53 protein-coding genes (2 of these 53 running past the window's edge) are annotated in these 55,949 nt (G+C 71.1%); 30 read left to right on the top strand and 23 right to left on the bottom strand.

Annotation, left to right across the window (positions count from 1 at the left end; all coding sequences use genetic code 11):
- Window positions 1-708: the 5' portion of a DUF3097 domain-containing protein gene (locus tag ACZ7M2_RS04685; RefSeq protein ID WP_471594110.1), read on the bottom strand. Its footprint begins 96 nt before the window's first position; only the first 708 of its 804 coding nucleotides appear in the window; the start codon lies at window positions 706-708; its stop codon lies off the left edge, out of view.
- Window positions 709-739: 31 nt separating this feature from the next.
- Window positions 740-1,570, bottom strand: coding sequence for an MBL fold metallo-hydrolase (locus ACZ7M2_RS04680; protein WP_471594109.1), 831 nt, complete (start codon window positions 1,568-1,570; stop codon window positions 740-742).
- Between the two features lie 226 nt (window positions 1,571-1,796).
- Between ACZ7M2_RS04680 and hrcA the strand changes: the two genes are divergently transcribed.
- From hrcA to ACZ7M2_RS04630, 10 genes are all read left to right on the top strand, one after another.
- Entirely contained in the window at window positions 1,797-2,819 is a 1,023-nt protein-coding gene (gene hrcA / locus ACZ7M2_RS04675) for a heat-inducible transcriptional repressor HrcA (protein ID WP_067369957.1), read from the top strand.
- Window positions 2,820-3,956: a molecular chaperone DnaJ gene (gene dnaJ / locus ACZ7M2_RS04670; protein WP_101405225.1), complete on the top strand. Its 1,137-nt coding sequence runs from the start codon at window positions 2,820-2,822 to the stop codon at window positions 3,954-3,956.
- Window positions 3,957-4,067: 111 nt separating this feature from the next.
- Window positions 4,068-5,156, top strand: a complete 1,089-nt coding sequence (locus tag ACZ7M2_RS04665) for a nitronate monooxygenase (protein ID WP_471594108.1) — start codon at window positions 4,068-4,070, stop codon at window positions 5,154-5,156.
- Window positions 5,153-5,902 carry a 16S rRNA (uracil(1498)-N(3))-methyltransferase gene (locus tag ACZ7M2_RS04660; RefSeq protein ID WP_471594107.1) on the top strand — a complete coding sequence of 250 codons (750 nt, stop codon included), beginning with the start codon at window positions 5,153-5,155 and terminating at the stop codon, window positions 5,900-5,902. The genes ACZ7M2_RS04665 and ACZ7M2_RS04660 overlap by 4 nt, the downstream gene beginning before the upstream one ends.
- Window positions 5,903-5,926: 24 nt before the next feature.
- Entirely contained in the window at window positions 5,927-6,319 is a 393-nt protein-coding gene (locus tag ACZ7M2_RS04655; protein ID WP_403688231.1) for a VOC family protein, read from the top strand.
- A gap of 111 nt (window positions 6,320-6,430) precedes the next feature.
- Complete coding sequence (locus tag ACZ7M2_RS04650; RefSeq protein WP_471594106.1) at window positions 6,431-7,012, top strand: hypothetical protein; 582 nt, start codon at window positions 6,431-6,433, stop codon at window positions 7,010-7,012.
- A 45-nt stretch (window positions 7,013-7,057) separates the two neighbouring features.
- Complete coding sequence (locus ACZ7M2_RS04645) at window positions 7,058-10,306, top strand: S41 family peptidase (protein ID WP_471594105.1); 3,249 nt, start codon at window positions 7,058-7,060, stop codon at window positions 10,304-10,306.
- Between the two features lie 77 nt (window positions 10,307-10,383).
- Complete coding sequence (locus ACZ7M2_RS04640) at window positions 10,384-10,749, top strand: histidine triad nucleotide-binding protein (RefSeq protein ID WP_352046170.1); 366 nt, start codon at window positions 10,384-10,386, stop codon at window positions 10,747-10,749.
- Between the two features lie 6 nt (window positions 10,750-10,755).
- A complete protein-coding gene (locus tag ACZ7M2_RS04635; RefSeq protein WP_471594104.1) occupies window positions 10,756-11,661 on the top strand; it encodes a ribonuclease Z in 906 nt (301 codons plus the stop codon).
- An 89-nt stretch (window positions 11,662-11,750) separates the two neighbouring features.
- Window positions 11,751-12,743, top strand: coding sequence for an adenosine deaminase (locus ACZ7M2_RS04630; RefSeq protein WP_403688218.1), 993 nt, complete (start codon window positions 11,751-11,753; stop codon window positions 12,741-12,743).
- Between the two features lie 11 nt (window positions 12,744-12,754).
- On the opposite strand, the gene ACZ7M2_RS04625 is transcribed toward ACZ7M2_RS04630, so the two are convergent.
- Window positions 12,755-14,035, bottom strand: coding sequence for an MFS transporter (locus ACZ7M2_RS04625; protein ID WP_471594103.1), 1,281 nt, complete (start codon window positions 14,033-14,035; stop codon window positions 12,755-12,757).
- A gap of 277 nt (window positions 14,036-14,312) precedes the next feature.
- Between ACZ7M2_RS04625 and ACZ7M2_RS04620 the strand changes: the two genes are divergently transcribed.
- The 5 genes from ACZ7M2_RS04620 (at window position 14,313) to ACZ7M2_RS04600 (ending at window position 18,808) form a co-directional block, all read left to right on the top strand.
- Entirely contained in the window at window positions 14,313-15,422 is a 1,110-nt protein-coding gene (locus tag ACZ7M2_RS04620; protein WP_054235446.1) for a carbohydrate kinase family protein, read from the top strand.
- 141 nt (window positions 15,423-15,563) lie between these two features.
- Window positions 15,564-16,631, top strand: coding sequence for a PhoH family protein (locus tag ACZ7M2_RS04615; protein ID WP_060896461.1), 1,068 nt, complete (start codon window positions 15,564-15,566; stop codon window positions 16,629-16,631).
- Between the two features lie 13 nt (window positions 16,632-16,644).
- A complete protein-coding gene (gene ybeY / locus ACZ7M2_RS04610) occupies window positions 16,645-17,142 on the top strand; it encodes an rRNA maturation RNase YbeY (RefSeq protein ID WP_054235448.1) in 498 nt (165 codons plus the stop codon).
- On the top strand, window positions 17,139-18,452 hold the full coding sequence (locus ACZ7M2_RS04605) for a hemolysin family protein (RefSeq protein ID WP_471594102.1): 1,314 nt from the start codon (window positions 17,139-17,141) through the stop codon (window positions 18,450-18,452). The genes ybeY and ACZ7M2_RS04605 overlap by 4 nt, the downstream gene beginning before the upstream one ends.
- On the top strand, window positions 18,449-18,808 hold the full coding sequence (locus ACZ7M2_RS04600; RefSeq protein ID WP_075032692.1) for an MmcQ/YjbR family DNA-binding protein: 360 nt from the start codon (window positions 18,449-18,451) through the stop codon (window positions 18,806-18,808). The genes ACZ7M2_RS04605 and ACZ7M2_RS04600 overlap by 4 nt, the downstream gene beginning before the upstream one ends.
- Here ACZ7M2_RS04600 and ACZ7M2_RS04595 read toward each other — a convergent pair.
- On the bottom strand, window positions 18,770-20,221 hold the full coding sequence (locus ACZ7M2_RS04595) for an MFS transporter (protein ID WP_471594101.1): 1,452 nt from the start codon (window positions 20,219-20,221) through the stop codon (window positions 18,770-18,772). The genes ACZ7M2_RS04600 and ACZ7M2_RS04595 overlap by 39 nt on opposite strands.
- A 144-nt stretch (window positions 20,222-20,365) precedes the next feature.
- Between ACZ7M2_RS04595 and ACZ7M2_RS04590 the strand changes: the two genes are divergently transcribed.
- Together ACZ7M2_RS04590 and ACZ7M2_RS04585 are read left to right on the top strand one after the other, a co-directional pair.
- Complete coding sequence (locus ACZ7M2_RS04590; protein WP_471594521.1) at window positions 20,366-21,187, top strand: helix-turn-helix transcriptional regulator; 822 nt, start codon at window positions 20,366-20,368, stop codon at window positions 21,185-21,187.
- 101 nt (window positions 21,188-21,288) lie between these two features.
- The gene (locus ACZ7M2_RS04585; protein ID WP_403688198.1) at window positions 21,289-21,642 is read left to right on the top strand and encodes a cytidine deaminase; all 354 of its coding nucleotides are present in this window, start codon (window positions 21,289-21,291) and stop codon (window positions 21,640-21,642) included.
- 27 nt (window positions 21,643-21,669) lie between these two features.
- Here ACZ7M2_RS04585 and era read toward each other — a convergent pair whose 3' ends face one another.
- Complete coding sequence (gene era, locus ACZ7M2_RS04580; RefSeq protein WP_471594100.1) at window positions 21,670-22,638, bottom strand: GTPase Era; 969 nt, start codon at window positions 22,636-22,638, stop codon at window positions 21,670-21,672.
- Between the two features lie 188 nt (window positions 22,639-22,826).
- Here era and ACZ7M2_RS04575 point away from each other — a divergent pair, with 188 nt between their 5' ends.
- Together ACZ7M2_RS04575 and ACZ7M2_RS04570 are read left to right on the top strand one after the other, a co-directional pair.
- Window positions 22,827-24,173, top strand: coding sequence for an ammonium transporter (locus ACZ7M2_RS04575; RefSeq protein WP_471594099.1), 1,347 nt, complete (start codon window positions 22,827-22,829; stop codon window positions 24,171-24,173).
- Window positions 24,170-24,508, top strand: coding sequence for a P-II family nitrogen regulator (locus ACZ7M2_RS04570; protein ID WP_067369901.1), 339 nt, complete (start codon window positions 24,170-24,172; stop codon window positions 24,506-24,508). The genes ACZ7M2_RS04575 and ACZ7M2_RS04570 overlap by 4 nt, the downstream gene beginning before the upstream one ends.
- On the opposite strand, the gene ACZ7M2_RS04565 is transcribed toward ACZ7M2_RS04570, so the two are convergent.
- From ACZ7M2_RS04565 to ACZ7M2_RS04530, 8 genes are all read right to left on the bottom strand, one after another.
- The gene (locus ACZ7M2_RS04565) at window positions 24,402-25,487 is read right to left on the bottom strand and encodes a DUF916 domain-containing protein (RefSeq protein WP_471594098.1); all 1,086 of its coding nucleotides are present in this window, start codon (window positions 25,485-25,487) and stop codon (window positions 24,402-24,404) included. The genes ACZ7M2_RS04570 and ACZ7M2_RS04565 overlap by 107 nt on opposite strands.
- Window positions 25,488-25,573: 86 nt before the next feature.
- On the bottom strand, window positions 25,574-26,923 hold the full coding sequence (locus ACZ7M2_RS04560; RefSeq protein WP_201264268.1) for a beta-xylosidase: 1,350 nt from the start codon (window positions 26,921-26,923) through the stop codon (window positions 25,574-25,576).
- A gap of 271 nt (window positions 26,924-27,194) precedes the next feature.
- A complete protein-coding gene (locus ACZ7M2_RS04555) occupies window positions 27,195-27,671 on the bottom strand; it encodes a hypothetical protein (protein WP_075032686.1) in 477 nt (158 codons plus the stop codon).
- Between the two features lie 308 nt (window positions 27,672-27,979).
- Window positions 27,980-28,789, bottom strand: coding sequence for a GNAT family N-acetyltransferase (locus ACZ7M2_RS04550; RefSeq protein ID WP_471594097.1), 810 nt, complete (start codon window positions 28,787-28,789; stop codon window positions 27,980-27,982).
- A 42-nt stretch (window positions 28,790-28,831) separates the two neighbouring features.
- Window positions 28,832-30,094: an MFS transporter gene (locus ACZ7M2_RS04545; RefSeq protein WP_471594096.1), complete on the bottom strand. Its 1,263-nt coding sequence runs from the start codon at window positions 30,092-30,094 to the stop codon at window positions 28,832-28,834.
- Complete coding sequence (locus ACZ7M2_RS04540) at window positions 30,091-31,419, bottom strand: GH1 family beta-glucosidase (RefSeq protein WP_471594095.1); 1,329 nt, start codon at window positions 31,417-31,419, stop codon at window positions 30,091-30,093. Before ACZ7M2_RS04540 ends, ACZ7M2_RS04545 begins: the two co-directional genes overlap by 4 nt.
- A gap of 173 nt (window positions 31,420-31,592) precedes the next feature.
- A complete protein-coding gene (locus tag ACZ7M2_RS04535; protein ID WP_471594094.1) occupies window positions 31,593-31,859 on the bottom strand; it encodes a protealysin inhibitor emfourin in 267 nt (88 codons plus the stop codon).
- Window positions 31,860-31,891: 32 nt separating this feature from the next.
- Window positions 31,892-32,965, bottom strand: a complete 1,074-nt coding sequence (locus tag ACZ7M2_RS04530) for a M4 family metallopeptidase (protein WP_471594093.1) — start codon at window positions 32,963-32,965, stop codon at window positions 31,892-31,894.
- 353 nt (window positions 32,966-33,318) lie between these two features.
- Here ACZ7M2_RS04530 and leuA point away from each other — a divergent pair, with 353 nt between their 5' ends.
- From leuA to ACZ7M2_RS04515, 3 genes are all read left to right on the top strand, one after another.
- Window positions 33,319-35,040, top strand: a complete 1,722-nt coding sequence (gene leuA, locus ACZ7M2_RS04525; protein ID WP_352046152.1) for a 2-isopropylmalate synthase — start codon at window positions 33,319-33,321, stop codon at window positions 35,038-35,040.
- A gap of 186 nt (window positions 35,041-35,226) precedes the next feature.
- A complete protein-coding gene (locus ACZ7M2_RS04520; protein ID WP_403688176.1) occupies window positions 35,227-35,922 on the top strand; it encodes a tellurite resistance TerB family protein in 696 nt (231 codons plus the stop codon).
- Window positions 35,923-36,019: 97 nt separating this feature from the next.
- Window positions 36,020-37,204, top strand: a complete 1,185-nt coding sequence (locus ACZ7M2_RS04515; protein ID WP_471594520.1) for a sialidase family protein — start codon at window positions 36,020-36,022, stop codon at window positions 37,202-37,204.
- On the opposite strand, the gene ACZ7M2_RS04510 is transcribed toward ACZ7M2_RS04515, so the two are convergent.
- Genes ACZ7M2_RS04510 through ACZ7M2_RS04490 form a run of 5 tightly spaced genes read right to left on the bottom strand, consistent with a single transcriptional unit; the run spans window position 37,201 to window position 43,768 of the window.
- Window positions 37,201-38,136 (bottom strand): dihydrodipicolinate synthase family protein, encoded by a 936-nt coding sequence (locus tag ACZ7M2_RS04510; protein ID WP_471594092.1) that lies wholly within the window; start codon window positions 38,134-38,136, stop codon window positions 37,201-37,203. The genes ACZ7M2_RS04515 and ACZ7M2_RS04510 overlap by 4 nt on opposite strands.
- Before the next feature lie 19 nt (window positions 38,137-38,155).
- Window positions 38,156-39,202: an oligopeptide/dipeptide ABC transporter ATP-binding protein gene (locus ACZ7M2_RS04505; protein ID WP_471594091.1), complete on the bottom strand. Its 1,047-nt coding sequence runs from the start codon at window positions 39,200-39,202 to the stop codon at window positions 38,156-38,158.
- Window positions 39,199-41,178 (bottom strand): dipeptide/oligopeptide/nickel ABC transporter permease/ATP-binding protein, encoded by a 1,980-nt coding sequence (locus tag ACZ7M2_RS04500; protein ID WP_471594090.1) that lies wholly within the window; start codon window positions 41,176-41,178, stop codon window positions 39,199-39,201. The genes ACZ7M2_RS04505 and ACZ7M2_RS04500 overlap by 4 nt, the downstream gene beginning before the upstream one ends.
- Window positions 41,175-42,134, bottom strand: a complete 960-nt coding sequence (locus ACZ7M2_RS04495; protein ID WP_352046147.1) for an ABC transporter permease — start codon at window positions 42,132-42,134, stop codon at window positions 41,175-41,177. Before ACZ7M2_RS04495 ends, ACZ7M2_RS04500 begins: the two co-directional genes overlap by 4 nt.
- A 5-nt stretch (window positions 42,135-42,139) precedes the next feature.
- On the bottom strand, window positions 42,140-43,768 hold the full coding sequence (locus ACZ7M2_RS04490) for an ABC transporter substrate-binding protein (protein WP_471594089.1): 1,629 nt from the start codon (window positions 43,766-43,768) through the stop codon (window positions 42,140-42,142).
- Window positions 43,769-43,978: 210 nt separating this feature from the next.
- Between ACZ7M2_RS04490 and ACZ7M2_RS04485 the strand changes: the two genes are divergently transcribed.
- Window positions 43,979-44,728: a FadR/GntR family transcriptional regulator gene (locus ACZ7M2_RS04485; RefSeq protein ID WP_403688165.1), complete on the top strand. Its 750-nt coding sequence runs from the start codon at window positions 43,979-43,981 to the stop codon at window positions 44,726-44,728.
- 29 nt (window positions 44,729-44,757) lie between these two features.
- Here the strand turns inward: ACZ7M2_RS04485 and ACZ7M2_RS04480 are convergent, their stop codons facing one another.
- From ACZ7M2_RS04480 to ACZ7M2_RS04470, 3 genes are all read right to left on the bottom strand, one after another.
- The gene (locus ACZ7M2_RS04480) at window positions 44,758-45,879 is read right to left on the bottom strand and encodes a hypothetical protein (RefSeq protein WP_471594088.1); all 1,122 of its coding nucleotides are present in this window, start codon (window positions 45,877-45,879) and stop codon (window positions 44,758-44,760) included.
- Window positions 45,880-45,980: 101 nt separating this feature from the next.
- Entirely contained in the window at window positions 45,981-46,829 is an 849-nt protein-coding gene (locus tag ACZ7M2_RS04475) for an ABC transporter permease (RefSeq protein WP_471594087.1), read from the bottom strand.
- A complete protein-coding gene (locus tag ACZ7M2_RS04470) occupies window positions 46,826-47,740 on the bottom strand; it encodes an ABC transporter ATP-binding protein (RefSeq protein WP_471594086.1) in 915 nt (304 codons plus the stop codon). The genes ACZ7M2_RS04475 and ACZ7M2_RS04470 overlap by 4 nt, the downstream gene beginning before the upstream one ends.
- 133 nt (window positions 47,741-47,873) lie before the next feature.
- Here ACZ7M2_RS04470 and ACZ7M2_RS04465 point away from each other — a divergent pair, with 133 nt between their 5' ends.
- Both ACZ7M2_RS04465 and ACZ7M2_RS04460 read left to right on the top strand, forming a co-directional pair.
- Window positions 47,874-49,130 (top strand): sensor histidine kinase, encoded by a 1,257-nt coding sequence (locus tag ACZ7M2_RS04465; protein WP_471594085.1) that lies wholly within the window; start codon window positions 47,874-47,876, stop codon window positions 49,128-49,130.
- Window positions 49,130-49,792: a response regulator gene (locus tag ACZ7M2_RS04460; protein ID WP_391398188.1), complete on the top strand. Its 663-nt coding sequence runs from the start codon at window positions 49,130-49,132 to the stop codon at window positions 49,790-49,792. Before ACZ7M2_RS04465 ends, ACZ7M2_RS04460 begins: the two co-directional genes overlap by 1 nt.
- Before the next feature lie 30 nt (window positions 49,793-49,822).
- On the opposite strand, the gene ACZ7M2_RS04455 is transcribed toward ACZ7M2_RS04460, so the two are convergent.
- A complete protein-coding gene (locus tag ACZ7M2_RS04455) occupies window positions 49,823-50,356 on the bottom strand; it encodes a GNAT family N-acetyltransferase (protein ID WP_471594084.1) in 534 nt (177 codons plus the stop codon).
- On the opposite strand from ACZ7M2_RS04455, the gene ACZ7M2_RS04450 reads away from it, so the two are divergent.
- Window positions 50,349-51,287 (top strand): DUF6879 family protein, encoded by a 939-nt coding sequence (locus ACZ7M2_RS04450; RefSeq protein WP_471594083.1) that lies wholly within the window; start codon window positions 50,349-50,351, stop codon window positions 51,285-51,287. The two genes, ACZ7M2_RS04455 and ACZ7M2_RS04450, sit on opposite strands and share 8 nt — an antisense overlap.
- 49 nt (window positions 51,288-51,336) lie before the next feature.
- Here ACZ7M2_RS04450 and ACZ7M2_RS04445 read toward each other — a convergent pair whose 3' ends face one another.
- A complete protein-coding gene (locus ACZ7M2_RS04445; protein WP_471594082.1) occupies window positions 51,337-53,583 on the bottom strand; it encodes a serine/threonine-protein kinase in 2,247 nt (748 codons plus the stop codon).
- A gap of 318 nt (window positions 53,584-53,901) precedes the next feature.
- On the opposite strand from ACZ7M2_RS04445, the gene ACZ7M2_RS04440 reads away from it, so the two are divergent.
- The 4 genes from ACZ7M2_RS04440 to ACZ7M2_RS04425 form a co-directional block, all read left to right on the top strand.
- The gene (locus tag ACZ7M2_RS04440) at window positions 53,902-54,108 is read left to right on the top strand and encodes a hypothetical protein (RefSeq protein ID WP_471594081.1); all 207 of its coding nucleotides are present in this window, start codon (window positions 53,902-53,904) and stop codon (window positions 54,106-54,108) included.
- Window positions 54,054-54,332 carry a hypothetical protein gene (locus ACZ7M2_RS04435; RefSeq protein ID WP_352046131.1) on the top strand — a complete coding sequence of 93 codons (279 nt, stop codon included), beginning with the start codon at window positions 54,054-54,056 and terminating at the stop codon, window positions 54,330-54,332. The genes ACZ7M2_RS04440 and ACZ7M2_RS04435 overlap by 55 nt, the downstream gene beginning before the upstream one ends.
- Before the next feature lie 223 nt (window positions 54,333-54,555).
- Window positions 54,556-55,302: a DNA repair protein RecO gene (recO, locus tag ACZ7M2_RS04430; protein ID WP_054235479.1), complete on the top strand. Its 747-nt coding sequence runs from the start codon at window positions 54,556-54,558 to the stop codon at window positions 55,300-55,302.
- Window positions 55,303-55,324: 22 nt separating this feature from the next.
- Window positions 55,325-55,949, top strand: the 5' portion of a protein-coding gene (locus ACZ7M2_RS04425; RefSeq protein WP_352046130.1) for an isoprenyl transferase. Its footprint extends 221 nt past the window's final position; the window shows 625 of its 846 coding nt (coding positions 1-625); it begins with the start codon at window positions 55,325-55,327; the stop codon falls past the right edge of the window.

The following is a 55,949-nucleotide window of genomic DNA, read 5'->3' as shown; positions in this document are numbered from 1 at the left end:
CTGCCAGGCGGCGCCGGTGTTGTCGGGCCAGCCGAGGGCGCGGCAGACGCCGGTTTTCCAGTCCTGGCCGTGGGGGACCCGGGGCCAGGACCGGATGCCCACGGAGGACGGCTTCACGGCTTCCCAGATGTCGATGTAGGGGTGGCCGAGGACCAGGGCGTGATCGCTCGTGACCGACGCCGCGATACGGGACTCCTTGCTGCCGGGCACCAGGTGGTCGACGAGGACGCCGAGGCGGGCGTCCGGGTCGGGCGAGAAGTCCGCCACGATCGCGGGCAGGTCGTCGACGCCCTCCAGGTACTCGACGACGACGCCCTCGATGCGCAGATCGTCGCCCCAGACCCGTTCGACCAGCTCGGCGTCGTGGCGGCCCTCGACGTAGATCCGGCCGGCGCGGGCGACCCGGGCCCGCGCGCCGGGGACGGCCACCGAACCGGAGGCCGTGCGGGTGGGACGGGTGGTGGTGGAGGAGGGGCGGGTGAGAGTGACCACCTGGCCCTCGAGGAGGAAGCCGCGCGGTTCCAGGGGGAACACGCGGTGCTTGCCGAAGCGGTCCTCCAGCGTCACCGTGCCCGCCTCGCAGCGGATCACCGCACCGCAGAAACCGGTACCCGGCTCCTCGACCACCAGGCCCGGCTCCGCCGGAACCTCCGGCACGGGCTTGGGCTTCTTCCACGGCGGAGTCAGGTCCGGAGAGTACTGGCGCATTCGGATGACGATAGGAGAAGCCCGGCGGCGCTCAACGCGACACGCCGGAATCCGACACGCCGGAATCCGACACGCCGGAATCCGACACGCCGGAATCCGACACGTCGAAACCCGGCGTGGCGAGACCCGGCACGCCGAAACCCGGCACGCCGAAACGCGCGGCCAGCGCGTCCCGCTGGGACCGTACGAATCCGGCGTCCACGACCGCTCCGTGACCTGGCACGTACAGCGCGTCCTCGCCGCCGAGGTCGAGCAACCTGTCGAGGGCCCCGGGCCAGCTCGACGGTACGGCGTCGGGGCCCGCCTGGGGCTCGCCGGACTCCTCGACCAGGTCGCCGCAGAACACCACCGTCGGGTCACCCGGCACCACGACCACGAGGTCGTGGGCGGTGTGGCCCGCGCCCGTCCGCACCAGCAGGACCTCGACGCCGCCGGTCAGCTCGAGATGCCAGGTGCCCCACACATAGTGCCGGGGACGCACCAGGGTGTCCGCCGCGTCCTCCGCCGCCCGCGCGTCCAGCCCGCCCCGTACCGCGTCCGCGTACAGCTCCTCGCGCCCGTGCTCGTACACCTCGGCCGAGCCGCCCGCGGCGAGGACCTCCGCGCCCGCGAACGCCGCCGCGCCCAGGACATGGTCGAAGTGGGGGTGGGTGAGCGCGAGGAAGGTCACACGGCGGCCGGCGAGCGCCTGCGCCTCCCCGCGCAACCGTGCGCCCTCCGCGAGGCTCGACCCCGGGTCGATGATCAGCGCCCCGCCCTCGCCCACGACCAGTCCGACCGTGCAGTCCCAGACCGGAAGCCGCCGCCGCCCCACCCGGGGTGTCAGCTGCTCCCACCCCGCCTCTTCCCAAGTCACCTTCATACGCCGACGCTAGCGGTGAGGGCGGGGACGGTACGACATCGCGGGCAGGGACGGTGTGACATCACGGGACACGTCGGTGTACGTCGGTGCACCTTGCACGAGATCGCGGGGCCGCCCTTGCCGGGGCCGTACCCACCGGCCGTACACTGGGCCGGGGAATGCTGGCACTCGCACGCGCTGAGTGCCAGGCGAGGCGTCGAGGGGCCGAGAACTGGAGGTGTGCGCGATGCTCAGTGAACGCAGGCTCGAAGTGCTGCGCGCCATCGTCCAGGACTATGTCGGCACCGACGAGCCGGTCGCGGTCGGTTCCAAGGCGCTGACCGAGCGGCACCGGCTGGGAGTGTCCCCGGCCACCGTCCGCAACGACATGGCGGCCCTGGAGGACGAGGGGTACATCGCCCAGCCGCACACCAGCGCCGGGCGGATCCCCACCGACAAGGGCTACCGGCTCTTCGTCGACAAGCTCGCCGGCGTCAAGCCGATGACCGCGCCCGAGCGGCGGGCCATTCAGAACTTCCTGGACGGCGCGGTCGACCTGGACGACGTCGTCGGGCGGACGGTGCGGCTGCTCGCGCAGCTGACCCGGCAGGTCGCCGTCGTGCAGTACCCGTCGCTGACGAGATCGACCGTGCGGCACGTGGAGCTGCTGTCCCTCGCCCCTGCCCGTGTGATGCTCGTGCTGATCACGGACACCGGGCGGGTCGAGCAGCGCATGATCGACTGTCCGGCCCCGTTCGGAGAAACGTCTCTGGCGGATCTGCGGGCCCGGCTCAACAGCAGGGTCGCGGGCCGTCGCTTCGCGGACGTCCCGCAGCTCGTGCAGGACCTCCCGGACGCGTTCGAGGCGGAGGACCGAGGTACGGTCGCGACGGTGCTCTCCACTCTTCTGGAGACGCTCGTCGAGGAGACCGAGGAGCGGCTGATGATCGGCGGGACCGCCAATCTGACACGCTTCGGACATGACTTCCCTCTCACCATCCGGCCGGTGCTCGAAGCACTGGAGGAGCAGGTCGTGCTTCTCAAGTTGCTTGGTGAGGCCGGGGATTCGAGCATGACCGTGCGAATCGGTCACGAGAACGCGTATGAGGGACTCAACTCCACGTCCGTGGTCTCGGTCGGCTACGGTTCGGGCGACGAGGCAGTAGCCAAACTCGGCGTGGTCGGACCCACGCGCATGGATTACCCGGGAACGATGGGAGCGGTACGAGCGGTGGCACGGTACGTCGGACAGATCCTGGCGGAGTCTTAAGTGGCCACGGACTACTACGCCGTACTCGGCGTGCGCCGCGACGCGTCCCAGGACGAGATCAAGAAGGCCTTCCGGCGGCTCGCACGCGAGCTGCACCCGGACGTCAATCCCGATCCGAAGACGCAGGAGCGGTTCAAGGAGATCAACGCCGCGTACGAGGTGTTGTCGGACCCGCAGAAGAAGCAGGTCTACGACCTCGGCGGCGACCCGCTGTCCCAGTCGGGCGGCGGCGGTGCGGGCGGCTTCGGCGCCGGCGGGTTCGGGAACTTCTCGGACATCATGGACGCCTTCTTCGGTACGGCGTCGCAGCGCGGTCCGCGCTCGCGTACGCGGCGTGGCCAGGACGCCATGATCCGGCTCGAGATCGAGCTGGACGAGGCGGCCTTCGGCACGACGAAGGACATCCAGGTCGACACGGCCGTCGTCTGCGCCACCTGCAACGGTGAGGGCGCGGCGCCGGGTACCTCGGCCCAGACCTGTGACATGTGTCGCGGGCGGGGTGAGGTGTCCCAGGTCACGCGGTCCTTCCTCGGGCAGGTCATGACCTCCCGGCCGTGTCCGCAGTGCCAGGGCTTCGGGACCGTCGTCCCGACTCCCTGCCCCGAGTGCGCCGGTGACGGGCGGGTCCGGTCGCGTCGCACGCTGACCGTCAAGATCCCCGCCGGTGTCGACAACGGCACGCGGATCCAGCTCGCGGGCGAGGGCGAGGTCGGGCCCGGTGGCGGTCCCGCCGGTGACCTCTACGTCGAGATCCACGAGCTGCCGCACTCCACGTTCCAGCGGCGCGGGGACGATCTGCACTGCACGGTGACCATTCCGATGACCGCGGCCTCGCTCGGCACCAAGGTGCCGCTGGAGACCCTCGACGGTCTCGAGGAGGTCGACATCCGTCCGGGCACGCAGTCCGGGCAGTCGATTCCGCTGCACGGGCGGGGTGTCACGCATCTGCGGGGCGGTGGCCGCGGTGACCTCATCGTGCACGTCGAGGTGACCACGCCCACGAAGCTCGATCCCGAGCAGGAGCGGTTGCTGCGGGAGCTGGCGCAGCTGCGGGGGGAGGAGCGGCCCACGGGGCAGTTCCAGCCCGGGCAGCAGGGGCTGTTCTCGCGCCTGAAGGACGCGTTCAACGGTCGCTGACGGGTGTTCCTGGGGGCTCCGCCCCCAGGCGCTCGAGCGTCCTTCCCGGTGGCCTATGCCAGGCGGAAGGCCCGATTCGGACTTGTTCGGAGGACGTGACAACATGCCGTCATGTCCACCGCACTGACCGATCTCTTCCCTCACCCGATCGTGCAGGCCCCCATGGCGGGCGGCGTCTCCGTCCCGCATCTCGCGGCCGCCGTGTCCGAGGCCGGCGGGCTCGGGTTCCTTGCCGCCGGGTACAAGACCGCCGACGGCATGTACCAGGAGATCAAGCAGTTGCGTGGGCTCACGGGCTGCCCCTTCGGGGTCAATCTGTTCATGCCGCAGCCCGAGTACGCCGACCCCGCCGCGGTCGAGGTCTACGCCCACCAGCTCGCGGGCGAGTCCTCCTGGTACGAGACCGAACTCGGTGATCCGGACAGCGGCCGCGACGACGGCTACGACGCCAAGCTCGCCGTCCTCCTCGACAACCCGGTGCCGGTGGTCTCGTTCCACTTCGGCATCCCGAGCACCGACGTCCTGGACTCCCTGCGCCGCGCCGGCACCCTCACCGTGATCACCGCGACCACCGCCGAGGAGGCCCTGGCCGTCCAGCGGGCCGGCGCCGACGCGGTCATCGTGCAGGGCGTGGAGGCGGGCGGCCACCAGGGCACCCACCGCGACAACCCGGAGACGGACGGCACGGGTATCGGGCTGCTGTCGCTGATCGCGCAGGTGCGCGAGACCGTGGACATCCCGGTCATCGCCGCCGGCGGCATCATGCGCGGCAGCCAGATCGCCGCGGTGCTCGCCGCGGGTGCGAACGCGGCGCAGCTCGGCACCGCGTTCCTCGCCACCCCGGAGTCCGGCGCCAACGCCGTGCACAAGCAGGCGCTGACCAACCCGCTGTTCGTACGGACGGAGCTGACGCGCGCGTTCTCCGGGCGGCCGGCGCGCGGCCTGGTGAACCGCTTCCTGCGCGAGCACGGCCCGTACGCGCCCGCCGCGTACCCCGAGGTCCACCACCTCACCTCCCCGCTGCGCAAGGCGGCCGCCAAGGCGGGCGACGCGCAGGGCATGGCGCTGTGGGCGGGGCAGGGGCATCGCATGGCGCGGGAGCTGCCCGCGGGGCAGCTGGTGGAGGTGCTGAGCGCGGAGCTCGAGGCGGCCAGGACAGCGTTGTCGGCCGCCGGGGAAGCGGGGGGTGAGGTCCGATGACGGCACCGGTGTTCGTGGTCGAGCACTTCGAGGCGGGCAGCGGCGGACGGTACGTGCTCGACGGTCCGGAGGGGCGCCACGCCGTCTCCGTGAAGCGACTGCGGACCGGCGAGGACGTCGTCCTCACCGACGGGGCCGGGCGTTGGTCGAACTGCGTGGTGCTGGGCACCGAGGGCAAGGACCGGCTGATCGTCCAGATGGACTCCTACAGCGAGGAGCCCGCGGAGGAGCCCCGCATCACCGTTGTCCAGGCGCTCCCCAAGGGCGACCGGGGCGAGGTGGCCGTGGAGACGATGACCGAGACCGGCGTCGACGCGATCGTCCCCTGGGCCGCGTCCCGCTGCATCACGCAGTGGAAGGGCGACCGGGGTCTGAAGGCGCTCGCCAAGTGGCGGGCCACGGCCCGGGAGGCCGGCAAGCAGTCGCGCCGGGTGCGCTTCCCGGAGGTCGCGGACGCGGCGACGACCAAACAGGTTGCCGCACTTCTGGCCAGTGCCGACTTCGCGGCGGTGCTGCACGAGGACACGGAGGTCGGCACCGATCCGTTCGTGACCGCCGAACTCCCCACCTCGGGCGAGATCGTGCTGGTGGTCGGCCCGGAGGGCGGGATCTCCCCCGAGGAGATCGAGTTGTTCACCGGGGCGGGCGCGAAGACGTGCCACCTGGGGCGTACCGTGCTGCGTACATCGACCGCCGGGACGGTGGCGACCGCGCTGCTGATGGCGCGCACCGGCCGCTGGTCCTGACCTCGCGCACGCACGGGGGACGCTTTGGAACTCGCCCAAGTACGGCTGCTCGTCTCGGACTTCCCGGTCTGCTACCACTTCTACGCCGAGGTCCTCGGCCTCAAGCCCCAGTCGGGCGCGACCGAGGGACCGTACGAGAAGTTCAGTCCCACCGCCGGTTCGGCGGGCATCGCGCTCCAGGACCGCGCGATGATGGCCCGGATACTCGGTGAACTGGGCGACTCGGCGAGCGGCCACCGCTCGCTGGTGGTCCTGCGCGTCGACGACCTCGACTCCTACTGCGAGGCCATCACCTCGCGCGGCGCGGTCCTCGTGCACGGCCCGGACTTCATGACGGACCGGATGCGGGTCGCCCACCTCAAGGACCCCGAGGGCAATCTGGTGGAACTTCAGGAGTGGCTCCTCCTGCGGACCTGACAGAGTTTCACGCATATGCGTTCGACGGAGGCGCACGCGGGTGTGTAGTGGCCGTATGGGGTCTACCGCGACGCCCGGGACAGTGGCACTCTGCCGTCTATGGGGGCATTGATGCGTATTCGACGACAGGCGAGGCGACTGGTGACGGGCCGTCGGGGACCGATGGTCGCCGGGCTCGCCGTGGTGAGCGCCTTCGGGGTGGCCGCGTGCGAACCGGTCGGCGGGCTGAGCGCCTCCGCGGTGGCGTACACGACCGACCGGGCCGGGACCGCGGAGCTGCAGCGGCAGCACGTCGACGTGCAGTACCTGAGCTGCACCGGGTCCTACGGCGGCGGGAACAAGGCCTACACCCCGGGGCACACACCGTCGGCCTCGAGTTCCACGCCCTCCGTGGTGGAGGTGGACTGCCGGGGGCGGACCAAGGATCGGCGGGATATCACCATCACCGGGAAGGTCACGCGCGAGGTCGAGGGCAAGTGCGTCCGCGGGGATCTGACGGCCAAGGTCGGCGGCAAGCAGTGGTTCCATGTGAACGTACTGGGGAACTGCAACGCCCCGAGCACGCCCTCGTACACGCCTCCCACCTACGGCGCGCCCACCTATCACCGTCCGGGCCCCACCACCACCGTCACGGTGACGAAGACCATGTGGTGCAAGGGCGATCCCACGTGCTGGCCCTCCCAGGGCAAGTGATCCAAACCCCTGTCGGGCCGAGCTGTCCCTGCATAGGGTGATCGGGTGACTCAGTCTGCATCGTCCGCGTCGTCGGTATCGCCCGCGTATCTCCGGTTTCCGCATCTGCACGGCGAGCTGGTCGCCTTCACCGCCGAGGACGACGTCTGGGTCGCCCCCCTCGACGGCGGCGGTCGCGCCTGGCGGGTCAGCGCCGACAACATGCCGGTGAACCATCCCCGCATCTCCCCGGACGGTACGACCGTCGCCTGGACGTCGACCCGCGACGGAGCGCCCGAGGTGCACGCCGCGCCTCTGGAGGGCGGACCGTCCACGCGGCTGACGTACTGGGGGAGTTCGAGGACCCAGGTGCGCGGCTGGACCCCGGACGGGCAGGTGCTCGCGCTCAGCACCCAGGGCCAGGCCAGCCTGCGCCGCAGCTGGGCCCGGGCCGTCCCGCTCGACGGGGGCCCCGCGACCACCCTCCCGTACGGTCCGGTCGGCGATGTGGTGTACGGCGATCAGGGTGTGCTGCTGCTGTCCGCTCCCATGGGGCGCGAGGCCGCCTGGTGGAAGCGGTACCGGGGTGGCACGGCGGGCAAGTTGTGGATCGACAGGGCCGGCGGCGACGGGGAAGCGGCCGGCGAGTTCGTACGGCTGCACGAGGACCTGGACGGGAACCTCGAATACCCCCTGTGGGTGGGGGAGCGTGTCGCCTTCCTGTCCGACCACGAGGGTGTCGGAGCGCTCTACTCCTCCCTCGCCGACGGATCCGACCTGCGCCGCCACACGCCGGGTGGGGGAGGTTTCTACGCCCGGCACGCGGCGACCGACGGCGCCCGGGTCGTGTACGCGTCCGCCGGTGAACTGTGGCTCCTCGACGACCTGGACGGCGCCGAACCGCGCCGGCTCGACGTGCGGCTCGGCGGACAGCGCGTCGACCAGCAACCGCACCTCGTGAGCGCCTCCCGCTGGTTCTCGGCCGCCGCCCCCGACCACACCGGACGCGGCAGCGCGGTCTCCGTGCGCGGCGCCGTCCACTGGGTCACGCACCGCTCCGGACCGGCCCGCGCGCTCGCCGCCCGGCCCGGTGTGCGCGCCCGGCTGCCCCGCGCCTTCCGGGTGGAGGGCGAGGAGTACGTGGTGTGGGTGACGGACGCGGCGGGCGACGACGCGCTGGAGTTCGCCCCGGCGACCGGTCTCGCGCCCGGAGCGACCCCGCGCCGGCTCGCCGCCGGACAACTGGGGCGGGTCCTCGGGCTCGCCATGGCACCCGACGGCAGCCGCGCCGCCATCGCCTCGCACGACGGACGGGTGCTGCTCGTCGAGCGGGAGACCGGAGACGTACGGGAGGTCGACCGGAGCGAGGACGGCGAGGTCTCCGGGCTGGTCTTCTCGCCGGACTCCGCCTGGCTCGCCTGGTCGCACCCCGGCCCGCGCCCGCTGCGCCAGCTCAAGCTGGCCAACACCGCCGACCTGTCGGTGACCGAGGCGACGCCGCTGCGCTTCCGCGACTACGCACCCGCGTTCACCCTCGACGGCAAGCACCTCGCCTTCCTCTCGGCCCGCTCCTTCGACCCCGTCTACGACGAACACGTCTTCGACCTCGCGTTCGTCGGGGGCTCCCGGCCGCATCTGATCACCCTGGCCGCGACCACCCCGTCCCCCTTCGGACCGCAGCGCCACGGCCGCCCCTTCGAGGCACCCGACAAGGACGAGACCCCCGACAGCGAGGGCGCCCCCACCACCCGTATCGACCTCGACGGACTCGCCGACCGGATCGTCCCGTTCCCCGTCGAGGCGGCCCGCTACTCGATCCTGCGCGCCGCCAAGGACGGGCTGCTGTGGCTGCGCCACCCGGTCGTCGGAGTCCTCGGTGCCTCCCGCGCCACCCCGGACGACCCGGACCCGAAGACCGAACTGGAGCGGTACGACCTCGCCCAGCAGCGCGTCGAGCATCTCGCCGCGGACGCCGACCACTTCGCCGTCAGCGGTGACGGCAAACGTGTCCTGCTGTGGACCGACGGCAAGCTCAAGGTCGTCCCCAGCGACCGCCGCGCCTCGAACGACGACGAGAGCGACACGAACATCACCGTCGACCTCTCCCGAGTCCGCCAGACCGTCGACCCGGCCGCAGAGTGGCGGCAGATGTACGACGAGACCGGCCGCCTCATGCGCGACAACTTCTGGCGGCCCGACCTGGGCGGGGTCGACTGGGAGGGCGTACTGGACCGCTACCGGCCGGTGCTCGAACGGGTCGCCACCCACGACGACCTCGTCGACCTGCTGTGGGAGGTGCAGGGCGAGCTCGGCACCTCGCACGCGTACGTGACCCCGCGCGGCGGCTGGGGCGGCGGCGACCGGGCGCAGGGACTGCTCGGGGCGGACATCTCCCGTCACGAGGACGGCAGTTGGCGCATCGACCGGATCCTCCCCTCGGAGACGTCCGACCCGGACGCGCGGGCGCCGCTCGCCGCGCCCGGCGTCGCGGTGCGCGCGGGGGACGCGATCGTCGCGGTCGCCGGGCAGCCGGTGGACCCGGTGGCCGGACCCGGGCCGCTGCTCGTCGGCACCGCGGGCAAGCCGGTCGAGCTGACCGTCTCCCCGTCGGGCGGCGGCGATCCGCGGCACGCCGTCGTCGTCCCGCTCGCCGACGAGGAGCCGCTGCGCTACCACGCCTGGGTCGCCGACCGGCGCGCCTACGTCCACGAGAAGTCCGGCGGACGGCTCGGCTATCTCCATGTGCCCGACATGCAGGCGCCCGGCTGGGCCCAGATCCACCGCGACCTGCGGATCGAGGTGGCCAGGGAGGGGCTGGTCGTGGACGTCCGGGAGAACCGCGGCGGCCACACCTCCCAGTTGGTCGTGGAGAAGCTCGCGCGGCGGATCGTGGGCTGGGACCTGCCGCGCGGGATGCGGCCGTACAGCTATCCGGAGGACGCGCCGCGCGGACCGGTCGTCGCCGTCGCCAACGAGTTCTCCGGCTCGGACGGCGACATCGTCAACGCGGCGATCAAGGCGCTGGGCATCGGGCCGGTCGTCGGGACACGGACGTGGGGCGGGGTCGTCGGCATCGACAGCCGGTACCGGCTCGTCGACGGCACCCTCGTCACCCAGCCCAAGTACGCGTTCTGGCTGGACGGTTACGGGTGGGGCGTGGAGAACCACGGTGTCGACCCGGACGTCGAGGTCGTCCAGGCGCCGCAGGACTACGCGGCCGGGCGCGACGCGCAGCTCGACGAGGCGATCCGGATCGCGCTGGCCGCGCTCGCGGAGAACCCCGCCAAGGCGGCACCGACGCTGCCGGAGCTCTGATCCGGGCACACGCCCGCGCCCACTGAGGCCGATACGATGCACGACGTAATGATCAGACGGCGTGAGGAGGCACACGCATGTCGGGAGAAGAAGACGGCGCACCGCAGGACGACTGTCTGTTCTGCAAGATCGTCGCGGGGCACGTTCCCGCGAACGTCGTCCGGGAGACCGACACGACCGTCGCCTTCCGCGACATAAACCCCCAGGCGCCCACGCACATCCTGGTCATCCCCAAGGTGCACCACCCGGACGCGGCCTCCCTCGCCGCCGCCGAGCCCGCCATCGCCGCGGACCTGCTGCGCGAGGCCGGTGAGGTGGCGTCCGAGGAGAAGCTGGAGAGCTACCGCATCGTGTTCAACACGGGCGGCGGCGCGGGCCAGACCGTCTTCCACGCGCACGCCCACCTCCTGGGCGGCCGTGGCATGCAGTGGCCGCCGGGGTAACCGACCTTGTCCGTACGTGAACTTGTGGTCCTCGGCACCGCCAGCCAGGTCCCCACCCGGCACCGCAACCACAACGGCTATCTGCTGCGCTGGGACGGGGAGGGCCTGCTCTTCGACCCCGGTGAGGGCACCCAGCGGCAGATGCTGCGGGCCGGGGTGGCCGCGCACGACCTGCACCGGATCTGCGTCACCCACTTCCACGGCGACCACTCCCTCGGACTCGCCGGGGTGATCCAGCGCATCAACCTCGACCGTGTCCCGCACGAGGTGACCGCGCACTACCCGCGCTCCGGGCAGCGCTTCTTCGACCGGCTGCGGTACGCGACGGCCTACCGCGAGACCGTCGAGCTGACCGAGGCACCGGTCGAGGCGGACGGGGTGCTCGCGACCACCTCCTCGTACACCCTGGAGGCCCGCAGGCTCTCCCACCCCGTGGAGTCCTTCGGCTACCGGCTGGTCGAGCCGGACGGCCGGCGGATACTGCCCGAACTGCTCGCGGAGCACGGGATCAAGGGGCCGGACGTGGGGCGGATCCAGCGCGAGGGCGCGCTCGGCGGGGTCTCGCTCGACGACGTGAGCGAGGTGCGGCGCGGACAGCGGTTCGCGTTCGTCATGGACACGCGGCTGTGCGAGGGCGTGGACGCCCTCGCCGAGGGCTGCGACCTCCTCGTCATCGAGTCGACGTTCCTGGACGGTGATCACCAACTTGCCGTCGACCACGGTCACCTGACGGCTGGTCAGGCGGGCCGGGTGGCACGGGACGCGGGCGTACGGCATCTCGTGCTCACACACTTCAGCCAGCGATATTCCGAAGCGGACGAGTTCGAGCGGCAGGCCCGGGCCGCCGGGTTCGAGGGGGAGCTGACCGTGGCGCACGATCTGGTGAGGGTGCCGGTGCCGAAGCGGCGATGAGCCGTCGTCGTACGAGTCGATGGGCCGTCGTACGAGTCGACGAGGCGTCATCGCACGAGATCGTCGGTACACACCCGTACGATATTTCGATGCCCCTCCCCAAAGCAGAACTGCACCTCCACATCGAAGGCACCCTCGAACCCGAGCTGGCCTTCGAGCTCGCCGCGCGCAACGGCGTCACGCTCCCTTACGCGGACACCGAGGAGCTGCGCAAGGCGTATCTCTTCGACGACCTCCAGTCGTTCCTGAACCTGTACTACGAGCTCATGGCCGTCCTGCGGACCGAGCAGGACTTCGCCGACCTCGCCGACGCCTACCTCGCACGGGCCGCCGCGCAGGGCGTGCGGCACGCGGAGATCTTCTTCGACCCGCAGGCCCACATCGCCCGGGGCATCGGCATGGGGACGGTCGTCGAGGGGCTGCACCGCGCGCTCTCCCGCAGCGAGGAGACGCACGGCGTCTCCACCCAGCTGATCATGTGCTTCCTGCGCGACGAGTCCGCCGAGTCGGCGCTCGCGACCCTGGAGGCCGCGAAGCCCTACCTCGACCGGATCGTCGGCATCGGCCTCGACTCCGCCGAGGTCGGGCACCCGCCGGTCAAGTTCCGCGAGGTCTACGAGGCCGCCGCCGCGCTCGGCCTGCGGCGCGTCGCCCACGCGGGCGAGGAGGGGCCGCCGGAGTACATCACCGAGGCACTGGACGTGCTCGGCGTCGAGCGCATCGACCACGGGCTGCGCTGCATGGAGGACCCCGAGCTGGTCGAGCGGCTCGTACGGGACCGGGTGCCGCTGACGCTCTGCCCGCTGTCGAACGTACGGCTGCGCGCCGTGGACGTCCTGGAGGACCACCCGCTGCCCGCGATGCTGGACGCCGGGCTGCTGTGCACGGTCAACTCCGACGACCCCGCGTACTTCGGCGGGTACATCGGTGACACCTTCCACGCCGTGCACGAGGCGCTGGGGCTGGACCGGGAGCGGATGCGGGAACTGGCGCGCAACTCGTTCGTGGCGTCCTTCCTGGAGCACGACGAGGAGCGCCGGGCGCGCTACCTCGCCGAGGTCGAGGCGTACGAGTTCGGGTAGGCGCGGCGGGACTACCTGCTTGCGGACCCCGGTCCGGCCGCCGCACCCGCGGTCGCCTGTCGGGGTCCTGCCGTGTCGTACGCCGTCCGGGGCGCCGGGACGGCGTCCAGCGGGATCTCCACGACCGGGTGCTCCTGCGGGAGCGGCGCGGGGCGCCGGGTGCGCAGGGCCACGGCCGTCATCGGGCCGGTGATCAGGAGCAGGCCGAGGGCCAGGATCACGCCCATCGCCGGGTATCCGACCCGCGCGGAGAGGAGACTGCCCGCGAGGGGACCGCATGCCGTGCCGAGCGAGGAGGCGGAGCCGACGAGGACCGCCCACCGGCCGCGCTGGTCCAGGGACGCGGCGAGGCCGATGACGTAGGAGAGCACGACCGGGTAGACCGTGTTCCAGGCGATCTCGCCCGTCGCGAACGACGTCAGGTCGGTGGCCGCCGCGCTGAGCGCGATGCATCCGGCGATCAGGGCCGTGCCCGCGCCGATGGGCAGGGCCCGGCCCAGGCGCTGGCCGAGTGCGCCCGCGCCGATCACCCCGAGCAGCCCCGCGCCGAGCGCCACCGCGAAGACCGCGCCGACGGTCACCTCCGTCAGCCCCGCCTGCTGCAGACCGATCCGGCCGCTGACACCCCAGAGTGAATTCTGGGCGAGGGACCAGCAGAGCATCGCGGCGGCGAGGATGAGTCCGGCACGGCGGTGGGGGAGCGGAGTGGCGGCGCGGAGGGCGCGGCCGGCCGGGGTGTGGGGGGCCTCGGGGGCCCCGGCGGCGGGGAGCCGGCGGGTCACGGGCAGTGCGAGCAGCGCGGTGACGGCGATCGCGGCGAGGGGGTGGCCGTGGCCCGGGCCCAGGTGGGGGATCGTCAGATACAGCGCGCCCGCGAGGGCGGAGACGCCCAGCAGGCCCAGGGTGGTGGTGCGGTGGGGGTCGCGCTGGCCGGCGATCCCGGTGGCGGCGACGCTGGTGATCGTGCCGGAACCGAGGCCGCCGACGATCGCGCCGAGGACGACCAGGGGGATGGTCGTCGTGAGGGCGGCGGTGCCGTAGCCGGCGGCGGCCAGGAGCAGGCCGCCGCGGGCGAGCCCGCGAGGGCCGAACCGGTCCACCCGGGACGCGAGCAGGAAGCCCGCCGTCGCCGAACTCAGCAGCAGGGCGCTGCCGATGGAACCGGCCTCGGTGGCGGAGAGGGGCAGACCCGCGCTCAGCCGGCCGACGGTGGTCGGGAGCAGGTACGGGGCGAGGTACCCGGCCGTGAAAAGGGCGACGAGGGGCCAGGGTGTGGTGGTGCGGGCGGACACGGGCGTTCCCAGGGCATGCGAAAGAGCGGCTCGGTAAGGGGGGTTGAGCGGCTGTCGACGGACAGGAACGCGCGGGCAATTTGTATCAAGCGGGTGGGGGTACGACGTAGGCGGGGAGGTGTGATCCGGGTCACGTTCTGTTTGCGGGGGGAAGAGCGGGGTATGCGCGGGCTTTTCACCCGGCCGTTCATCGGTCGGCTCCGGCACCGACCGGCGCCGTGCCGTGTGCCGTTTGGTGCACACTGGCCTGAATCCGCACCACCTCAGGGAGCGCACCGTGATCGAGACCAACGGAGAGCGACCGTACTGTCACGCTCACGTCGACCCGCTCGCCGGTCTGCGCACCCCTCAGGACCCGCCGTGGGACGTCTACCTCACCGGCACCGTCTTCCTCGACATCATCTTCACCGGGCTCGACACCGCACCGGTGCGCGGCACCGAGTCCTGGGCGCGCGGGATGGGGTCGAGCCCCGGCGGCGTGGCCAACATGGCGACCGCGCTCGCCCGCCTCGGCCTCAAGACCTCCCTGGCGGCGGCCTTCGGGGACGACCACTACGGGGAGTACTGCTGGGACGCCCTGGAACAGGGAGAGGGCATCGACCTCGCCCCGTCGCGCACCGTGCCCGACTGGCACTCGCCGGTCACCGTGTCGATGGCGTACGAGGGCGAGCGGACGATGGTCAGCCACGGGCACGAGCCGCCGCCGGAGGAGCCGGCCCCGGAACACGCCCCCCGCGCGCGTGCCGCCGTCGCCTCGCTGACGCCCGGCACGCGCGCGCACTGGATCGCCGAGTCCGCGCGTGCGGGCACCCGCATCTTCGCGGACGTCGGCTGGGACGACACCGGGCGCTGGGACCTGGCCGGGCTCGCGGACCTGGAGCACTGCGAGGCGTTCCTGCCGAACGCGGACGAGGCGATGCGGTACACGGGGGCGGACTGTCCGCGGGCCGCCGCGCACGCGCTGACCGAGTACGTGCCGCTGGCCGTCGTCACCCTCGGTGCCGAGGGCGCGTACGCCGTGGACGGCCGTACCGGGGAGACCGCCGAGGTCCCCGCGATCGCCGTGGAGGCCCTCGATCCCACCGGTGCCGGTGACGTCTTCGTCGCCGGATTCGTGATGGGCACCCTCGCCGACTGGCCGCTCGCCGACCGGCTCGCCTTCGCCGGGCTGACCGCCGCGCTCTCCGTCCAGGAGTTCGGCGGCTCCCTCTCGGCGCCCGGCTGGGCCGAGATCGCGGCGTGGTGGCGCCGGGTCCAGTCCGTCGACGACCAGGAACCGGCCGCGCTGCGCCGGTACGCCTTCCTGGAGAGCCTCCTCCCGGAGGTGACCCGCCCGTGGCCGCTGCGGCGGGCGGTCCCGACCATCGGCTTCCGCCGGTCGGCCTGACGCTCCCCGCCCCGGCCCCCGAACCCGCGCCGAAAAGCCCTACGGCACTGTCACCCCACCGTCGTACCCTTGGAACCGCAAGGCTGCCCCCGTGGCAAGCGTGCCGATCAAGGAGGAAAAGCAGGCCTACAGAGCCGGCCCATGACTCAGACACCCACAGCTCACAGCCCCGCTTCGGGGCAGGCACGAGCGCATTTCACCGTCCCGGCCAAGCACCCCATGGTGACCGTGCTGGGTTCCGGAGACGCGCTGCTTCGCGTGATCGAGAAGGCCTTCCCGGCGGCCGACATCCACGTCCGGGGCAATGAGATCAGTGCGGTCGGCGACGCCGGTGAAGTCGCTCTCGTCCAGCGCCTGTTCGACGAGATGATGCTGGTGCTCCGCACGGGGCAGCCGATGACGGAGGACGCAGTGGAACGCTCGATCGCCATGCTCAGGGCGAGCGAGAACGGGGAGGGCGACGGTCAGGAAACCCCTGCCGAAGTGCTCACGCAGAACATCCTGTCCTCGCGCGGCCGCACCATCCGCCCCAAGACGCTCAACCAGAAGCGGTACGTCGACGCCATCGACAAGCACACCATCGTCTTCGGTATCGGCCCCGCCGGTACCGGCAAGACGTACCTCGCCATGGCGAAGGCCGTACAGGCGCTCCAGTCCAAGCAGGTCAACCGGATCATCCTCACCCGCCCCGCGGTGGAGGCGGGCGAGCGGCTCGGTTTCCTGCCCGGCACGCTCTACGAGAAGATCGACCCCTACCTGCGGCCCCTCTACGACGCGCTGCACGACATGCTCGACCCCGATTCCATCCCGCGGCTCATGGCGGCGGGGACCATCGAGGTCGCGCCGCTCGCCTACATGCGCGGCCGCACGCTGAACGACGCCTTCATCATCCTCGACGAGGCGCAGAACACCAGCGCCGAGCAGATGAAGATGTTCCTCACCCGTCTCGGCTTCGAGTCGAAGATCGTGGTCACGGGCGACGTCACACAGGTCGACCTCCCGAACGGGACGAAGTCGGGTCTGCGCCAGGTCCAGGACATCCTGGAGGGCCTCGACGACGTCCACTTCTCGCGGCTCACGTCCCACGATGTCGTACGGCACAAGCTGGTCGGCCGTATCGTCGACGCGTACGAGAAGTACGACAGCGAGAACGGCACCGAGAACGGCTCCCACAAGAGCCGCGGCAAAGCCGGCCACAAGGGGAAGTAGACAAGCGAGCACCATGTCGATCGACGTCAACAACGAGTCCGGAACCGAGGTCGACGAGCAGGCGATCCTCGACATCGCCCGCTACGCACTCGCGCGGATGCGCATCCACCCGCTCTCCGAACTCTCGGTGATCGTCGTGGACGCCGACGCCATGGAGCAGCTCCACATCCAGTGGATGGACCTTCCGGGGCCCACCGACGTGATGTCGTTCCCCATGGACGAGCTGCGGCCGCCGTCCAAGGACGACGACGAGCCCCCGCAGGGACTCCTCGGTGACATCGTCCTGTGCCCGGAGGTCGCCGAGCGGCAGGGCAAGGAAGCTCCCACACAGCACTCCATGGACGAGGAACTGCACCTCCTCACCGTCCATGGAGTGCTGCACCTGCTCGGCTACGACCACGAGGAGGCGGACGAGAAGGCCGAGATGTTCGGTCTGCAGGCCGCCATCGTGGACGGCTGGCGCGCGGAGAAGGGCATGACGGGCCCCTCGCCGGCCCCGACCGTTTCATGAGTCCTCAGCTCGTCCTCGGCGCCATCGCGCTGGTCGTCGTCGCCTGGCTCGCCGCCTGCGCGGAGGCGGGCCTCGCGCGTGTCTCCAGCTTCCGCGCGGAGGAGGCCGTACGGTCCGGGCGGCGCGGCAGCGCCAAGCTCGCCCAGGTCGCCGCCGACCCGACCCGCTATCTGAACGTGGCCCTGCTGGTGCGCGTGGCCTGCGAGATGGCCGCCGCCGCGCTCGTCACGTACGCCTGCCTGAAGGAGTTCGACGAGACCTGGGAGGCCCTCGTCGTCGCCATCGGGGTCATGGTCCTCGTCTCCTACGTCGCCGTGGGCGTCTCGCCCCGCACCATCGGCCGCCAGCACCCGCTGAACACGGCGACGGCGGCCTCGTACGTCCTGCTGCCGCTGGCCAGGATCATGGGCCCGATCCCGCCCCTCCTCATCCTCATCGGCAACGCGCTGACACCCGGCAAGGGCTTCAGGCGCGGTCCGTTCGCCTCCGAGGCCGAGCTGCGCGCGCTGGTCGACCTCGCCGAGAAGGAGTCCCTGATCGAGGACGAGGAGCGCCGCATGGTGCACTCCGTCTTCGAGCTGGGCGACACCCTCGTACGCGAGGTGATGGTGCCGAGGACCGACCTCGTCGTCATCGAGCGGTACAAGACCATCCGCCAGGCCCTCACCCTGGCGTTGAGGTCCGGCTTCTCGCGCATCCCTGTCACGGGGGAGAGCGAGGACGACGTCGTCGGGATCGTGTACCTGAAGGACCTGGCCCGCAAGACGCACATCAGCCGCGAGGCCGAGTCCGAGCTCGTGTCCACGGCCATGCGGCCCGCGACCTTCGTACCCGACACCAAGAACGCGGGCGACCTGCTGCGCGAGATGCAGCAGGAGCGCAACCACGTCGCCGTCGTCATCGACGAGTACGGCGGCACGGCCGGCATCGTCACCATCGAGGACATCCTCGAGGAGATCGTCGGGGAGATCACCGACGAGTACGACCGTGAGCTGCCGCCCGTGCAGGAGCTCGGCGACGACAGCTACCGGGTGACCGCCCGTCTCGACATCGGCGACCTCGGCGAGCTGTACGGCTTCGAGGCGTACGACGACGAGGACGTGGAGACGGTCGGCGGACTGCTGGCGAAGGCGCTCGGGCGGGTTCCGATCGCCGGTGCCTCCTCGGTGGTCGAGCTGCCCGACGGGCGCGAGCTGCGGCTGACGGCGGAGGCCGCGGCCGGACGCCGGAACAAGATCGTCACGGTGCTCGTCGAGCCGGTCGGCCCGGTGGACCCGGAGCCGTCCGAGGAGGAGAAGAAGCCGGAGTGAAACCTCAGCAGCTGCGTGCGTTCTGTCTGTCCTTCAACGCGACCGTCGAGGACTTCCCCTTCGCCCCGGACATCTCCGTCTTCAAGGTGCTGGGCAAGCTCTTCGCGCTGACACGACTGGACGCGCGCCCGCTCACGGTCAACCTCAAGTGCGACCCGGAGGACGCGGTCCGGCTGCGCGGCGAGCACCCGGGGCTGATCGTCCCGGGCTATCACATGAACAAGCGGCACTGGAACACGGTGACGGTCGACGGCGAGCTCCCGGACCGTCTGGTCCGGGAGCTCGTCGAGGACTCCTACGATCTCGTCGTCGCCGGTCTACCGAAGGCCGAGCGCCTCCGCCTCGACCGGGCGTGAGCGGTCGCGGCCCAGCCCGGCCGCGACCAGCACCGCCGCCGCCAGCACGATCACCGCGTCCAGGGCGAGGACCGTGTGGACACCGGCCAGCAGGTCGCTCGACGTCGTCGCCAGGACACCCAGCAGCGGGATGCCGATCGTGATGCCGACCTGCTGGGTGGAGGTCACCAGACCCGTGGCCAGCCCCTGCTCCTCGTCGGGAACGCCCGAGGTCACCGTCAGGCCGTACGAGATGATCGCGCCCAGGTGGCACATGCTGGCCAGCGAGATCGCGGCCGTGGCGAGCCAGACCGACCAGGTGTGGGCGTTCAGCAGCACCAGCCCCGCCACGAACAGGCCCTGACCGGCGAGCGAGCCGACCAGCGTACGGCGGGCGCCGAAGCGGCCGATGACCTTCGGGGCGTACACCCCGGCGACGGCGGACATGACGCCCTGGACCCCGAAGACCAGCCCCGTCTCGAACGCGGACAGGCCGAGGGTCTCCTGCAGGTACAGCGTCAGCACGAAGACGACCGTCGACATCATCGAGAAGGTGACCAGACCGCCCAGGTTGCCCCACGCCACCGTGCGGCGGCGCAGCATGGGGAGGCTGACGAGCGGAGCGTGGGCGCGGGACTCGATGTACACGAAGGCGGCGAGCAGGAGCACACCCGCGGCGAGGGTCACGATGACATCCGCGCCGCCGAAACCGCGCTCGGCGGCCGTCGACAGGGCGTAGATCAGGGCCAGCAGACCGCCGGTGACGGTGACCGCGCCGGGGATGTCCAGGCGCGGGCGGTCGGGGGTGCGGGACTCGGGCAGCAGGCCCGGGGCCAGCGGCAGCACGATCAGCGCGAAGACCGACAGCAGGCCCATCGTCGAGCGCCAGCTCAGTACGTCGGTCAGGACGCCGCCGGCCACCATGCCGACCGTGAAGCCGAGGGAGAGGAGCGTGCCGGAGATGCCGAGCGCACGGTCGCGCGCCGGGCCCTCGGGGAACGTCGTCGTCAGCAGCGACATGCCCGTCGGCACGATCGCCGCCGCGCCGAGGCCCTGCAAGGCCCGGCCCGTCAGGAACGACGCCGGGTCCCAGGCGAAGGTAGCCAGCAGCGAGGCCGTACCGAAGAGAGCGAGGCCGGTCAGGAAGAGCCTGCGGCGGCCGTACAGGTCACCGATGCGGCCGAAGAGGAGCAGGAAGCCGCCGGACGGCAGTGCGAAGGCGGTGACCGCCCACTGCAGCGCGGACTGGCTCATGCCCAGGTCCTTGCCGAGCACGGGCAGCGCCACGTTCAGTACGGAGAAGTCGAGCGCGACCATGAACTGCGCGGCGCACAGCACGAAGAGGACGAGTTTGTCGCGGGTCGACAGCCGGGTGCCGAGCGGGGAGTGGGCAGTTGGGGAAGCGGATGTGGTTTCGGTGGTGTCGATCGCCATGGCAAGAGCGTGCGGCCGCCGGAATATCCGTGGGGAGCGGGAACTTATGCTGGTGGTCGCACCACCAGTCACCAACAGGGGGATTCACACGTGACGGAGGACGCGCTCAGGACCCACCGACGGCGTGAGCTGCGGGACTTCCTGATGAGCCGCCGGGCGAGGGTGTCACCGACGCAGGCCGGTCTGCCGGACGGCGGGGCCCGCCGCCGCACGCCCGGGCTGCGCCGCGAGGAGGTGGCCGTGCTCGCGGGCGTCGGCGCGTCCTGGTACCAGTGGCTGGAGCAGGGGCGGGACATCTCCGTCTCGCCCCAGGTACTCGACGCGGTCGCCCGCGTCCTGCGGCTCAGCAACGCCGAACGACGCCATCTGTACATGCTCGCCGGGCTGAACCCGCCCGCGCCGGAGGTCGCGCCCGAGGTCCGGGACATGTGCGACGGGCTGCGGCGGCTCATCGATACGTGGATGCCGTATCCGGCGCACATCATGGACCCCTACTACAACTGCGTCATGTACAACGCCGCCGCCGGGATGGTCCTCGGGATGCGGCCTGACAACACGCAGAACTGCATCATCGACTTCTTCACCGATCCGCTGTACCGGGGGCAGTCCCGGACCTGGGAGAAGAACGCGCGCACGGTCGTCGCCCAGTTCCGCGCGTCGTGCGCGGCGGCGCCGGACGACGAGGGATATCGGGAGGTACTGGACCAACTCCTGGCCGCTGCACCGGAGTTCGCGGCGCTGTGGGAGGAGCGGGACATCGAGGACGCCGGGCAGATCCGCAAGGAGCTCGACCACCCGCTCGTCGGGTTGCTCGCCGTCGAGTCCACCGCGATGAAGGTGCCGGCGCGGCCCGATCTCACGATCGTGCTGCACACGCCGCTGCCGGAGGCGAACACGGCGGCGAAGCTGGAGTGGCTGGCCTCGCCGGAGGGCCGACGGGGCTCGATGTATCCCGTGGCGGGTTAGGCCCGTGGCGCCTGGTCTGTGCGGGTGGGTGGGTGCGAGGAGGTGGGTGCGTGCCGGGAGGTGTGTGCGTGCGTCTCCCGATCCCTTCGTATGCTCTGAACATGACCGACAGCAGCGCGCTTGACCCCGAGGACCGCAAGATCGTCACCCTGGCCCGTTCCGCGCGGGCGCGGAACGGGGTGCCGGAGGGCGCGGCCGTACGTGATGAGACCGGCCGTACGTATGTCGCGGGGACGGTGGATCTCCCCTCCCTGCGGTTGAGCGCGTTGCGCACCGCGGTGGCGATGGCGGTGGCGTCCGGGGCGAAGTCTCTTGAGGCGGCGGCGGTGGTGTCCGAGGCGGGGGAGGTCTCCTCGGAGGACCGGGCGGCGGTCCGGGACCTCGGCGGGTCGGCGACGCCGGTACTGCTGGCGGGCCCCGACGGCACCGTCCACCTGACGACGCCCGCAGGCTGAGCCCGCGCCCCTGAGGGGCGCGGGGAGTCAGAAGCCGAGTTTGCGGAGTTGGCGCGGGTCCCGTTGCCAGTCCTTCGCGACCTTCACGTGGAGGTCGAGGAAGACCGGCGTGCCCAGCAGCGCCTCGATCTGCTTGCGGGACTTGATGCCGACCTCCTTCAGGCGCTTGCCCTTGGGCCCGATGATGATGCCCTTCTGGCTGGGGCGCTCGATGTAGACGAAGGCGTGGATGTCGAGGAGGGGCTTGTCGGCGGGGCGGTCCTCGCGGGGAAGCATCTCCTCGACGACGACGGCGATGGAGTGGGGGAGCTCGTCGCGCACACCCTCCAGCGCCGCCTCGCGGATCAGCTCCGCGATCATGACCTGCTCGGGCTCGTCGGTGAGGTCACCCTCCGGGTAGAGCGCCGGGCCCTCGGGAAGGAGCGGGACGATCAGGTCGGCCAGCAGGTCCACCTGCTTGTCCCCGACCGCCGACACCGGCACGATCTCCGCCCACTCGAAGCCCAGCTCCCGCCCGAGCTGATCGATCGCGATGAGCTGCTCGGCGAGCGTCTTGCTGTCGACGAGGTCGGTCTTCGTGACGATCGCGATCTTCGGCGTCTTCTTGATGGACGCCAGTTCCTTCGCGATGAAACGGTCACCCGGACCGAGCTTCTCGTTCGCGGGCAGGCAGAAGCCGATGACATCGACCTCGGCCCACGTCGTGCGCACGATGTCGTTCAGGCGCTCACCCAGCAGCGTGCGCGGCTTGTGCAGACCAGGGGTGTCGACCAGGATCAGCTGGGCGTCGGGGCGGTGCACGATGCCCCGTACCGTGTGCCGCGTGGTCTGCGGCTGGTTCGCGGTGATCGCCACCTTCTGGCCGACCAGAGCATTCGTGAGGGTGGACTTGCCCGCGTTGGGGCGGCCCACGAAGCAGGCGAAGCCGGCGCGGTGGGGAGCCCCCGACGAATCGGACGGCTCGGATGACTGGGTACGAACGCTCATGCCGCCCATTGTCCCTGATCCACAGGCCCGCGCCGTACGCCATATGCCTTTGACCGCTCCGACGCGGCCCCGTGAGGTTTCAGAAACCCCCACGCAATACGAAACACGCCGGAAACGCACACGTGCACAACCGGAAACGCGAACCCGTGACTCTCTGACGACGCCCCCGCACCCAGGAGAACCGAGGAGAGCCGTCCGTGGAGTTCGTGCAGACCGTGGAGACCCTGGACACCGTCAACCTGGCCGCCGCACCCCACCTCGACACCGGCGACACCGCCTGGCTGCTTGCCGCCACCGCCCTCGTTCTCCTGATGACACCGGGCCTGGCCCTCTTCTACGGCGGCATGGTCCGCACGAAGAGCGTCCTCAACATGCTGATGATGAGCTTTGTGTCGATCGCCCTGGTCACGGTGGTGTGGCTGGCGGGCGGGTACTCGCTCGCCTTCGGGGACGACGCCTTCGGGGGACTCGTCGGCGGCCTGGAGCACGCGGGGATGAGCGGTATCGGGCCGGACAGTGTGCACGGGACCGTGCCCACCCTGCTCTTCGCCACCTTCCAGCTCACCTTCGCGATCATCACCGCCGCGCTGATCAGCGGGGCGATCGCCGACCGCGCGAAGTTCGCGGCGTGGCTGGTGTTCGTGCCGGTCTGGGCGCTGCTCGTATACGTTCCCGTCGCGCACTGGGTGTGGGGTCCGGGAGGCTGGATCGTGGCGAAGCTGGGGGCGCTGGACTTCGCGGGCGGGCTGCCGGTCGAGATCACCTCCGGCGCCTCCGGCCTGGCTCTCTGTCTCGTCCTCGGCCCCCGTCTCGGCTTCAAGAAGGACGCCATGCGGCCGCACAACCTGCCGATGGTGATGCTGGGCGCGGGGTTGTTGTGGTTCGGCTGGTTCGGCTTCAACGCCGGGTCCGCGCTGGGCGCCAACGGGCTCGCCGCCGCCGCTTTCCTCAACACCCTCGCCGCCGGCTGCACCGGCCTGCTCGGCTGGCTCTTCGTCGAGCAGAAGCGCGACGGCCACCCCACCACTCTCGGCGTCGCCTCCGGCGCGGTCGCGGGCCTGGTGGCCATCACCCCGTCCTGCGGGTCCGTGTCGCTGCTGGGCGCGCTGGTCGTCGGTCTCGCCGCCGGTGTCGTCTGCTCGTACGCCGTGGGCTGGAAGTTCAGGCTGAACTACGACGACTCGCTGGACGTCGTCGGCGTTCACCTGGTCGGCGGCATCATCGGCACGGCCCTCATCGGTGTCTTCGCCGACGCGACGATGACCGGTGGCGCCGAGGGACTGCTGTACGGCGGTGGGTTCGGACAGCTCGGCAAGCAGTTGGTGGCGGTCGTGGCCGTGGGGGCGTACGCCTTCACCGTCACGTACGGCATCGGGAAGGTGCTCGACAAGGTCGTGGGGCTGCGGGCGGACGAGGAGCACGAGCACACCGGCCTGGACCTTACAGTGCACGCAGAGACCGCCTACGATCACGGGGTCCTGGGCCACGGCGCCCCGGTCTCGTCATCCCTCTCCACCGCTCAGAAGGCCAAGGCCCAGGCATGAAGCTCATCACCGCCATCGTCAAGCCGTACCGCCTCGACGAGGTCAAGACCGCTCTCCAGGAGCTCGGCGTGCACGGGCTCACCGTCACCGAGGCCAGCGGGTACGGGCGCCAGCGCGGCCACACGGAGGTCTACCGCGGCGCCGAGTACCAGGTCGACCTGGTCCCCAAGGTCCGTATCGAGGTCGTCGTCGAGGACGCGGACGCGGAGGCCGCGATCGACGCGATCGTCAAGGCCGCGCAGACGGGGAAGATCGGCGACGGGAAGGTGTGGTCCGTACCGGTCGAGACGGTCGTACGGGTACGGACGGGCGAGCGCGGCCCCGACGCGCTCTGAGCCACCACGGGCGGGTACCGCTCCCGCGCGCGCCGAGCGGCCACGGACGGGTACCGCCCCTGCGCGCCCTGATCACCACCACGGCGGCGGCGATCCCCGCGCCCGTCACCACCGCCATCAGCCAGGGGAGCGCGAAGAACGACGTGCTCGCCGACTCCCGGGTGCCGGGCGCGCTGGCCGTCAATGTCACGTGGCCCCAGTCGAGTTGAGGCGCTCCGTGCCACGGCTCGGTCAGCCGGACCCGTTGCCCCGGCAGCAGCTCCGAGGGGATCTTCGTGAGCCCCCGGGACAGCAACGTACGCCCGAAGAGGCCTTCGGCCCGCAGCCGCACCTTCGGGTTCAGGGTCACGTTCCCGGTGTTGTGGAGGGTGTACGAGACGGTGGCGCCGCTCTCGCCGAGGCCGGGGACCAGGGGCTGGTGGTGGCTGATGCGGACCTTCTCGACGGCGAGGGCGGGGACGGTGGGTCCGCCGACCCGGAGGTAGATCCGGGCGCCGACCGCCCGTTGCACCGCCACCGAGGAGGTCGCCGCGTCCCCGGACTCGAGGCGCTCGTCGAGTGCGACCAGCGCGCCCGGGTGGTCGCCGGGCTCGGCCTTCTCGGGCACCCGGAGGGTGAACGGCACGGTCACCGAACCGTGCGCGGGCACCGTCACCCGGGAGCGGGCGGGGTGCGCCCACGCGCCGACCCCGAGCTGCTTCTCCTTGACCGTCCGCACCGCGAACCCGCCGTCGCGCGCGGTGTTGTAGGCGTCGGCGGCGTACAGCCGGAAGGTCAGCGGGGCGCCGGTCTTGTTGGCGACGGTGACCTTGTCCCGGAGGGTCTGGCCGGGGTCGGCGGAGAGGTAGAAGTACGGGCGGGCCGCGATCTGCGTGGAGACGGGGTAGACGGACCAGCTGCCGTTGTCGGCGGCGTACGAGGCGGGTGTGGTGAGCGCGAGAAGGAACACGGACAGGATGAGGACGTACAGCTTGCGCATGGGTGCGGACCCCCGCGGATGTGGGTGGATGGGCCCTGGGTGGACGGGCGGGTGCGCGCCCGGCCACCGGGGTGCGGAGGGGTGGGTCAGGTGAGCGTCAGCGTGAGCACACCGGAGTAGGAACCCGGCGGGGTGAACGCCGGTACGTCCAGTGACAGTCCGGCGTCGACGGTGAACTCACCGCCGGTGAGTGCCCCGTTGGGGGTGGACGCCAGCGTCGCTCCCGCACCGCCCACCGCGCCGGACGAACCGGCCTGGCAGGTGCTCGGGCTGCCCGCCTTGGTCGCGCAGGCGGGGGTCCAGCTCAGCTTCCCGGCATCGATCTTGGCGCCGGGACCGGTGAAGTCGGTGACCTTGCCGGTCAGGGACCAGCCCGCGGGTCCGCCGCGGAAGTCCTTGACCGTCACCGTCTGCAGGGCACCGGTCGAGGCCCCGCCCTTGCCGAAGTCCACCGCCGACAGCTGGACGGCGTCCCCGGCCTGGGACATCGACAGGGTTCCCGCCTTCACCGTGGTGGTGAGTTTCTGGGAGCCCGCCGGGACGGGAGTGTCGTCGACGACCACGTACGCCGCCGGTCCCGCTCCCTTGGTGTCGCTCCAGCTCGCGCCCTCGTACGCCACCACACCGGTCGTCGTCTTGTCGTTGACGGCCAGCGTGCCGCTGATCGAGCCCTGTGCGTCGGCGGTCGTGGTGGCGGTGTCGGCGGTCTGGGTGGCCCCCGACCGTCCGGCGAGGGTCACGCTCGCGCCCGGGGTGAAGTTGCTGCCGGTGACGGTCACGCTGTCACCGGGCTTCCCGGAGGCCGAACCGAGCGAGATGGCACGGTTGTTGGTCTGGGTGCCGTCCGTCGCGGTGATCGTCCCGGAGACCGGGGCGGGCGGGTTGGTGACCGTGCAGGGGGTGTCCAGCTCCAGGATGTAGCTGGTGTGGATGTTGTAGTCGCCGGGCGCGAGGGTGATGGCACCCGGGCTGGTGACGGTGAAGGTGCCCGTCATGCTGAACCCCGGGAAGGGCGCGTTGCCCGCCACCGGGTCGTTCTTCCTGGGGCCCGCGACCGTGACGTCTCCCGTCTGCGCGCCGCCGAGGGCGACCTTGCCGGTGGGCGTCATGATGTCGGCGGGCAGGGCGAGGGCGGTCGGGTTGTTCGCGGCGGGCGTGACCACCTTGTACGTCACGGTGACGGTGTCACCGACCTTGGGACTGGGGTTGTCCACCGTGATGATCGCGGTGGTGGTGCCGTCGATCGGCGGGATGCCCGCGATCGCCGGCGGGATGCAGTGCGTGGCGAAGTCCACGTTCTGGGAGTCCGCGGCCGCGGCGCCCGCCGGGGCCGCCAGCGCGCCTCCCGCGGTGACCGCCAGCGCGGTCACCCCGAGCAGTGCCGCCCAGCGGCGTCTTCGGGCGTGCGAACCCCTGGTTCCCCTGTGCGTTGCCATGTGCCCCCTCCTGAGGGATGCGGGCGCAGCGGCTCGTCTGCGCCGACAGGGGGCCATTGATGTGCGGGTTGTGTGAGAAGTCAATGGAGGGCCCGGACGATAACTGATGGGCCATCAGGTCGTGTCAATATCGTCAACTGGGCACCCCTGTAGGCCAGTTGGCTGTGATCAGGCAGTTCTTCGGTTCAGTGGTTCAGTGGTTCAGGCAGTACGAGGACCGGTGCCGCCGCGCGCGGCGACACCGGTCTTCACGTATGTGCTGTGGCGGGGCTCAGCTGAAGACGAACGGGCCCGGTGCCTGCGCCGCACTCGCGGTGCAGGTGATGGTGATGCCGAAGACGACCATCTTCAGCGAGCCCCCGTACGCGTCGAGGCTGTCGCCGGAGGCGACGGTGCCGCTGAGCGGGCCCACCGTGACCCCGCCGCCCAGCGGAATGGCGGGATTCTTCGTGCCGGTGAACGCGACGGTGCCGCCGCCGGACTTCGCCATGGTCAGGGTGGAGGCGATGGAGTCCTGCGCCAGCGCGATCGGCGCGGTGATCGAGGTGGAGCTGAGGGTGATCGTCGCGGCCGTGCCGGTCTGGGTGGCGGTGAGGGTGGCCGCGCCACCGCCGCCGATCGTGCAGGTCGCGTTGATGGTCGCGGTGAGCGGGGTGACGGCCGCGGCGGTCGGCGCGAGGGCCAGACCGGTCGCGGCGAGGGTGCCGGCGGCTAACGCCGCGGCGATACCGAGTTGCTTGCGTCTCATCGGGTTCCCTTCCCTTGTACGGGAATTGCCATGTGGGGATGGAGGGACGGAACCGTCTGCTCAGAGGCCGGGGCCGGGCCGGGCACACGGACGCGTCACCGGTGAACGCCGGTGCGGGTGCGGAGAGATGTGTACACGGACCGTCCGCGAGCGGGGTGCGGGACGCCAGCGGAGGCGTTTCTGACGGTCCGTCGGAACTAGCGGTTCCATTGATGCGCGAGCGGCTTGGGATTGCAAGGCATGCCGGGCGGTTTCTTCAGGGGTTGTCGAAAGTGGCCGAAGTTCGTCCCTGTCCCCTGATCGGCCCGCTACTCGGCGAGTTCCGCGATCAGCGCCGTCGCCACCGTCCGGAACCCCAGGCGGCCGTACATCCGCGCCACGTCCTCGTCCCCGGCCGACAGGAACAGCGTCTCGACGCCCCGCTCACGCGCGTCGGCCACGAGGGCGGCCGTGACGCCGTACGCCAGCCCGCGGCGCCGTTCGGCGGGCAGGGTGCCGACGCCCGCGATCTCGCTCACGCGGCCCACGGGCAGGTGCATTCCGGAACAGACCACGACGCCGTTCTCGACCGCCGCGGCCAGTACGGTGCGGCCCACCCGGATGCGGTCCGCGGCGGCGGGTACCTCGGCGGCGCGGGCGGTGATCTCGGTGGCCAGTTCGCCGGTTCCGGCCTCCCCCACCGCCGTGCCCGGCGCCGCGAACGCCACATGCGGCACCGCCAGCGCGCCCGCCAGGAAGGGGTCTTCGGGGTCCAGGACGCGGACCAGGGGATGCGGGTCGGGCAGCGGCGCGTCCTCGTCGCGGATCATCAGGGGATGCGCGTGCACCCGTAGCCCCGTCGCCTCGACCGCCTCCCGCAGGTCCGGCGTCACCTCCGCCACCCACTCGAAGGCCTCCGGCACGCACAGCTCCCGCTGCCGCGCCCGCACCCGTTCGACGTCCTCGGCGGTGGCCGCCGGGCCCGTCCGGCCCAGGGTGGGGCGCGCGTAGTAGGGCCAGCCCGTGGCCTCCCGTACGAAGAGGGTCAGCGGGCCGAAGTCCTCGGCCCGCGCGGCGGCGCGCGGTAGCGAGTCGTAGTAGCGCTCAAGACGGTCGAGGGATGCGTTCACAGTCGTCATGACGCCATCCAAGAGGCATTCGGATACCGGTGGCACCCGAATTCAGTCGACTCCCCTGATCCGCCCCACCAGCAGCGCCCCCGCCAGTCCGATCACCGCCGCCAGCAGGTACAGCACCCGGTAGCCGCCCAGATACGTCACGATCGGGGCCGCCAGGGCGGGAGCGGCGACCTGGGGGAGGGCGTTGGCGACGTTGATGACGCCGAGGTCCTTGCCGCGGTCCAGGGCCTTGGGCAGGACGTCCGTCATCAGCGCGAAGTCGACGGAGGTGAAGACGCCGAAGCCGATACCGAGGACCGCCGCCGCGACGATCGCGCCCGGCCAGGTCTGCCACCCGGAGAGGACCGCCGTCGCCACCGCCATGAGGACGCCCGACCAGATCACGAACGGCTTGCGGCGGCCCACCCGGTCCGACCACACCCCGCCGACCACGACCGTGGCGAGAAGGGTGACGCCGTTGACCGCGGTGAGGATCAGTACACCGTTCTCGGGGTCGTCGTAGTGGAGTCGGTCGCGGAGGTAGTACAGGAGGTAGAGCAGGACCAGGGCGTTGCTCAGGTTGATCAGGAAGCGGGTCAGCCAGGCCCAGGCCAGGTCCGGGTGGCGGCGCGGGCTCAGCCAGAAGGAGGCCGCGAACGTGCGCCAGGACCAGGCGGGGCGGGCCGAGGCGGGCAGCCGCAGGTCCTGGTAGCGCAGTACGTACGGCCCCACGCCCACCAGCGTGAACACCGCACACGCCGCGTAGCCGCCGCCCACACCCCCCGCCGCCGTCGCGAGGCCCGTTCCGCCCACCACGCCCAGGATCTGTGCCGCGCCCAGCCAGCCGCCCACGGAACCCCGCTGGAGCCGTGGGACGCGGTCGGGGACCGCCGCGGTGATCGCGGCGAAGGCGGCGTTCAGGGTGAGCTGGACCAGGCACCAGCCGGCCGCCATCGTCCAGACCCCGCCCGCTCCCGCAAGCAGCAGCAGGGAGAAGGCGCCGCCCGCCGAACCCGCCACGATCCACGGCGTACGGCGGCCCCACCGCGCCGTCGTCCGGTCGGACAGCGCGCCGAAGAGCGGGTTGGCGATCAGCGACACCAGTGCGCCCGCGCCCGTGACCCACGCCAGCATCGTCTCCTTCGACATGCCGGTACCAGGCGCGAAGTCCTCGGCCTGGGAGGCCAGCAGGATCTGCAGCGGGCCGTACCAGCCCACCCAGATCGCCCCGTTGGCGAGCGAGAGCGCCGAGGTCCAGCCCCGGCCGACCCGCTCGACGGGCTCGGCGAGCGCCCCCATGGACGCGACGGGGTCGGCCGCCGTCATCCCCGCGCCCGCAGCGCGTCGCGCAGCCAGGTGTACGACGCCTTCGGGGTCCGCTTCAGCGTGTCGTAGTCGACGTGGATCAGGCCGAAGCGCCGCGCGTACCCCTCGGCCCACTCGAAGTTGTCCAGCAACGACCACACGAAATACCCGCGAACGTCCACGCCCTGTTCCAACGCCCGGTGCAGCGCCCGGACATGGCCGTCGAGGAACGTGATCCGCTCCTGGTCGTCGATGCCCTCGTAACTACAGCCGTTCTCGGTGATGACGACCGGCGGGAGGCTGTCCCCATAGCGCTCGCGGAAGCCCACCAGCAGCTCGGTCAGCGCCTCGGGGACCACCGGCCAGCCGAAGTCGGTGACCGGGTAGCCCTCAAGTTCCCGCACGGAGAAGGGGAGTTCGGCGGGCAGGGTCAGTCCGCTGAACTCGATCTCCGCGCCCTCGGGGGCGCCCACCTTGGTCGGCTGGTAGTAGTTGATCCCGTACCAGTCGATCGGTTCCGCGATGACCTTCAGGTCCGCCTCGATGTCGCCCGGCATCAACTCGCCGATGCCGTCCGGGTATCGGCCCAGCAGCAGCGGGTCCGCGAACAGGCGGTTGAGGAGGAGGTCGTAGAAGTCGGCGGCCTCCACGTCCTCGGGCTGCTCGGAGGCCGCCCAGGTCGGGCCGTGCGAGTTGGCGATGCCGATGTCCGTGACGCCGGCCGCGCGCAGGGACCGGACGGCGAGGCCGTGGGCGAGGAGTTGGTGGTGGGCGATCGGCAGCGAGTCGAACAGGAGCCGTTTGCCCGGGGCGTGGGCGCCGAGCGCGTGGCCGAGCAGGGTGTGTTCGGCGGGTTCGTTGAGGGTGATCCACTTCTTGACGCGGTCGCCGAGGCGGGCGGCGACGACACCGGCGTACTCGGCGAAGCGCTCCGCGGTGTCCCGGTTCAACCAGCCGCCCGTCTCCTCCAGCTTCAGCGGGAGGTCCCAGTGGAAGAGGGTGGGTACGGGGCGGATGCCCGCCGCGACCAGGGCGTCCACGAGGCGGTCGTAGAAGTCGAGGCCGCCGGGTGAGTTCACGCGGGGCCAGGAGATCGAGAAGCGGTACGCGTCCACGCCGAGGTCGGCGAGGAGGGCCACGTCCTCGGGGTAGCGGTGGTAGTGGTCGCAGGCCACGTCCGCCGTCGAGCCGTCCTTGATGCGGCCGGGCTCGGCCGTGAACGCGTCCCATACCGACGGGTCGCGTTCGCTCGCGGCTCCCTCGATCTGGTGGGCCGAGGTGGACACGCCCCAGAGGAAGCCGGGCGGGAACTGCGGTAGGGGGTTCGTCGCCATGCGCGCGATCATCCTTACCGGCAGTAAGGGAAGTCAACGGGTCGGTGTGAACCGGGAGTTACGGCTTTTTGGGGGGCGCCTGAGCGGAGGGGTGGTGCGGTGGGTTTGCGACTGCGGCCCGGTGGGGGCTTGTCGCGCAGTTCCCCGCGCCCCTGAAAGAAGGAAGCTCACCCCTGTTTCGCATGCTATGCGCCCTCCTTCAGGACCCTTGAAATCAGCTTTCGCTGCTCCTCCGTCAGCCGTGGATCGGCGGCGTAGACCGTCTTCCCGTCCACCGTGATCTCGTAGCTGAAGCCGTCGGGGACCCCCGCGGGGCGCGTGCCCTGGCCGGAGGCGATCGCCCGCTCGGCCAGGGCCTGCCACTCGGGGGCGTCGGAGCGCCCCGAGGTGTCCACCTCGGCACGGCGCTCGATGCCCGCGAAGCCGCCCGTGCGCCTTACCTGAATACGCATGGGTCCTGTCTAGTACGAGCCGGGCGCCGAAGCTACGACGTCGGCACCCCGACCTGTTCCCAGGCCTTCGTGACGGACTGGAGCTCCTCGCCCTCGCCGTACCGGCTCCTGGCCTGGGCGACCGTCAGCTTGGCGAAGTCGGAGAAGCTCGCCTGGGACTGGAGCTCGCCGCCGGTGAGGACGTCGTACCAGATCTGCCCGGCGCGCTCCCAGGCGTGCCCGCCGAGGGACTGGGCGACCAGGTAGAAGGCGTGGTTGGGGATGCCGGAGTTGATGTGGACACCGCCGTTGTCGCGGCCGGTCTTCACATAGCCGTCCATCGTCGCGGGCTGCGGGTCCTTGCCGAGCACGTCGTCGTCGTACGCCGTGCCGGGCTCCTTCATGGAGCGCAGCGCCTTGCCGGTGACGCGCGGGGCGAGCAGGCCCGCGCCGATCAGCCAGTCGGCGTCCGCGGCGGTCTGGCCGAGCGTGTACTGCTTGATCAGCGAGCCGAAGACGTCCGACATGGACTCGTTCAGAGCGCCCGGCTGACCGAAGTAGGTGAGGTTCGCCGTGTACTGGGTGACGCCGTGGGTCAGCTCGTGGCCGATGACATCGACCGGGATGGTGAAGTCGAGGAAGATCTCGCCGTCGCCGTCGCCGAACACCATCTGCTCGCCGTTCCAGAAGGCGTTGTTGTAGTCGACGTCGTAGTGGACGCTCGCGGTGAGGGGAAGGCCCTCGCCGTTGATCGAGTTGCGGGCGTAGGCGTTCAGGTAGAGGTCGAAGGTGGCGCCGAGTCCGGCGTAGGCGCGGTTGACCGTGGCGTCCTTGCCGGGCTTGTCGGCCTCGCCGCGGACCTTCTTGCCCGGCAGGTCCTGGTGGTGCCTGGCGTCGTAGATGGTGCGCTGCGGCTTGTCCGCGGGCGCGCCCTGGGGCGGGGCCACGGTGGGCGCGCCGATGACCGTGGTCAGCCGGCGGTGGGTGCGCTCGAAGGCGTCGCGCTCCAGGGTGCGGCGCGCGGGCCCGGCGAGCGCGGGGTCCTCGTGCTGGGCCAGCGTGTCGAGGACGTGGGGCGGCACGATGGTGCAGAAGACAGGCTCGAAGCCTGCCGGGTTCGCGGTCATGCCCGGCACAATTGCACTGAGTTACTCCGCTGTCACTACCGGCGACCAAGATTGTGTGAAATGCGGCGATAAGGAGCCCATCGGTCCGCTCTTCAGTGGTAAAAGGGCTCACCCTGAGTGCTGCGCCACACTTTTTGTCCCTTTTCTTCCTTATGTGACCACGATCCCGCATACTGATACAGCCCTCCGGAGAGAGTGAGGCTCGGCTAGGCTGCGGAGCATCATGCGTATCGGGCTGCTTCTCCTTAGCTGCCGCGGCGAGGGCCTGTAGTCGAGGCCGACCCCCTCCCCGCGGAGTTCGGCGTTGCGCCGTCGGCCGTCCTTCCGGACACCCTCTGAGGAGCCCACGCATCATGCCGAACTTCCAGCAGTCCACCGCCATGCCGGTCCACAAGTACGGCAAGTACGAGCAGGTGGACATTCCGGACCGCACCTGGCCGGACAAGCGTGTCACCGTCGCCCCCCGCTGGCTGTCGACGGACCTGCGGGACGGCAATCAGGCGCTGATCGACCCGATGTCCCCGGCTCGCAAGCGCGAGATGTTCGACCTGCTCGTGACGATGGGCTACAAGGAGATCGAGGTCGGATTCCCGGCCTCCGGGCAGACCGACTTCGACTTCGTCCGTTCGATCATCGAGGACGAGACCGCGATCCCGGACGACGTCACGATCTCCGTACTGACCCAGGCCCGCGAGGACCTGATCGAGCGCACGGTGGAGTCCCTGGTCGGCGCCAAGCGCGCCACGGTCCACCTGTACAACGCGACGGCCCCGGTCTTCCGTCGGGTCGTCTTCCGTGGCTCCAAGGACCAGATCAAGCAGATCGCCGTCGACGGCACGCGGCTGGTCATGGAGTACGCCGAGAAGCTGCTCGACGAGCGGACGGCGTTCGGCTACCAGTACAGCCCCGAGATCTTCACCGACACCGAGCTGGACTTCGCCCTGGAGGTCTGCGAGGCCGTCATGGACGTCTGGCAGCCCGGCCCCGGCCGCGAGATCATCCTCAACCTGCCCGCCACGGTGGAGCGTTCGACGCCGTCCACGCACGCGGACCGCTTCGAGTGGATGTCGCGCAACCTGTCCCGCCGCGAGTTCGTCTGCCTGTCCGTGCACCCGCACAACGACCGGGGTACGGCCGTCGCCGCCGCCGAGCTGGCCCTGATGGCCGGCGCCGACCGCATCGAGGGCTGTCTGTTCGGCCAGGGCGAGCGCACCGGCAACGTCGACCTGGTCACCCTGGGCATGAACCTGTTCTCGCAGGGCGTCGACCCGCAGATCGACTTCTCGAACATCGACGAGGTCCGCCGCACCGCCGAGTACTGCAACCAGATGGAGGTCCACGCCCGTCACCCGTACGTGGGCGACCTCGTCTACACCTCCTTCTCCGGCTCCCACCAGGACGCCATCAAGAAGGGCTTCGACGCCATGGAGGCGGACGCCGCCGCGAAGGGCGTCACCGTCGACGACATCGAGTGGGCCGTCCCGTACCTGCCGATCGACCCGAAGGACGTCGGCCGTTCGTACGAGGCCGTGATCCGCGTCAACTCGCAGTCCGGCAAGGGCGGCATCGCCTACGTCCTGAAGAACGACCACAAGCTGGACCTGCCGCGCCGGATGCAGATCGAGTTCTCGAAGATCATCCAGGCGAAGACGGACGCCGAGGGCGGCGAGGTCACCCCGAGGGACATCTGGGCGATCTTCCAGGACGAGTACCTGCCGAACCCCGACAACGCGTGGGGCCGTATCCAGGTCAAGGCCGGCCAGACCACGACCGACCGCGACGGCATCGACTCGCTGACCGTCGAGGCCTCGGTGGACGGCACCGACACGGTCCTGACCGGTACCGGCAACGGTCCGATCTCCGCGTTCTTCGACGCCCTGCAGTCCGTCGGCATCGACGCGCGCCTCCTGGACTACCAGGAGCACACGATGAGCGAGGGCGCCTCCGCGCAGGCCGCCTCGTACATCGAGTGCGCGATCGGCGACAAGGTCCTGTGGGGAATCGGCATCGACGCGAATACGACACGCGCGTCGCTGAAGGCCGTGGTCTCCGCGGTCAACCGCGCGGCCCGCTGAGGACTTTGACCGGCACTTTCGGGGCCCTGTCCGCCTTTTGAGGCGGACAGGGCCCCGTCGTATACCGGCCAATCGCCGTGGAGATCACGGAAAGGTCTCGTCCAAGGTACTGACTCCGCCTCAACAATGTGGCTAACATCACGCCAGCGCGGCGATGTTGCCGCGGCCTGACGGAGGTGTGCGAGCGTGCTGCCAGGATGGGGACGAAACGGTCGTGCAGTGCAGATTTCCCGCATCCTAGGCACCCGTACCGCGTGGACCACCATGGGGGACGGCGAGTTCTTCTGCCCGGGCTGCGGGGGTGACCGCAACTACCAGCGGCTCACCGGCCGGCGCCGCTTCACCCTCCTCGGTGTACCGGTCCTGCCGCGCGGTGACACGGGGCCCGTCGTCGAGTGCGCCGCCTGTGGCCGCCACTACGGCGCGGACGTCCTCGACCACCCGACCACCACCCGCTTCTCGGCGATGCTCCGCGACGCCGTCCACACCGTCGCGCTCGCCGTGCTCGCCGCCGGCGGCACCTGCTCCCGTACGTCCCTGGAGACCGCGGCGACCGCGGTGCGCTCGGCAGGCTTCGACGACTGTACGGAGGACCAGCTCGGCGCCCTCGTCGAGGCGCTCGCCGCGGACACGGGCCGGATCTTCGGGGAGCCGTGCGGGGCGGGCCTCGCCATAGAGCTGCACGAGGCCCTGGATCCGCTGGCGCCGCACCTCGCCGCGACCGGACGCGAGTCGATCCTGCTCCAGGGCGCCCGGATCGCCCTGGCGGACGGCCCGTACACCCCCGCCGAACGGGACGTCCTCGCCACCGTGGGCGCGGCGCTCACGATCTGCGCCGACGACGTGACGCGACTGCTGGCGGCGGCACGCACGCCCTCGTAGCGAGGGGGCGGGAGTGACGGTCGGTGACTCGGGGTACGGTATGAGCGACACACCGTAACCAGGCCCTCGTGTTGCGCGGGGGAGAGCGGGGACCGCCCTGAGCCGCAGCCTCGTCGCCGCCCTGGCCGTCGGCCTCCTCGCCTCCGGCGCCGGCGTCGCATCCGCCGCCCCCGGCCCCCGTACCGACTGCGTCTCCTCCGTGCCGTACACCGCGGGCGAGGGCGGCTACGACACCTACCGCATCCCGGCGGTCGTCACCACCCGCGCGGGCACGGTGCTCGCCTTCGCCGAGGGGCGGCACGACGGCGCGGGCGACAGCGGTCACATCGACGTCGTCCTCAGACGCTCCTTCGACGGCGGCTGTACGTGGGGTTCGATGCGGGTCGTCACGGCGGGGGCCGGGGACACCCGGGGCAACCCGGCGCCCGTCGTGGACCCGCGCACCGGCCGGATCGTCCTGGTCACCTCCTACAACAGCGGCGCGGTGACCGAGGCGCGGATCATGCGGGGCGAGGTCACGGCGCGCCAGGGCCGCCGCGTCTTCGTCCAGACGAGCGGCGACGACGGCGTGCGCTTCTCCGCTCCCCGGGACATCACGGCGGAGGTGAAGCCGCCGGGCTGGCGCTGGTACGCGACGGGCCCCGGCCATGCGATCGCCCTGCGCCACGGCCCGCACGCCGGTCGTCTGGTCGTCCCCGCCAACCACTCCGCCGCCCCGCCCGCGGGCTCGACCGACACCGGCCGGGAGGCCAAGTACTACGGGGCGCACGCGATCTACTCCGACGACGGCGGCCGTACCTGGCACCTGGGCTTCACCGACCGCACCTACGACGGCCGGGTCGACGCCAACGAGAGCGGCGCGGCCGAACTCCCCGACGGACGCCTGTACTTCAGCGCCCGCGACGAGGGCGGCACCACTCCCGGCAACCGCCTGGACACCTACTCCAGCGACGGCGGCGAGACCCTGGACCGCCCCTACGCGATCCAGCCCACCCTGGACGACGTCCCCGTGGTCCAGGGCAGCGTCCTCCAGCTCCAGGGCGCCCACGCCCCCTTGCTCTTCTCGGCCCCCTCCGTACCCACCGCCCGCCGCGCGATGACCCTCTGGCGCAGCACGGACGACGGCGCCACGTTCACCAGGGCGACGACCCTCTCCTCCGCCCCGGCCGCCTACTCGGACCTGGTGGACCTCGGGCACGACCGGATCGGCATCCTGTACGAGACGGGCTCGGCACGGCCGTACGACAGGATCGAGTTCCGGCGTCTGCGCCGGCCGGCCTAGAGCAGGCCCGCCCCCGCCAGGTACTTCCCCACCCGTTCGACCTCCGCCTCCGACAGCGGCACCTGCGGCTCCGCCGTGGCCGGGCAGGCGATGACGCCGCGCAGGTGCAGTGCCGCCTTGAACGCCCCGAGCGCCGACGAACCCCCGCCCATCCGGGCCGGGTCCCCCACCCCGACCATCCCGAACAGTCCGCACAGCCGCTCCTGTTCGGCCCGCGCCCGCTCCCAGTCACCCCTTCGACAGAACCGGTCGAGCCGTACGTACCCGTGCGGGTCGACGTTGGCGAGACCCGGCACGGCCCCGTCCGCCCCGAGGGCGAGCGCGGAGTCGACGACGAGTTCGGACCCGGTGAGAGTGGTGAAGACGGTGATGTCGGGGTGGGCGCGGGCGCCCGTGACGACGGCGCGGAAGGCGGCGAGGTCGCCGCTGGAGTCCTTGAGGCCGCTCAGCACACCCTCCGCGGCGAGGGACAGCACCAGCTCCGCGCCCAGCTTGGTGTGGACGGACACCGGGATGTCGTAGGCGAAGACGGGCACGGACGAACGGACGGCGACCAGGCGGAAGTGGCGCGCGATCTCCGCCGGGTGGGTGCGGGCGTAGAAGGGTGCGGTCGCCACGATCGCGTCCGCGCCCGCCGCCGTCACATATGCCACATGGTCCAGCACCCTCGGCGTGGTCATGTCGATCACCCCGGCCAGCACGGGGAGCCGGCCGGCCGCACGGGCGACCACCGTCTCCACGACCAGCCGCCGCTGGGCGTCCGTCAGGAACGCCGCCTCCGAGGACGAACCAAGGACGAAGAGGCCGTCGACGCCTCCGTCCACGAGGTGGTCCACGAGCCTGATGAGCGAGGGGACGTCCACCTCGCGGTCCGGTGTCAGGGGCGTGCAGACGGGCGGAACGACACCGGTCAGCGGGGCGGGGATCGGCATGAAGGCTCCCTCGGGACGATCAAGGCTGCTGGGCGGGGATGTCGGCCACGGCGGGCGCCGCGGACACGGCCTGGGCCACCAGGTCGCGCGTCGACTGGTCCTCCTCCACAGGATGGTGGCACCGGAAGCGGTGGTCCGGCGTCGACGCGGCCGTGAAGTCCGGCATCACGCTCACGCACGCCCCGTCGGCCTTCCAGCAGCGGGTGCGGAACGGGCAGCCGGTCGGCGGGTGCGTGGCCGAGGGCACCGGGCCCACCAGCGGGATCGGGTCGATCGGGTCCAGGAGGCCGGGCGTGGCGGAGAAGAGGGCCCGGGTGTACGGGTGCCGGGCGCGGTCGGTGACCCGGGCGGCCGGGGACTCCTCCACGATCCGGCCGAGGTACATCGTGATCACCCGGTCGCTCATCCTCCGTACCGTCTGGATGTCGTGCGAGACGAAGACCAGGGCCAGGTCCAGGCGCTCCTTCAGGTCCAGCAGGAGGTTGAGGATCTGGGCGCGGACCGAGACGTCCAGCGCGCTCGTCGGCTCGTCCGCCACCACCAGGTCCGGGTCCAGGGCCAGGGCACGCGCGATGGCCACCCGCTGGCGCTGGCCGCCGGACAGCTGACCGGGCAGGGCGTCCGCCAGGGCGCGGGGGAGGCCCACCAGGGACATCAGCTCCCGCACCCGGTCGTCCCGTTCCCGTGCCGTGCCGCGCCGGTGCACGTCGAGGGGGTCCCGCAGGATCCGGCGTACGGGCAGGCGGCGGTTCAGGGCCGTCGACGGGTCCTGGAAGACCATGCCCGTGCTGCCGCCGACGGACGCTCGTCGCTCGGCGGGCCGCATCGACCACAGGTCACGGTCGCGGAAGCGCACGGTGCCGGACGTCGGCCGCTGGACGCCCACCAGCACCTTCGCCAGCGTCGACTTCCCGCACCCGGACTCGCCGACGACGCCTACCGTCTCGCCGGGCGCGATGGTGAGGTCGGCGCCGGTCAGGGCGTACACCCGGTCGCGGGTGAACAGGCCGCCGGAGCGGGCCCTGTGGACGACATGGGCGTCGGAGAGGGTGATGAGCGCGTTCACTGGACGGCCTCGCTCCGCGGGGTGATCAGATCGACCGCGGGGTGATGGCACGCGGCCGTGTGGGTCCGGGTGCCCAGCAGGTCGGGCGCCGTCGTCCGGCACACCTCGCTCGCCAGCGGACAGCGGTCGGCGAACCGGCAGCCCGCCGGGAAGTCCGCGGGGGCGGGCACGACCCCCTTGATCTGCGTCATCCGTTCGGCCGCCGACTCCAGGGACAGGACGCTGCCGAGCAGGCCGCGCGTGTAGTGGTGGGCCGGCGCCTCCACCAGGTCCGCCGTCACGCCCGTCTCCACGATCTGACCGCCGTACATCACCACCACCCGGTCCGTGACGTCCGCGACGAGGGCCAGGTCGTGCGAGACGAGGATCAGCGCGAAGCCCAGCTCCTCCCGCAGCTTCAGCAGCAGGGTGATGATCTGCGCCTGGACCGTCACGTCCAGGGCCGTGGTCGGTTCGTCCGCCACGATCAGTTTCGGGCCCCGGGACAGGGCCATCGCGATCAGGACACGCTGGCGCTGGCCGCCGGAGAGCTCGTGGGGGTAGCTGCGCAGGGTGCGTTCGGGGTCGAGACCGACCAGAGCGAGCAGCTCCGCGGGGGTCTGTCTGCCGCCCCGGCGCACCAGCTGCTTCAGCTGCGCCCTGATCGTCATCGCCGGGTTCAGGGACGACAGCGCGTCCTGGTAGACCATCGCCATCTCGTGGCCCAGCAGACGGCGTCGTACGCGCATCGGCTCGCCCACCAACTGACGGTGATCGAACCGGACATGGCCGCGGACCCGGGCCCCCTTCGGTTCCAGGCCCATCACCGCGAGCGCCGTCAGCGACTTGCCGCAGCCCGACTCGCCGACCAGGCCCAGGACCTCACCGGGGTGCACGTCGAAGCCGATGCCGTCGACGATGTCCACCCCGCCGTGCCGGGCGTCGAAGCCGATGGCGAGGTTCTCCACGGAGAGGACGGGCCGGCCGGTGGGCAGGGGGCGGGCCCGGGAGCGCAGGCGGGCGGCGGCCTCCGTCAGACCGGGCAGTTCGAGGACTTCTCCGCTGCCGGGTTCGGGCGTCTCCAGCCGGTCACCGGCGGTCGCCGTCGCCGCCACCTCCCGTGCCGCGGGCGCCGCCCACGCGTCCGAGACGCCCTCGGAGAGGATGTTCAGCGACAGTACGGTGATCAGCATCAGCAGACCCGGGAAGACCGTCGCCCACCAACCGCCGGTCAGCACCATGTTCTTGCCGTCCGCGATGACGCTGCCCCAGGACGGGTCGGGCGGCCGGACGCCCGCGCCGATGAAGGACAGCGAGGCCTCGAAGACGATGGCCTCGGCGACCTGGACCGTGCAGAACACCAGCACGGGGGCGGCGCAGTTGACGGCCACGTGGCGCAGCACGATGTGCGGGGTGCGGGCGCCGATCACCCGTTCCGCCGTCACATAGTCCTCGCCGTACTGGTCGAGGACGTTCGCGCGGACGACCCTGGCCACCGACGGGGTGAACAGGAACGCGATCGCGCAGATCAGCACCGTGATGCCGCCGCCGAAGACGGCGACCAGGACGGCGGCCAGCGCGATGCCGGGGAACGCCATCACGACGTCCAGGCAGCGCATCAGCGTCTCGTCGACGGCTCCCCGTGAGGTCGCGGCGATCGCGCCGAGGAGCGCGCCGACGACGAGGGCGAGCGCGGTGGCGCCCAGGCCGATCGCGAGGGACCAGCGGGCGCCGTACATCAGCCGGCTCAGGATGTCCCGGCCGAGGCTGTCCTGCCCCATCCAGTGACTGCCGGAAGGGGCGCCGGTGCCGTCGACCTGCGGTTGCTGGTCGAGCGGGTCGTGCGGGGAGAGCAGGGGCGCGAACACGGCCAGCAGGACCACGAGGGTGAGGAAGCCGAGGGCGATCCGGGAGAGGACGGGCAGGCGTCGCAGTCGGATGCCGGGCCGGGCGAGGCCCTCGGTGAGACGTCGGCGGGAGAGCGGGGGGATCGTCACGTGGCATCCCTCAGTCGCGGATTGACCAGCAGATACAGGATGTCGATGGCGAGGTTCACGACCACGAACCCGGTGGCCGTGGTCAGGACGACGCCTTGGACGACCGCCGGGTCGCCGTTCTTCACGGCGTCGATCATCAGCTTGCCCATGCCGGGGAGCGAGAAGATCGTCTCGATGACGACCGCGCCGCCGAGCAGATAGCCGACGCGCAGGCCGAGCACGGTCAGCGGGTTGATCAGCGCGTTGCGGAGCACATTGCGGCCGACCACGACCACCGGCGGCAGTCCGCTGCCGATCGCCGTCCGGACGTAGTCCTTGTCCAGTTCCTCGACCACGGCCGTGCGCACGATCCGGGTGAGCTGGGCGGCGACCGGGAGGGAGAGCGCGAAGGCGGGGAGCGTCATCGTCTTCAGCCAGCCGCTCAGCGAGTCACCGGGGTTGATGTATCCGCCGGTCGGGAACCAGCCGCGGTCCACGGCCAGGTACTGGATCATCAGCAGCGCCAGCCAGAAGCCGGGCGCCGCGACCCCGGTCAGCGACACGACCCGGATGACCTGGTCGGGCAGCCGGTCGCGGTGGATCGCGGCGGTGACCCCGCCGAGCAGCGCGAGCACCACCGCGATGGCGAGGCCGAGGAAGGTGAGCTGGAGGGTGAGCGGCAGTGCGGTGGTGACCTGGTCGACGACCGGCGCCCGGGTCAGCGCGCTGGTGCCCAGGTCGCCGTGGAGCAGATCGCCGATGAAGTGGACGTATCGCACCGGGAGAGGGTCGAGCAGGCCGTTCTGCTGCCGGAAGTCGTGCAGTTGCTGTGGAGTGGGGTTGGCGCCCTGGAAGAACGCGGACGCCGGGTCGACGTCCGAGAACCGCATCACCAGGAACACGAACAACACGATGCCGAGCATCAGCGGTACGAGCAGGGCGACCCGGCGGGCCAGGATGCGGACGATGGCCGTCATCTACGTCAGGCCCACTTGGCCTGGAGGAGGTTGACGCCCGGATAGGGCTGGGCCCTGATCCCCGTGAGCTTCCTGGGGTCCCAGGCCGTCATCAGCTCGTTGTGCACGACCGGGTAGAGCACGGCCTGTTCGGCGACGACGTCGATGTAGTCCTGGATCATCGTCTTCTTCTTGTCGGCGTCCGGCTCCCGCGTCGCCTGGTCCATGTCCTTGAAGAGCTGCTTCGCGACCGGGTCGCCCGCCCACCGGGCGTACTGCATCCACAGGTTCTCGGGGCCGTAGTTGTAGTGCATGATCAGATCGGCGTCCAGGCCGAACTGGTTGGGGTTCGAGGCGGCGGCCACCACCTGGTAGTCCTGCTTCTGGTCCATCTTCGTGAAGACGGCCGTCGTCTCCTGCGGCGAGAGCGTGGTCTCGACGCCGATCGCGTCCCAGGACGCCTTGACGGTCGGCAGGCAGTCGACGATCCAGCTGACGTTCACGGACAGGATCTCGATCTTCAGCCCGGAGACCCCGGCGGCCTTCAGGAGTTGCTTGGCCTTCTGCGGGTCGTAGCCGTACACGGTCTTCGCCGGCCGGTAGACCGGGTTCCCCTCGTTGAGGAACGAGCTCGACGGCTTGCCGTGTCCGTGGAGGGCGACCTCGACCATCTTGCCGGTGTCGATGGCGTAGTGCAGGGCCTGGCGCACGCGGACGTCGTCGAAGGGCTTGTGCCGGGTGTTGAACATCAGGAACAGGTTGTTCATCCCCGCGCCGCCTTCGACGGTCATGCCGCCCTTCCTCAGCTGCTCGATGTTGGCGTACGGGATGTTGTCGGCGATCTGGGCCCCGGCGCTCGCGCCCGAGATCTTCGCGACGCGCGGCGCCGCGTCCACGATGGTCAGCCAGTTCATCTTCTTGAAGGCCGGCCTGCGCGGGCCGTTGTAGGCGGCGAACGCCTCGAAGGTGGTGTTCGACTTGGGGTGGTGGGCGGTCTGCCGGTACGGCCCCGAGCCCACCGCCTTCCCCTTGATCGCGTCGTCCCAGGCACCCGGCTGGGAGAAGACGTGCTTGGGCATGATCTTGGCGAGGGTGAGCCGCGCGATGCCTTCCGGGAAGGGGAACTTCAGCACCAGTTCGACGTTCGACGCGTCGATCTTCCGGACCTCCTTCAGCCAGCTCACGAAGAAGCCCTTGCCGAGGGTCTGCGTCTTCGGGTCGAGGATCCGGTCGAAGACGAAGACCACGTCGTCGGCGGTGACGGGCTTTCCGTCGTGGAAGGTGGCCCCGGCCCGCAATGTGAACTTCCAGGACGTGCCGCTGAGATCGCCCGGCACCTGGGTCGCGAGCGCCGCGTACGGCTCGCGCGAGATCGGGTCCGTGTCCAGCAGCCCCTCGTAGATGTGGTTGTTGGCCGCCATGGCGAAGGCGGACGCGGTCTGCGTCGGGTCCCAGCTGCCGTCGTTCCCGTAGCCGATGACGGCGGTGAGCGTCGCGTCCTTGCCGCCCTTCCCGCCGCCGGTGTCATTGGTGGACTGCGGCCCGGACGAACAGGCCGCCAGCGAGGAGGAGAGGGCCGCGGCCGCGCCGAGGGCGCCGGAGTACTTCAGGAAACGTCGGCGGTGCAGCGCCGAGTGGTCGGTCACGTCGCGCACGGTTCCTCCAGGGAGAGGCGGGAGATACGACGTCCTACGTCATGGTGGGCAGCGTGACCATAAGAGGGCCCGTGAGGGCGGTCAAGGGATCGCACACGAATGGCGTATCTTCCAGAGGTGCGACCAATGAAGCCGTGAAACCTGGGTAGTTGGTGCTGAATCCACCCGGAGGTGGGACGTCGGATGTCCAGTGAGCGTACGATGCGGCGCATGTCTGAGGAGACCGGGAACCGGCGCGGGCCCGAGCGCAGGTCCGAGCGCCGGGTGAGCAGTCAGATCCAGCGCGAGGTCATGCAGCTGATCCTCGACCGCAGGCTCCAGGCGGGCGCCCCGCTGCCCACCGAGACCGAGCTGATGCAGGACCTCGGCGTCAGCCGCAACTCCGTCCGCGAGGCCCTCAAGGCCCTGCAGGCCCTCGACATAGTCGACATCCGGCACGGCTACGGCACCTACGTGGGCGAGGCCTCCCTGACCCCCTTCGTGGACGGCCTCACCTTCCGCACGCTCGCCCAGCCCGACGACAAGAACGAGACCGGGGCGCTGGCGGAGATCCTCCAGGTACGGGAGGTGCTGGAGGAGGGGCTGATACGCCGGGTCGCGGCCGTGCTCACCGAGCCGGAGCTCGACCGCCTCGAAGCCGTTGTGGCCGAGATGGAGGAGACGGGCCGCTCAGGGCGCCCCTTCCCGGAACTCGACCGCGAGTTCCACGAGTTGCTGTACGCCTCGCTCGGCAACGCGCTCGTGCCCCAGCTCCTGGGCGCCTTCTGGACCGTCTTCAGCCGAGTCGCCGGCATACGCGGCTGGACCGACGACCCGTCCCCCGAAATGACCGTCCGCCGCCACCGCGACATCGTCACCGCCCTGCGCGCCCGCGACGTGGAGGCCGCCCAACGCGCGATGGCCGACCACTTCCGCGGCATCGAGGCGAGGGCGGCCCAGGAGTCCAGGGGAGTGGGCTGAACCGGCCCACCCCCGCAACCGGACCGGCGCTAGACGCCGCCCAGGCGCCACACCTGGAGTTCCTTCGTGTCCTCGGCGATCGTGTACCAGCTGCCGTCGCCCAGTGTGTTGGGCACGCCGGATATCGGGAAGGGGTAGGTGACCTCGCCGAGCAGCCGCATGTCCCGCACGTCGACCAGCCAGTGCCGTCCCTCCCCGTACTCCTCGTCGGCCTCGGTGGTGCCCGCGATGACGGTGTGTTCGTCGAGGAAGCCGCCGTAGTAGTCCCAGTGCACCTCGGGCTCGTCGTTGTCCGGGTGCAGTGCGGGGTGATCGGGTACGACCTCCTCCGCGTCCAGCTCCGACACCACCGAGCCGTCCTCGACCCGGTGCAGGGACAGGAGTTCCTGATAGTGGGTCACGGTCAGGAAGTGCTCACCCGACGGGCTCACGGCGAGCAGGCACCGGTCGTCGTCGATCCGTTCGACGGAGAGCCGCTCGCCGTCCCAGCGGCCCCACAGCAGCGGCGCCCCGTCCTGCCCCTCGCCGACGCTCAGCCCCATCTGCCCGGGATCCGGGTGCGACACGTGCCCCGAACCGGCGGCCACGGTCTGGGTGTCCGCCTGCCCGAGGACCGTCCCGTCGGTGGCGTCCAGCACCAGCCACTCCTCGATCACGTCCGGGTCCCCGCCGCCCGCCGCGAGCGGCCCGCGCACATGGGCCCACACGAGCTTGCCGTCCGCGGAGAAGACCACCGAGCCGCTGTCGGCGTCCCTGTGCCCGCGGCCGACCGTGCTCTCGCCGCTCTCGCCGTATTCCTCGAACGAGGCGTGCATCTCCTGGCAGCTCCCCTCCCAGCAGCCGTGCCGCACCTCCCACACGGTGGCGCCCCGCCGGTCCACCGCCCGCACCGCGTGCACGCCCGCGAAGACGGCGACGTCCAGCCCCGGTGACACGGTGCACGTCCCGAAGCGGCGCGGCCACGGCAACGGGAAGCGGGCCACCGACGCCTCACCCGCGAGCGCCGCGGCCAGGTCGTACGCGGCCAGCTGGGTGTCGTCGCTCTGGAGGATCAGCGTCCGGCCGGGCAGGCACCGCTCTCCTGGGAAGCCGGCCGTGGCCGACTCCAGCGGGCCTGCGAGCGTGGTGACGAGACGGGCGCTCGCGGACATGGTTCCTCCAGTGCGCGTGATGCCGTGCGGCGTTGTGTGCGTTGGGTGCACAGTACGGCCGCCCACTGACAACTCCGTACGCGCCCGTCCCATGCGACCTCTCACACGTCCCGGCGGTCCACCGCCACCACGACGATCACCGCCGACACCACCGCCCACGCCCCCAGCACCGCCCAACTGCCCATCACCGTCGCCCCGTAGCGCGGAAGCCGGGTGAAGGGGTCGTGGCCGTAGGCGACGTCGGTCAGCCGCGTCCAGGCGTTGACGGGCATGGCGTGCCGCACGGTGGCCGTCCAGCGGTAGCGGTCGGTGATGAAGCTGGGGACGAGGAGCAGGACGGCGGTGACGGCGACCATCGTGCTCGCGCTGTGCCGGATCAGGGCCCCCAAGGCCATGCCCGCCAACGCGCAGACCGGGGCGAGCAGCGCGGAGGCGACGACCACGCGCAGGGCGCCGACGTGGGTGATCGACACGGCGGCGTCACGGGTGGTCAGGATCGCCTGCGTCGAGGCGAAGGAGGCACTCGCGACGAACGCGCCGTACAGCGTCATGACCGCCGTCACCATCACGACCTTCGCCGCCATCAGGGCACGCCGGTCCGGGACGGCCGCGAGGGTCGTGCGGATCAGGCCCGTCGAGTACTCCCCGACGACCGTGATCGCGCCGATGCTCGCCGCCGCGAGGATCAGGATCAGTGCCGACCCGTCGGTGAAGGCGTCACGCAAGGCCAACTCCCAGGCGAGGGAGCGCATGTGGGGGGCGTAGTTCGGATAGTCGTGCGCGTGCACCCGTGCCGCGTTGGCGTTGAAGCCGATGACGGCGAGGGCGCCCGCGCCGAGCGCCCAGTAGGTCGAGCGCAGGGAACGGAGTTTGATCCACTCGGCGGCGAGGAGATCGGTGAACCGCGCGGCGGGGTGCGGGGGAGCGGGGGTGAGGGCGAGAGCGGTCATCGGGCGTCTCCGGCGAGGAACTCGGTGCTGTCGGCGGTCAGTTCCATGAAGGCGGCCTCCAGGGACGCGGCCTGCGGGGTCAGTTCCTCGAGCAGGATCCGGCGGTGGAAGGCGAGTTCACCGATGCGGGCCGCGCTCAGGCCCGTCACCTTGAGGGTCCGGTCGTCGTACGGCGCCACCGCCGCGCCCTCCTCGGACAGCACAGCCGTGAGCTTCGTGAGGTCCGGCGTCCGCACGGTCACCGTCGGCCGGGTGCCGCGCGCCGCGAACGCGGTCACGCTCTCCGCGGCGATCAGCTCACCCCGTCCGATGACGATCAGCTCGTCGGCGGTGTGCTCCATCTCGGACATCAGATGGCTGGAGACGAAGACGGTACGGCCCTCGGCCGCGAGCCTGCGAAAGAGCTCCCGCACCCACAACACCCCTTCGGGATCGAGCCCGTTGAGGGGTTCGTCGAAGAGCAGCACCGGAGGTTCGCCGAGCAGCGCGGTGGCGATGCCGAGCCGCTGCCGCATGCCCAGCGAGAACCCGTCGACCCTGCGCCGTGCCGCGGCCCCCGCGAGCCCCACCTCCTCCAGCACCTCGTCCACCCGGCTCCGGGGGATGCGATTGCTCCGCGCCAGCGCCTCCAGATGGGCCCGCGCGCTGCGCCCGCCGTGCACATCGCCCGCGTCGAGCAGCGCGCCCACGTGCCGCAGCCCGCGCGGATGACGCCGGAACGGCTGCCCGTCGATCGTCGCGCTCCCGCCGGTCGGCCCGATCAGCCCGAGCAGCATGCGCAGCGTCGTCGTCTTGCCCGCGCCGTTCGGGCCGAGGAACCCGGTGACGTGCCCCGGGCGCACCTGGAACGTCAGATTCCGTACGGCGGTGGTGTCGCCGTACCGTTTGGTCAGTTCGTTGACTTCGATCACACCGACCACCGTCTCCTCGGCGCCCCGCGCGCGGTATCGCCCCGTGGCCGACACTCTCACCCGCCGGTGTCGACCAGGGGTGTACGTCCCCGGACCGATGCCCGTCCACGGCCCCCGTGCCTACGATCGCCGCATGCATGCCATGCCGCTCCCGCCCCGCCTCAAGCTCGTGCCGCCCGGTGCCTGGGTGGCCCTGGCCTGGTGCGCGAGCACGGCGTTCACCATCCTCGCCCGCGTACGGCTCCCCGGTGAGGAGACGGCCAACGAGTTCACCGCCGTCCAGTTCTACCGCTGGGACGGCCTGCTGGTCCTGACCATCGCCTGCGCCCTGGCGCTGCTCGGCAGCAGGTGGGTGCGCCGACGGCCGCTGAGGGCCCTCGCCCTGCTCCTGACGGCCGCCGCCTTCCTCACCACCAACCTGGCCGTGGGAGCGATCCAGCTGGCCCAGTTCCTCGCCGTCGACCTCGCCCTCTACTTCATCGCGGCCGGCCGGCCCCGCCGCACCGGAGTCACCGCCCTGTGCATGGCGCTCGCCGTCCTGGTGGTCTGGGAGACCGTACGGCTGCTGCGCGGATGGGGCATCGGCACGCTGGAAGAGTTGACCGTGGCGCTGACGGCCGTCGTCGCCTGGCTCCTCGGCGACGCCTCCCACCGCACCCGCGAGTACGGCGAGACGCTCCGCGCCCGGGCCGCCACCCAGGCGGTCACCGACGAACGCCTGCGCATCGCCCGCGAGATGCACGACATGGTCGCCCACAGCATCGGCATCATCGCCCTCCAGGCCGGGGCGGCGGCCCGCGTCGTCCACACCCAGCCGGGTGCCGCGCGCGAGGCGATGACGGCGGTGGAGACGGCCGGACGGGAGACCCTGGCGGGGCTGCGCCGGATGCTGGTCGCCCTGCGCCAGGCGGACCAGGACCAGGACCGGGACCGGGACCGGGACCGGGACCAGGACCGGGCCGCCGCCGGGGGCGACCGGTTGCACCCGGCCGAGGGTCTCGCCGACCTCGACCGCCTGGCCGCCGCGACAACGGCGGCGGGCGTCCAGGTCGACGTCCGCTGGAAGGGCGCGCGCCGCCAACTCCCCCCGGACATCGACCTCTCCGCCTTCCGGATCGTCCAGGAGTCGATCACGAACGTCGTACGCCACGCGGCGACGACCGCCTGCCGGGTGACGGTCGACTACCTGGAGGAGCACGTGGCCGTCGAGGTCACCGACGACGGCCGGGGCCGGGGCAGCACCACCGACACCGGCTTCGGCCTGGTCGGGATGCGCGAGCGCGTGGCCCTGCTGCACGGCGAGTTCACGGCGGGCCCCCGTCCCGAGGGCGGCTTCCGGGTGACGGCCCGCCTGCCGGTCCCGGCGCCCGCGGCGACGGTGGCCGCGTGATGCCGATCCGTGTCGTCCTCGCCGACGACCAGCAGCTGATTCGCACGGCCCTGCGGATGGTCATCGCCGACATCGAGGACGTGGAGGTGGTGGGGGAGGCCGCGGACGGCGAGGAGGCGGTGACCCGCACCGAGGAACTCCGGCCCGACGTCGTGGTGATGGACATCCGCATGCCCGGCGTGGACGGCATCGAGGCGACCCGCCGGATCACGACGGGTGCGGGCGAGTCGAGGATCGTCGTCCTGACCACCTTCGACGACGACGACTACGTGTACGGGGCGCTGCGCGCGGGCGCGTCGGGGTTCCTGGTCAAGGACATGGCCCTGGACGACATCATCGGCGCCATACGGGTCGTGGCGGCCGGCGACGCCCTCATCGCCCCCAGTGTCACCCGCCGCCTGATCCAGGACTTCACCTCCGCCCGCTCCTCCGAGCCGGCGCGTCCACGCCGCGACCTGACCGCGATCACGGACCGCGAGCGCGAGGTCCTCACCCTGGTCGGCACGGGTCTGTCCAACACCGAGATAGCCGAACGGCTCTTCATCAGCGTCGCCACGGCGAAGACGTACCTGACCCGCCTGCTGTCCAAGCTGGACGCACGGGACCGGGTCCAGCTGGTCATCATCGCGTATGAGGCGGGGCTGGTGTCCGTGACCCGGTGAGCGGGCCCCGCGCCGGGCGGCTTGTCGAGATCAGTGGCGCAACGCCAGCAGAAGGCGGTCGTCGCCCGGCCCGAAGTAGTCCTCCCGGGCGCCCTGTTCGGTGAAACCCAAGGACCGGTAGAGGGCGATCGCGGCGGTGTTGGCCGGCTCCACGGTGAGCCACACCTCGTGCACTCCGCCGATGGGCAGCCTCCAAAGCGTCTCCTGCATGAGCCGTCGGGCCAGTCCCTGTCCCCGCAACTGCTTGGCGATACCCAGACCCAGGATCCAGCTCCTGCGCCCGTCCGGGGAGGGTGCGCTCAGCGCGTAGCCGTGGAGGGAGGAGCCGTCGTCGAGCACGAGGAGATGGTCTGTGTATACGTCGAACAACTGGCGCAGCACGAAGTACGGGTACGCGAAGTGCGGGAACAGCTCGGTGTCCAGACGGAAGAGCGCGGGCAGGTCGTCCTCTGATGCCGGTCGGGGAGAGGCAGGAATGGACGGATCGTCAGGGGCACCGGCACCGGCACCGGCACCGGCACCGGCACCGATACCGGCTCCGGGGGCGGCGGAGGGCTTGCGCATACCGCCGGTTCTGCTGAAGACACTGGTCACCGTGGTCGTGGCCACCATCGCGTATGTGACGACCAACCTGATCAACCAGGATCAGAACAAGCTGTGGCAACTCGCGGTTTCCATCGTCATCGGCGGCGCGACGCTCATCGTCCAGTACATGGGCGACTTCGAACGACGGCTGGCCTCGGTGGAGACCGGTCAGCAGGCGTACGCACGGGAAGTCGCCGACCGTCTGACCGGCCACCACCGTGAGATGCGGACCCTGGTCGACCGGAGGTTCACGGACGTCAGCGAGGCGACCGAACTCTTCGACACCCTCGACCACTCCACGCTCCGCCTGGACGGGGTGACGCGACTGGCCCGCAGCGCCACGCGGGTGAGTTCCCTGGGTCCCGGCCTCGTGAGCGCCTTCGCCCGCGAGGAGATCGATCGCCTCGCGTCGGTCATGGAGAACCTCACCACGATGAGTGCCGACTGCCCCGGCGAGAACCACGACTGGCTGATGGCCCTCACCAAGTGCACCACCGGGACCATGGACGCCACCAGCAGCTTCGTGGAGCGGAACTACTGGGACAGCGAGCCCGCCCTCCGCTACCTCCAGGCACAGGCGGAGGCCATCGCACAACGGGGTGTGAAGGTGCGGCGCCTGTTCATCGTGCAGAAGCCGGAAGGCGCCGACCCGGCCCTGCTCCAACTCTGCCAGGACCAGAAGAACATGGGCATCGACACGCGCGTCGTAGCCCTGTCCGAGCTCCCGCTGAACGTCCGGCGCGGCACGACGAACGACTTCGTCATCTTCGACGAGACACTCTGCTACGAAGTCGAGCCGGACCTGTTGCACGAGAACGCCAAGACCACGCTCAACGCCCGCGAGGATCATCTCAGGCAGCGGGTCAAGAGGTTCCGGGAGCTCTGGGACGTGGGCCTCAGCGATACGTGACACGACACGACACGACACGACGCGACGTGACGTCGTGTCGTGGGTCGCGTCAGTGGGTGGCCGCGGCCGGCTTCGGTGTGGCCTTGGGGCGGTCCGGGCGTACGGAGAAGGCGGTGTCGCCCGCGACGGCCACGATCGCGTCCTTCACCAGCAGCAGGCTCGGGACCGTGGTCTCCGGCGAGTTCCCCGGGTTGTCCAGCTTGTCCGTGTTCCACCGCGTGGCGCCGGTCGCGCGGTCGAGCGCGAGCAGCCGGCCGTAGCGGTTGACGAAGAAGAGGTCGTCGTACGTCGTCGACAGCACCGGCTTCGACAGATTCTCGATCTGCGTCTCACGCTGCCAGAGCCGGGCGCCGTCGGTCGCCCTGACCGCGGTGACGGTCCCGTCGGGCCGGACGAAGTACACGACGCCGTCGAGGAGGGTGGCCGAGCCGTGCGGCGGGCCCGCCAGGGGGATCCGGCCGAGGGCGCCGCTGGTCGGGTTCACCCTCAGCAGGCCTGAGTACGGTGTGTCCGCATCGTCGACGGACTCGTCCTCCGCCGCGTTCCGTGGCACCGCGAACAGCGGCTGCCCGCCCGTGGTGCCGAGCGGCACCACCCCGTGGGGCAGCGTGGCGAGGTCGTGCGCCGTGCCGTCCGCCGGGTCGAGGCGCACCAGGCCGGTCGAGCCCGTGTCGGAGGTCTGCTGTGTGCACAGGCCGTAGGGGACGCCGTCCAGGGCCAGCGGGGAGCAGGAGTTGGTCACCGACGACTTCGCCGGTGTCCGCCACAGGTCCTTGCCCGTCCGGCCGTCGAAGGCGACGAACTCCGTCCCGTCCTCCCCGTCGTCCGACTTCGCCAGGACGCCGCCGTCGAACAGGACGGCGGGCCAGACCTCGTTGACCGGGCGGTACCAGAGCCGCTTTCCGGTGTCGGCGGAGAGGGCGACCAGGCGCCAGGTCTCGCGCACGTTCAGGCCCGGCTTCTCGTAGGTGTACACGACGCCGTCCCGGACGCCGAGCGGCAGCGTGGTCTGCGGGGTGTGGCCGGCCCGCCACTCGACGCGGCCGGAGGCGGCGTCGAGCTTGGCGACCGTGAAGCCGGACCCCGCGCAGTACAGGGCGGAGCCGCTGGACACGCAGCCGGATTCCGAGCCGCTGATGGAGATGTCCGTGTACGCCTTGTCCGGGGCCTGGGTGAGGTTCGCGCGCCAGGACTTCCAGCCGGCGGGGAGCGCCGCGGCGGGAGAGGCGGCGGCGCGCGACGCGGTGGTCCGCCCGCCGGGCGTGCCCTCGGTGCTCTTGGGGCGCGCCACCAGGTAGTACACCGACGCGGACACCGCCGTGACGGCCAGGGCCGCGCCGAGCGCGACGAGGAGGCGCACCCGGCGACCGCGGCGGCCGAAGCCGGTCGAGGTCGTCGTGTCACCGTGCCTCCGGGCGGCCCTGCGGCCTCCCACGACGGTCGAGGGGCCCGCCGAGGCCGCAGTGGCCGGGGCGGTCGCCACGTCCGGCAGGTCCCTGAACAGCCGGTGCAGCTCGGTGAGGTCGGGCCGGGCGGTCGCGTCCTTGTCCAGACAGCGCTCGGCGATGCTCCTGAGGGGCTCCGGTACGCCGTCCAGGACCGGCTGCTCGTGCACCACCTGATAGCCCGTCATGTAGGGGCTGCCGCCGTCGAAGGGACGGTTGCCGGTGGCCGCGTACACCAGCAGCGAGCCCAGCGAGAACACGTCCGAGGCGGCGGTGACGTCCCGGGGCGAGGCGAACTGCTCCGGGGACATGAAGGGCGGGGTGCCGATCAGCCGCCCCGTCACGGTGAGGGCCTGGTTGTCGGCGGCGCGCGAGATACCGAAGTCGATGACGCGCGGACCGTCCTCGGCCAGCAGGACGTTGCTCGGCTTCAGGTCCCGGTGCACCACACCGGCCTGGTGGATGTCCCGCAGCGCCTCGACGAGCCCCAACGCCAGGGTGCGCAGCGCGTGCCCGCTCAACGGGCCTTTCTCCGCCACGATTTCGGACAGCGTCCGGCCCGGCACGTACAGCGTCGCCATCCACGGCACTTCGGCGTCCGGATCGGCGTCCACCACGGGAGCGGTGAACGCTCCGCTCACCCGGCGGGCCGCCGAGATCTCCTGCCGGAAGCGGACGCGGAACTCCTCGTCCTGCGCGTACTGCGCGTGTACGACCTTGACCGCGACCTGCCGTCCCGAGTCGGAACGTCCCAGGTAGACGACGCCCATGCCACCGCTGCCGAGCCGGTCGACGAGCGTGTAGCCGCCTATCGACCCGATGGACTCCGATTCCCCGGTGCTCAGCGGCATGGCCCGTTACCTTTCCCAAATCCCCTGTGTCGCACGCCTGTTCCGCGGCATCAGACTAGTGCCTGCGTCACTCGCACACCGGCAAGGCCGGCTGACCTGAGGTGTGGGGAGCGCTGGGGACACGAGCCGCCGGTCCAAGAAGAAGTAATGCGCGCCGCATTCAACTGTGGTTTCCGAATGGCCTGTTCGAACTGGCCGATGTCGGCCAAACCCCTTACCGCGCGCCGAACTTGCAAAGGACAGACTCCCGTCGAGTGTAGATGCGGAGCGTCACCCTGGAGATGCGAAGAGTGAAACTCGGAAAGTCGGGGGAGCAGGGTGAAGGCACTGCACGCGGCGCTCTGCGTCGAAGAGGCGGAGGTAACGGTGAAGGAATTGCGGGCGGCACTGGAGAAGGCCGGAATTACGTTGCCGTCGCTCCGGATCGACCCGGCGAGTTTGGCGCGCGAGGCATTTTGGCCGCGTACCGAATGGGGCGGCTGCTCCATCGAGGTCGCGACCCGGCTCGCGGTGGCGCCGCGGTGAGGCCGCCGACGAAGCCGCCGATCGGCTCGTACGTCGTCGACACGCACACAGGGAGGGTGGGAATGGTGATGGGACACGAGGGACCGTACGTACAGCTGAGACCGCTGGGTGGGGGCAAGGAGTGGGACTGCGCGCCGGACACCGTCCGACGGGCCACCGCGGCGGAGCGGCTCAGCGCGGCCACGGCGTATGCGAACGCACGCAGCCGCGGTGAGGTCCCCTAGAAGCGCGCACCGCACGGCCTTCGGCGTCGGTACGGGAGGCCGTGCGGTCCGGGCGGACGGGCGGGCGGGGCGTGGCCAGGAGGTGGCGTTCCAGGAGCGCGGGACGTCGATGATCAGCTGGTTCCGGCGATCCCGGCCCCCGCCGGCACAAGCGCTACCAGGGTGATTCCTCACGAAACCGTAACGGCGACGCGCCGCTCGCGGCGTACGCGAGAATGGCCGCATGAGTCTGTTCCGCGACGACGGCATCGTGCTGCGCACCCAGAAGCTGGGTGAGGCGGACCGGATCATCACGCTGCTCACCCGCGGTCACGGCCGCGTACGGGCCGTGGCCCGTGGTGTACGGCGGACCAAGTCGAAGTTCGGAGCCCGGCTCGAACCCTTCTCACACGTGGACGTGCAGTTCTTCGCGCGGGGGAGCGAGCTGATCGGGCGCGGCCTGCCGCTGTGCACGCAGAGCGAGACGATCGCTCCGTACGGCGGCGGGATCGTGACGGACTACGCGCGCTACACCGCCGGTACGGCCATGCTCGAAACCGCCGAGCGGTTCACCGATCACGAGGGGGAGCCCGCCGTGCAGCAGTATCTGCTGCTCGTCGGCGGGCTGCGCACCCTCGCCCGGGGCGAGCACGAGCCGCACCTCGTCCTCGACGCCTTCCTGCTGCGCTCCCTCGCCGTGAACGGCTACGCGCCCAGCTTCAGCGCCTGCGCGAAGTGCGGGATGCCGGGACCGAATCGGTTCTTCTCGGTCGCGGCGGGAGGTTCCGTCTGCGTGGACTGCCGGGTGCCCGGCAGCGTCGTACCCTCGGCGGGGGCTCTCGAACTGCTCGGCGCGCTGCTGACGGGAGACTGGGAGACCGCGGACGCGTGCGAGCCGCGGTATGTCCGGGAGGGCAGCGGGCTGGTGTCGGCCTATCTGCACTGGCATCTGGAGCGCGGGCTGCGCTCACTCCGGTACGTGGAAAAGTAAGACTGAGGGAGACGAGAAGCACATGGTCGTACGCGGGATCCTGGGACGCCAGCGCCGCGAGTACAAGACGCCGGAACCGCACCCCTCCGGCGCTGTCGCGCCCAAGCTCCCCGGTGAGCTGATCCCGAACCACGTGGCGATCGTCATGGACGGGAACGGCCGCTGGGCGAAGGAGCGCGGGCTGCCGCGTACCGAGGGGCACAAGGTCGGCGCCGAGCGCGTCCTCGACGTGCTGCAGGGCGCGATCGAGATGGGGGTCGGCGCCATCTCGCTGTACGCCTTCTCCACCGAGAACTGGAAGCGCTCGCCCGACGAGGTGCGCTTCCTGATGAACTTCAACCGCGACTTCATCCGCAAGACCCGCGACCAGCTCGACGAACTCGGCATCCGGGTCCGCTGGGTGGGCCGGATGCCCAAGCTGTGGAAGTCGGTGGCCAAGGAGCTCCAGGTCGCCCAGGAGCAGACCAAGGACAACGACCGGCTGACGCTGTACTTCTGCATGAACTACGGCGGTCGCGCCGAAATCACCGACGCCGCGCAGGCCTTGGCCGAGGACATCAAGGCCGGCCGGCTCGACCCGTCGAAGGTCACCGAGAAGACCTTCGCGAAGTACCTCTACTACCCGGACATGCCCGACGTGGACCTGT

This window comes from Streptomyces sp. NPDC111507 (assembly GCF_055638955.1).
This window is presented reverse-complemented; position numbering and strand designations above follow the sequence as displayed.

What these genes read in the sequence shown, in the direction of transcription:
- ACZ7M2_RS04650 (WP_471594106.1), top strand. Translation starts at nt 6,431, where the DNA reads ATGCGTATTCGACGACAGGCGAGGCGACTGGTGACGGGCCGTCGGGGA.
- ACZ7M2_RS04540 (WP_471594095.1), bottom strand. Translation starts at nt 31,419, where the DNA reads ATGATCGCGCGCATGGCGACGAACCCCCTACCGCAGTTCCCGCCCGGC.
- ACZ7M2_RS04570 (WP_067369901.1), top strand. Translation starts at nt 24,170, where the DNA reads ATGAAGCTCATCACCGCCATCGTCAAGCCGTACCGCCTCGACGAGGTC.
- ACZ7M2_RS04460 (WP_391398188.1), top strand. Translation starts at nt 49,130, where the DNA reads ATGCCGATCCGTGTCGTCCTCGCCGACGACCAGCAGCTGATTCGCACG.
- ACZ7M2_RS04485 (WP_403688165.1), top strand. Translation starts at nt 43,979, where the DNA reads ATGTCTGAGGAGACCGGGAACCGGCGCGGGCCCGAGCGCAGGTCCGAG.
- ACZ7M2_RS04660 (WP_471594107.1), top strand. Translation starts at nt 5,153, where the DNA reads ATGACGGCACCGGTGTTCGTGGTCGAGCACTTCGAGGCGGGCAGCGGC.
- ACZ7M2_RS04640 (WP_352046170.1), top strand. Translation starts at nt 10,384, where the DNA reads ATGTCGGGAGAAGAAGACGGCGCACCGCAGGACGACTGTCTGTTCTGC.
- ACZ7M2_RS04510 (WP_471594092.1), bottom strand. Translation starts at nt 38,136, where the DNA reads ATGCCGATCCCCGCCCCGCTGACCGGTGTCGTTCCGCCCGTCTGCACG.
- ACZ7M2_RS04455 (WP_471594084.1), bottom strand. Translation starts at nt 50,356, where the DNA reads ATGCGCAAGCCCTCCGCCGCCCCCGGAGCCGGTATCGGTGCCGGTGCC.
- hrcA (WP_067369957.1), top strand. Translation starts at nt 1,797, where the DNA reads ATGCTCAGTGAACGCAGGCTCGAAGTGCTGCGCGCCATCGTCCAGGAC.
- ACZ7M2_RS04595 (WP_471594101.1), bottom strand. Translation starts at nt 20,221, where the DNA reads ATGGCGATCGACACCACCGAAACCACATCCGCTTCCCCAACTGCCCAC.
- ACZ7M2_RS04480 (WP_471594088.1), bottom strand. Translation starts at nt 45,879, where the DNA reads ATGTCCGCGAGCGCCCGTCTCGTCACCACGCTCGCAGGCCCGCTGGAG.
- ACZ7M2_RS04555 (WP_075032686.1), bottom strand. Translation starts at nt 27,671, where the DNA reads ATGAGACGCAAGCAACTCGGTATCGCCGCGGCGTTAGCCGCCGGCACC.
- ACZ7M2_RS04565 (WP_471594098.1), bottom strand. Translation starts at nt 25,487, where the DNA reads ATGCGCAAGCTGTACGTCCTCATCCTGTCCGTGTTCCTTCTCGCGCTC.
- ACZ7M2_RS04585 (WP_403688198.1), top strand. Translation starts at nt 21,289, where the DNA reads ATGACCGACAGCAGCGCGCTTGACCCCGAGGACCGCAAGATCGTCACC.
- ACZ7M2_RS04590 (WP_471594521.1), top strand. Translation starts at nt 20,366, where the DNA reads ATGAGCCGCCGGGCGAGGGTGTCACCGACGCAGGCCGGTCTGCCGGAC.
- recO (WP_054235479.1), top strand. Translation starts at nt 54,556, where the DNA reads ATGAGTCTGTTCCGCGACGACGGCATCGTGCTGCGCACCCAGAAGCTG.
- ACZ7M2_RS04545 (WP_471594096.1), bottom strand. Translation starts at nt 30,094, where the DNA reads ATGACGGCGGCCGACCCCGTCGCGTCCATGGGGGCGCTCGCCGAGCCC.
- ACZ7M2_RS04560 (WP_201264268.1), bottom strand. Translation starts at nt 26,923, where the DNA reads ATGGCAACGCACAGGGGAACCAGGGGTTCGCACGCCCGAAGACGCCGC.
- ACZ7M2_RS04680 (WP_471594109.1), bottom strand. Translation starts at nt 1,570, where the DNA reads ATGAAGGTGACTTGGGAAGAGGCGGGGTGGGAGCAGCTGACACCCCGG.
- ACZ7M2_RS04495 (WP_352046147.1), bottom strand. Translation starts at nt 42,134, where the DNA reads ATGACGGCCATCGTCCGCATCCTGGCCCGCCGGGTCGCCCTGCTCGTA.
- ACZ7M2_RS04665 (WP_471594108.1), top strand. Translation starts at nt 4,068, where the DNA reads ATGTCCACCGCACTGACCGATCTCTTCCCTCACCCGATCGTGCAGGCC.
- leuA (WP_352046152.1), top strand. Translation starts at nt 33,319, where the DNA reads ATGCCGAACTTCCAGCAGTCCACCGCCATGCCGGTCCACAAGTACGGC.
- ACZ7M2_RS04630 (WP_403688218.1), top strand. Translation starts at nt 11,751, where the DNA reads ATGCCCCTCCCCAAAGCAGAACTGCACCTCCACATCGAAGGCACCCTC.
- ACZ7M2_RS04475 (WP_471594087.1), bottom strand. Translation starts at nt 46,829, where the DNA reads ATGACCGCTCTCGCCCTCACCCCCGCTCCCCCGCACCCCGCCGCGCGG.
- era (WP_471594100.1), bottom strand. Translation starts at nt 22,638, where the DNA reads ATGGGCGGCATGAGCGTTCGTACCCAGTCATCCGAGCCGTCCGATTCG.
- ACZ7M2_RS04435 (WP_352046131.1), top strand. Translation starts at nt 54,054, where the DNA reads ATGGGGCGGCTGCTCCATCGAGGTCGCGACCCGGCTCGCGGTGGCGCC.
- ybeY (WP_054235448.1), top strand. Translation starts at nt 16,645, where the DNA reads ATGTCGATCGACGTCAACAACGAGTCCGGAACCGAGGTCGACGAGCAG.
- ACZ7M2_RS04550 (WP_471594097.1), bottom strand. Translation starts at nt 28,789, where the DNA reads ATGACGACTGTGAACGCATCCCTCGACCGTCTTGAGCGCTACTACGAC.
- ACZ7M2_RS04605 (WP_471594102.1), top strand. Translation starts at nt 17,139, where the DNA reads ATGAGTCCTCAGCTCGTCCTCGGCGCCATCGCGCTGGTCGTCGTCGCC.
- ACZ7M2_RS04445 (WP_471594082.1), bottom strand. Translation starts at nt 53,583, where the DNA reads ATGCCGCTGAGCACCGGGGAATCGGAGTCCATCGGGTCGATAGGCGGC.
- ACZ7M2_RS04465 (WP_471594085.1), top strand. Translation starts at nt 47,874, where the DNA reads ATGCATGCCATGCCGCTCCCGCCCCGCCTCAAGCTCGTGCCGCCCGGT.
- ACZ7M2_RS04530 (WP_471594093.1), bottom strand. Translation starts at nt 32,965, where the DNA reads ATGACCGCGAACCCGGCAGGCTTCGAGCCTGTCTTCTGCACCATCGTG.
- ACZ7M2_RS04535 (WP_471594094.1), bottom strand. Translation starts at nt 31,859, where the DNA reads ATGCGTATTCAGGTAAGGCGCACGGGCGGCTTCGCGGGCATCGAGCGC.
- ACZ7M2_RS04615 (WP_060896461.1), top strand. Translation starts at nt 15,564, where the DNA reads ATGACTCAGACACCCACAGCTCACAGCCCCGCTTCGGGGCAGGCACGA.